The sequence below is a fragment of the Falsiroseomonas oryzae genome, assembly GCF_027856955.1.
Lineage (GTDB): Bacteria > Pseudomonadota > Alphaproteobacteria > Acetobacterales > Acetobacteraceae > Falsiroseomonas > Falsiroseomonas oryzae.
In genome coordinates this window covers 1-45869 of the sequence record NZ_JAPSMD010000010.1, presented here as the reverse complement: position 1 = coordinate 45869, position 45869 = coordinate 1, and the positions used below count along the sequence as shown (strand labels likewise).

General features: G+C 71.3%; 41 protein-coding genes. 13 read left to right on the top strand and 28 right to left on the bottom strand.

The annotated features are described in order from the left end of the window. Positions 1-1033 (bottom strand): MFS transporter (locus tag OZN99_RS02890; protein WP_270933662.1); only part of this gene is annotated, 1033 nt, incomplete at its 3' end. Then, the gene (locus OZN99_RS02885; protein ID WP_270933661.1) at positions 1030-1866 is read right to left on the bottom strand and encodes an IclR family transcriptional regulator; all 837 of its coding nucleotides are present in this window, start codon (positions 1864-1866) and stop codon (positions 1030-1032) included. The genes OZN99_RS02890 and OZN99_RS02885, both read right to left, overlap by 4 nt. 96 nt (positions 1867-1962) lie before the next feature. On the opposite strand from OZN99_RS02885, the gene OZN99_RS02880 reads away from it, so the two are divergent. The 4 genes from OZN99_RS02880 to OZN99_RS02865 are packed head-to-tail and all read left to right on the top strand — an operon-like array spanning position 1963 to position 6909. After that, positions 1963-3525, top strand: coding sequence for an acyl-CoA synthetase (locus tag OZN99_RS02880; RefSeq protein WP_270933660.1), 1563 nt, complete (start codon positions 1963-1965; stop codon positions 3523-3525). 20 nt (positions 3526-3545) lie between these two features. Continuing rightward, entirely contained in the window at positions 3546-4700 is a 1155-nt protein-coding gene (locus OZN99_RS02875) for an FAS1-like dehydratase domain-containing protein (RefSeq protein ID WP_270933659.1), read from the top strand. 33 nt (positions 4701-4733) lie between these two features. Continuing rightward, entirely contained in the window at positions 4734-5696 is a 963-nt protein-coding gene (locus tag OZN99_RS02870; RefSeq protein WP_270933658.1) for a Bug family tripartite tricarboxylate transporter substrate binding protein, read from the top strand. A gap of 4 nt (positions 5697-5700) precedes the next feature. Beyond that, positions 5701-6909, top strand: coding sequence for a CaiB/BaiF CoA transferase family protein (locus OZN99_RS02865; protein WP_270933657.1), 1209 nt, complete (start codon positions 5701-5703; stop codon positions 6907-6909). 14 nt (positions 6910-6923) lie between these two features. On the opposite strand, the gene OZN99_RS02860 is transcribed toward OZN99_RS02865, so the two are convergent. Together OZN99_RS02860 and OZN99_RS02855 are read right to left on the bottom strand one after the other, a co-directional pair. Continuing rightward, entirely contained in the window at positions 6924-7763 is an 840-nt protein-coding gene (locus tag OZN99_RS02860) for an HpcH/HpaI aldolase/citrate lyase family protein (protein ID WP_270933656.1), read from the bottom strand. Next, complete coding sequence (locus OZN99_RS02855; RefSeq protein WP_270933655.1) at positions 7763-9007, bottom strand: CaiB/BaiF CoA transferase family protein; 1245 nt, start codon at positions 9005-9007, stop codon at positions 7763-7765. Before OZN99_RS02855 ends, OZN99_RS02860 begins: the two co-directional genes overlap by 1 nt. 99 nt (positions 9008-9106) lie before the next feature. On the opposite strand from OZN99_RS02855, the gene OZN99_RS02850 reads away from it, so the two are divergent. After that, positions 9107-10033 carry an allantoinase PuuE gene (locus tag OZN99_RS02850; RefSeq protein ID WP_270933654.1) on the top strand — a complete coding sequence of 309 codons (927 nt, stop codon included), beginning with the start codon at positions 9107-9109 and terminating at the stop codon, positions 10031-10033. Between the two features lie 6 nt (positions 10034-10039). On the opposite strand, the gene OZN99_RS02845 is transcribed toward OZN99_RS02850, so the two are convergent. Beyond that, positions 10040-11011 (bottom strand): Bug family tripartite tricarboxylate transporter substrate binding protein, encoded by a 972-nt coding sequence (locus OZN99_RS02845; protein WP_270933653.1) that lies wholly within the window; start codon positions 11009-11011, stop codon positions 10040-10042. Positions 11012-11088: 77 nt separating this feature from the next. On the opposite strand from OZN99_RS02845, the gene OZN99_RS02840 reads away from it, so the two are divergent. Continuing rightward, entirely contained in the window at positions 11089-11796 is a 708-nt protein-coding gene (locus tag OZN99_RS02840) for a cysteine hydrolase family protein (protein ID WP_270933652.1), read from the top strand. A gap of 9 nt (positions 11797-11805) precedes the next feature. On the opposite strand, the gene OZN99_RS02835 is transcribed toward OZN99_RS02840, so the two are convergent. From OZN99_RS02835 to OZN99_RS02810, 6 genes are read right to left on the bottom strand one after another with little or no spacing between them, the layout of a single operon-like run. After that, entirely contained in the window at positions 11806-12804 is a 999-nt protein-coding gene (locus tag OZN99_RS02835) for a PdxA family dehydrogenase (RefSeq protein WP_270933651.1), read from the bottom strand. Beyond that, a complete protein-coding gene (locus OZN99_RS02830; RefSeq protein ID WP_270933650.1) occupies positions 12801-13127 on the bottom strand; it encodes a non-heme iron oxygenase ferredoxin subunit in 327 nt (108 codons plus the stop codon). Before OZN99_RS02830 ends, OZN99_RS02835 begins: the two co-directional genes overlap by 4 nt. Before the next feature lie 9 nt (positions 13128-13136). Next, positions 13137-14129 (bottom strand): Bug family tripartite tricarboxylate transporter substrate binding protein, encoded by a 993-nt coding sequence (locus tag OZN99_RS02825; RefSeq protein ID WP_270933649.1) that lies wholly within the window; start codon positions 14127-14129, stop codon positions 13137-13139. Between the two features lie 30 nt (positions 14130-14159). Further along, entirely contained in the window at positions 14160-15371 is a 1212-nt protein-coding gene (locus OZN99_RS02820) for an NAD(P)/FAD-dependent oxidoreductase (protein ID WP_270933648.1), read from the bottom strand. Further along, positions 15371-15871: a hypothetical protein gene (locus OZN99_RS02815; protein WP_270933647.1), complete on the bottom strand. Its 501-nt coding sequence runs from the start codon at positions 15869-15871 to the stop codon at positions 15371-15373. Before OZN99_RS02815 ends, OZN99_RS02820 begins: the two co-directional genes overlap by 1 nt. A gap of 5 nt (positions 15872-15876) precedes the next feature. Then, positions 15877-17163 (bottom strand): aromatic ring-hydroxylating dioxygenase subunit alpha, encoded by a 1287-nt coding sequence (locus OZN99_RS02810; protein WP_270933646.1) that lies wholly within the window; start codon positions 17161-17163, stop codon positions 15877-15879. 150 nt (positions 17164-17313) lie between these two features. Between OZN99_RS02810 and OZN99_RS02805 the strand changes: the two genes are divergently transcribed. Further along, positions 17314-18309: a Bug family tripartite tricarboxylate transporter substrate binding protein gene (locus tag OZN99_RS02805; protein ID WP_270933645.1), complete on the top strand. Its 996-nt coding sequence runs from the start codon at positions 17314-17316 to the stop codon at positions 18307-18309. 8 nt (positions 18310-18317) lie between these two features. On the opposite strand, the gene OZN99_RS02800 is transcribed toward OZN99_RS02805, so the two are convergent. Genes OZN99_RS02800 through OZN99_RS02785 form a run of 4 tightly spaced genes read right to left on the bottom strand, consistent with a single transcriptional unit; the run spans position 18318 to position 21245 of the window. After that, positions 18318-18731, bottom strand: a complete 414-nt coding sequence (locus OZN99_RS02800; RefSeq protein WP_270933644.1) for a Rieske (2Fe-2S) protein — start codon at positions 18729-18731, stop codon at positions 18318-18320. After that, complete coding sequence (locus tag OZN99_RS02795; protein WP_270933643.1) at positions 18728-19834, bottom strand: amidohydrolase family protein; 1107 nt, start codon at positions 19832-19834, stop codon at positions 18728-18730. Before OZN99_RS02795 ends, OZN99_RS02800 begins: the two co-directional genes overlap by 4 nt. Continuing rightward, entirely contained in the window at positions 19831-20916 is a 1086-nt protein-coding gene (locus OZN99_RS02790; protein ID WP_270933642.1) for an amidohydrolase family protein, read from the bottom strand. The genes OZN99_RS02795 and OZN99_RS02790 overlap by 4 nt, the downstream gene beginning before the upstream one ends. Beyond that, positions 20913-21245, bottom strand: a complete 333-nt coding sequence (locus OZN99_RS02785; RefSeq protein ID WP_270933641.1) for a hypothetical protein — start codon at positions 21243-21245, stop codon at positions 20913-20915. The genes OZN99_RS02790 and OZN99_RS02785 overlap by 4 nt, the downstream gene beginning before the upstream one ends. 369 nt (positions 21246-21614) lie before the next feature. Here OZN99_RS02785 and OZN99_RS02780 point away from each other — a divergent pair, with 369 nt between their 5' ends. Continuing rightward, entirely contained in the window at positions 21615-22793 is a 1179-nt protein-coding gene (locus OZN99_RS02780) for an NADH:flavin oxidoreductase/NADH oxidase (protein WP_270933640.1), read from the top strand. A gap of 6 nt (positions 22794-22799) precedes the next feature. Here the strand turns inward: OZN99_RS02780 and OZN99_RS02775 are convergent, their stop codons facing one another. From OZN99_RS02775 to OZN99_RS02750, 6 genes are read right to left on the bottom strand one after another with little or no spacing between them, the layout of a single operon-like run. Next, entirely contained in the window at positions 22800-23738 is a 939-nt protein-coding gene (locus tag OZN99_RS02775; RefSeq protein ID WP_270933639.1) for an ABC transporter ATP-binding protein, read from the bottom strand. Further along, positions 23735-24724 (bottom strand): ABC transporter ATP-binding protein, encoded by a 990-nt coding sequence (locus tag OZN99_RS02770; protein WP_270933638.1) that lies wholly within the window; start codon positions 24722-24724, stop codon positions 23735-23737. Before OZN99_RS02770 ends, OZN99_RS02775 begins: the two co-directional genes overlap by 4 nt. Next, positions 24721-25623 carry an ABC transporter permease gene (locus OZN99_RS02765; protein WP_270933637.1) on the bottom strand — a complete coding sequence of 301 codons (903 nt, stop codon included), beginning with the start codon at positions 25621-25623 and terminating at the stop codon, positions 24721-24723. The genes OZN99_RS02770 and OZN99_RS02765 overlap by 4 nt, the downstream gene beginning before the upstream one ends. Continuing rightward, positions 25620-26630 (bottom strand): ABC transporter permease, encoded by a 1011-nt coding sequence (locus OZN99_RS02760; protein ID WP_270933636.1) that lies wholly within the window; start codon positions 26628-26630, stop codon positions 25620-25622. Before OZN99_RS02760 ends, OZN99_RS02765 begins: the two co-directional genes overlap by 4 nt. A gap of 1 nt (position 26631) precedes the next feature. Then, on the bottom strand, positions 26632-28233 hold the full coding sequence (locus OZN99_RS02755; RefSeq protein WP_270933635.1) for an ABC transporter substrate-binding protein: 1602 nt from the start codon (positions 28231-28233) through the stop codon (positions 26632-26634). A gap of 22 nt (positions 28234-28255) precedes the next feature. Continuing rightward, a complete protein-coding gene (locus OZN99_RS02750) occupies positions 28256-32107 on the bottom strand; it encodes a hydantoinase B/oxoprolinase family protein (protein ID WP_270933634.1) in 3852 nt (1283 codons plus the stop codon). A 210-nt stretch (positions 32108-32317) separates the two neighbouring features. Between OZN99_RS02750 and OZN99_RS02745 the strand changes: the two genes are divergently transcribed. From OZN99_RS02745 to OZN99_RS02735, 3 genes are all read left to right on the top strand, one after another. After that, the gene (locus OZN99_RS02745; protein WP_270933633.1) at positions 32318-34066 is read left to right on the top strand and encodes a M28 family peptidase; all 1749 of its coding nucleotides are present in this window, start codon (positions 32318-32320) and stop codon (positions 34064-34066) included. Between the two features lie 22 nt (positions 34067-34088). Continuing rightward, the gene (locus OZN99_RS02740) at positions 34089-35513 is read left to right on the top strand and encodes a M20 family metallopeptidase (protein WP_270933632.1); all 1425 of its coding nucleotides are present in this window, start codon (positions 34089-34091) and stop codon (positions 35511-35513) included. A gap of 104 nt (positions 35514-35617) precedes the next feature. Beyond that, complete coding sequence (locus tag OZN99_RS02735; protein ID WP_270933631.1) at positions 35618-37129, top strand: DASS family sodium-coupled anion symporter; 1512 nt, start codon at positions 35618-35620, stop codon at positions 37127-37129. Between the two features lie 37 nt (positions 37130-37166). Here OZN99_RS02735 and OZN99_RS02730 read toward each other — a convergent pair whose 3' ends face one another. From OZN99_RS02730 to OZN99_RS02705, 6 genes are read right to left on the bottom strand one after another with little or no spacing between them, the layout of a single operon-like run. Further along, entirely contained in the window at positions 37167-38294 is a 1128-nt protein-coding gene (locus OZN99_RS02730; RefSeq protein WP_270933630.1) for a cobalamin-independent methionine synthase II family protein, read from the bottom strand. A gap of 11 nt (positions 38295-38305) precedes the next feature. After that, positions 38306-39313, bottom strand: a complete 1008-nt coding sequence (locus OZN99_RS02725; protein WP_270933629.1) for a cupin domain-containing protein — start codon at positions 39311-39313, stop codon at positions 38306-38308. Further along, on the bottom strand, positions 39310-40362 hold the full coding sequence (locus OZN99_RS02720; protein ID WP_270933663.1) for an ABC transporter ATP-binding protein: 1053 nt from the start codon (positions 40360-40362) through the stop codon (positions 39310-39312). Before OZN99_RS02720 ends, OZN99_RS02725 begins: the two co-directional genes overlap by 4 nt. A 16-nt stretch (positions 40363-40378) precedes the next feature. Then, positions 40379-41221, bottom strand: a complete 843-nt coding sequence (locus OZN99_RS02715; protein ID WP_270933628.1) for a carbohydrate ABC transporter permease — start codon at positions 41219-41221, stop codon at positions 40379-40381. Continuing rightward, complete coding sequence (locus OZN99_RS02710) at positions 41218-42099, bottom strand: carbohydrate ABC transporter permease (RefSeq protein WP_270933627.1); 882 nt, start codon at positions 42097-42099, stop codon at positions 41218-41220. Before OZN99_RS02710 ends, OZN99_RS02715 begins: the two co-directional genes overlap by 4 nt. A gap of 15 nt (positions 42100-42114) precedes the next feature. After that, a complete protein-coding gene (locus OZN99_RS02705) occupies positions 42115-43431 on the bottom strand; it encodes an ABC transporter substrate-binding protein (RefSeq protein ID WP_270933626.1) in 1317 nt (438 codons plus the stop codon). Between the two features lie 228 nt (positions 43432-43659). On the opposite strand from OZN99_RS02705, the gene OZN99_RS02700 reads away from it, so the two are divergent. After that, complete coding sequence (locus OZN99_RS02700; protein WP_270933625.1) at positions 43660-43866, top strand: dodecin family protein; 207 nt, start codon at positions 43660-43662, stop codon at positions 43864-43866. Positions 43867-43963: 97 nt separating this feature from the next. Here OZN99_RS02700 and OZN99_RS02695 read toward each other — a convergent pair whose 3' ends face one another. After that, positions 43964-45028, bottom strand: a complete 1065-nt coding sequence (locus OZN99_RS02695; RefSeq protein ID WP_270933624.1) for a LacI family DNA-binding transcriptional regulator — start codon at positions 45026-45028, stop codon at positions 43964-43966. A 197-nt stretch (positions 45029-45225) separates the two neighbouring features. Between OZN99_RS02695 and OZN99_RS02690 the strand changes: the two genes are divergently transcribed. Further along, positions 45226-45869 (top strand): amidohydrolase family protein (locus tag OZN99_RS02690; protein WP_270933623.1); only part of this gene is annotated, 644 nt, incomplete at its 3' end.

Sequence of the window (45869 nt, the reverse complement as noted above, 5' to 3'; positions counted from 1 at the left end):
CGCCCGTCGCGGCGCCCGCCGCGCCAGGCGGCGCCAGCCGCGCCACCTCCGCCATGGCGATGCCGGTCCAGCCCGCCGCGCAGGCGCCGAAGCCGCACAGCAGGCCCAGCACGGCGAAGGGTGGCCAGTGCAGGGCGAAGGGCGTGGCCAGGGCCGCTGCCGCGGTGCCGAGGCCGACAGCCATCAGCACCGGCAGGCCGGCATGCAGGCGGTCGGCGAGCATGGCCCACGCCAGGCGGGAGCCAGCGCTGCTCACCTGGATGGCGGCCGCCGCGGCGCCTGCCTCGACCGGCCCCCAGCCGAACTCGCCCACCAGCATCGTCACGGCAAAGGCGCTCAGCGAGAGCTGGGTGGCGGAGAACAGAGCGCCCATGGTGGCCAGCGCGAACAGGCCCCTGCCCGCGCGCAGCGCCTGCCAGGTGCCGAGCCGCGCAGATGGCCCGCGCCCGCTGCCGCGCTCGACGTCCCATGACCGCCGCAGCGGCGAGAGGATCGCCGCGGCCAGCAGCAGCGCGATGGCGACGCCGAGCGCCGCGCCCCGCCAGCCCGCCAGCATCGCCAGGGAAGGCAGCAGCAGCCCCGCCAGGGCGCCACCCAGCGGCACGCCCATCTGCTTCACCGAGAACACCAGGTTGCGCCGCGCCGGGGTGACCAGGCGCGTCAGCACCTGGGTCGCCGCAGGCGTGGTCAGGCCGTAGCCGATGCCGAGGAGCATGGACCCCGCGGCCACGCCGGAAAGGCCGCCCAGCGCGATCATGCCGGCGCCAACGCCGCCCAGCCCCAGCGCCAGCTGCGTGGCGCCAGCCGGCCCGAGCCGCGCGAGCAACGCCCCAGCGAAGAGCGAGGTCATGGCGGCCATGCCGTAGACGAGCGCAACCTGCATGCCGATCAGTCGCGGCGCGACGCCGAGGTCGGGCGCCGCGACCGGGGCCAGCACCGGCAGCACGTAGACCGCGAGTGTCGCCAGCGCCTGCGCGCCCGTCGTGGCGAGCAAGGCCGCGCCCAGGCCGTGCAGCCAGCCCGCGATGCTCATGTATCGGCAAGGCGGCGGGAGAGGACGGCCGCCTCCGCGCGCAGCTCCTCGCCCAGCGCGGCGACGCCGATGCGCCGAAGCTGCGCGCTGACGCCGACCATGACCAGCGCGTGCGACACCCGTCCGCGCGGCATCACCGGCGCGGCGACCACCGTCACACCCGCGATGTAGCGCCCCTCGTCCACCGCGTAGCCGGCCTGCGCGGTCGCCGCGATGTCGGCGCGCCATTGCGACAGGCTCGGCGGATCCTGCCAGCGCAGGCCGGCGAAGCGCCGCTCCAGCGCGGGCCAGGGATGCCCGCCGCAGGCAGCGATGCAGCGCCCCGTCGCGCTGATCAGGGCGGGGTAGCGGCTGCCGACGTCCACCTGCAGGCGCAGCGCCTGCCCCGGCCGCGAGATTGCGACCACGACGATGTGATCGAGGCTGGCGACCTCCACGCCGATCGCCGTCGCGCCGTGACGGTGGGCCAGCGCATCGAGCACGGGCTGAGCGAGATTGCTGAAGGCGTCGTGCCGCAGCATGCCGCGGGCGAGCGCCACGACACCGCTCGCCAGTCCGTAGCGCTTGGTCGCGGGATCGAAGGCGACGAGTTCCTCGGCGACCAGCGCGCGGAGGATGTGCAGGCAGGTGCTCGGCACGATACCGAGCGCACGTGCGATCGGCTGCACGCCAAGCGGCGCCTCACTGCGCGACAGCAGCCGCAGGATCGCGGCGGCGCGCGTGACGGCGGGTACCTGTCGGATGACGGCGGCCTGGCCTGCCGCCTCGCCGGCGTCCAGACCCGCGGCTGCGCCGGCCGCAAGCTGCGAAGGCGGTCGCTGGAGCGGACGCATGTTGTCCTAATACAATCAGTAATGCCATTTGACAACAGCCAGCGATCGCGCCTTTCCTTCCACCGCGCCCGGCGGGCGTAGGAGTGGAAACGCCGCATGCCCCTGCTGACCGACAGCACGGACTACGCCTTCGCGCAGGCGCATTTCGCACCCGAGCGGCTGTGGGATTTCTTCGAGGGTGACCGATCCTCGCTGAACATCGCGCATGAGTGCATCGACCGGCACGCGGGCGATCCGACGCGGCTCGCCGTGCGCGTGGCCCATGCCGACGGGCGCGACGAGGCCCTCGGCTTCCGCCAGATCGCCGACGGCTCGTCGCGTTTCGCCCACTGGCTCGCACAGCGTGGGATAGGGCCGGGCGAACGTGTCGCCGTGATGCTCGATCCATCGCTCGCGTTCTACGTCGCGATGTTCGGCGCGATGAAGCGCGGCGCCATCGCGGTGCCACTGTTCACCCTGTTCGGGCCGGACGGCGTGCGGCTGCGGGTGGCCGACTGCGCGCCGCGCGTGCTGATCACCACGGCCGGGAAGGCAGAGACCGCCGCCGGGATCCCGGGCGTCGAGGTGGTGGTCGCGGACGATGCGTGGCAGGCGGAACTCGCCGCCCTGCCCAACTCCTGGCAGGTCGCGACGCGCGCCGACGACATGGCGCTGTTCCAGTACACCTCCGGCACCACCCGTGAGTTGCCGGCGGCGGTGAAGCACACGCACCGCGCGGTGGTGGTGCTGATGCTGGCCGCGCTCTACGGAACCGGCATCCGGCCGGGCGACGAGTTCTTCTGCCCCTCCTCGCCTGCCTGGGGGCATGGACTTGCACATGGCACGCTGGCGCCGCTCGCGCTCGGCGTGACCACCGGCACCTATGCCGGCAGGTTCGACCCGGTGCGGCTGATGCAGGCGCTGCAGGACTACGGGATCACCAACCTCTCCGCCGCCGCCACGCACTACCGCATGATGCGGACCAGCGGCGCGGCGCACCAGTTCCGCTTCGCCATCCGCAAGCTGTCCTTCACCGGAGAGCCGATCGACGCAGAGACGCTGCGCTTCATCGACGCGACCTTCGGCGTGCCGGCCTGCAGCATGTACGGCACCACGGAAGTCGGCGTGGTGCTGGTGAACTACCCGGGCGCCACCGACTTCCGCGTCAAGCCCGGCTCGCTCGGCAAGCCGGTGCCCGGCCTGCGGGTGGAGGTGCAGCGCGCGGATGGCACGCCATGCCCGCCCGGGGAGATCGGCGAGATCAAGGTGCTCCGCCGCAGCGCCTGGGTGCCCACCAAGGACCTCGGGAAGGTGGACGAGGACGGCTACTTCCACCACGCCGGCCGCGCCGACGATGTGATCATCTCGGCCGGCTGGACGATGAGCGCCGTGGAGATCGAGGACGTCCTGCTCCAGCACCCCGACGTGCGGGAGGCCGCCGCGATCGGTGTGCCGGACGCGCTGCGCGGCCAGGTGGTGAAGGCCTTCATCGTCAGCCCCCGCGCCGGCGACGCGGCCTTCGCGCGCGAGCTGCAGGAATTCACGCGCGCACGGCTCAGCCAGCACGAGTATCCGCGCCACGTCGCCTTCGCCGCCGAGCTGCCGAAGACGCCGGCCGGCAAGATCAACCGGAGAGCCCTCCGGGACGCCGAGGCCGCACGGCCCCCGGCCAACGCCTGACACGCAAGAGGAATCCCGCCTTGTCCGCAGCCATCGACGAGCCGAAGACGCGCCACTTCCCGAAGATCACCGATGCCGCGCTGGACGAGCTGCGCGCGCGCATCGGCGTGCGCATCGAGAACACGCTGGAGCCCTGGTGCCACGAGGCGACCCGCGACAACATCCGCCATTACGCGCACGGCATCGGCGACGACAACCCGCTGTGGTGCGACCCCGCCTATGCGGAGAGGAGCGCGCTGGGCGGCATCGTCGCGCTGCCAAGCTTCCTCTTCGCCACCAGCCGGATCATCTCAGGCTATGTCGGCGGGATCCCCGGCGTGCACGCCATGTGGGCCGGGGCGGACTGGACCTGGCACCGCTGGGTCCGCCGCAACGAGACGATCACCACCGAGGCGTGGCTGAAGGACCTGGTGGAGCACAGGACCAGCTTCGCCGGCCGTTCCATCCAGCAGATCTACCACGTCCGCTTCTTCGGCGACGGCGGCGAGCTGGTGGCGGAGGCGGATAGCTGGTGCTTCCGCACCGACCGCGACGCGGCGCGCGAACAGGGCACGAAGTACCGCGAGCTGAAGGCCAAGCCGCCCCGGCGCTACACCGATGCGGAGCTCGACAGGATCTGGCAGCTCTATGCCGAGGAGCGGCCGCGCGGCGCCACGCCCCGCTACTTCGAGGACGTCCAGCTCGGCGAGGCGCTGCCCACCATGCCGAAGGGCCCGATGACCGTCACCGGCTTCATCGCCTATGCGCAGGGCTGGGGCGGGCTCTACATCCGTGCGAACCGGCTGGCCTGGAAGCAGGTGCAGGCGCATCCCGGCCTCGGCATCCGCAACCGGTTCAACATCCCGGACTGCCCGGAGCGCGTGCACTGGGAGCCGGAGATGGCGCTGATGGTCGGCGCCCCGGGCGCCTACGACTACGGGCCGGAACGCTGCTCCTGGCTGACGCACCACCTGACGGACTGGATGGGCGACACCGGCTTCCTGGTCCGCGCCACGAGCAAGCTGCGGCGGCACAACCCGGAAGGCGACCTGCTCTTCATCGACGGCAAGGTCACAGCCAAGCGCGTCGAGAACGGGCGCCACCTGGTCGATGTGCAGCAGGAGGCGCGCAACCAGGACGGCGAGCTCTCGGTGGTCGGCACGGGCACCATCGCGCTACCATCCCGCGCCGGCTGACCGGCAACGAGAACAATGGGGAGGACACGGTCCATGCATCGCAGGCATCTGCTCACCCTGCCGCTCCTGGGCGCGGCGGCGCTGGCGCGGCCGGCACTCGGGCAAACCTGGCCGGCACGCCCGGTGCGCATCGTCGTGCCCTATCCGGCAGGCCAGGGCACGGACATCTTCGGCCGGCGCTTCGCGGAGTTCTATCAGCGCCAGTTCAACCAGCCCTTCGTGGTGGAGAACCGCGCCGGCGCCGGCGGCAACATCGGCACGGCCCTCGTCGCGCGGGCGGAACCCGATGGCTACACGCTGCTCTGGGGCACCAATGCCACGCACGCCGCGAACGAGTTCATGTTCGCCTCGCTCGGCTTCGACCCCGTGCGCGACTTCGCGCCGATCGCCGGTATCCTCAGCCTTGGCATGGTGCTCTACACCGGCCAGGGCGCGGAGCCGCGGTCGCTGGCGGATTTCGTCGCGGCGGCCAAGGCGCGCCCCGGCCAGGCCACGGTCGGCGTACCGAGCACCACAGCGCGCGTCGCCGCCGAGATGCTGCGCCGCGCGGCGGGCATCGAGATCCAGCAGGTGCCCTACAACGGCAGCGGCCAGGCGCTGACCGGTGCGCTGCGCGGCGACGTGCTGGCGGTGGTGGACACCATCGCGGCCTCGCTCGGCCCCATCCGCGGCAACCAGGTCAGGCCGCTCGGCGTCTCGCTGGGCAAGCGGTCGGAGTCGGTCCCGCAGGTCGCGACCTTCCGCGAGCAGGGCGTGGACGTGGAGGTCACGGCTTGGAATGCCTTCTACGCGCCGCGCGGCACGCCGGCGGAGGTCGTGCGCGTGCTGAACGCCGCGTCCAACGCGGCGCTGGCCGATGCGGAACTGCGCGGATTCGTGGTGAATGGCGGGGCCGAGCCGCTGGGCGGCACGCCGGACGACCTGGCTGCGCTGATGCGCACCGATCGCGCGAAGTGGCAGCCGGTGATCGAGGGCCTCGGGCTGCGGGCGCAGTAGCGCCGTGACGGAGCAGGCGGCCTGGCCCGGCCCGCTGGCCGGGCTGCGCGTGCTGGACCTGACCCGCGTCCTCGCAGGCCCGCTCGCGACGCAGTTCCTGGGCGACCTCGGCGCCGAGATCCTGAAGGTGGAGCCGCCGGGGACGGGCGACGAGACGCGCAGCTTCGCGCCCTTCGTGGGCGGGGAGAGCCACTATTTCGTCGGCCTCAACCGCGGCAAGCAAAGCCTGGTGCTGGACCTGCGGCAGGAGGAAGGCGCCGCGCTGCTGCGGCGGCTCGCGGCACGCGCCGACGTGCTGGTGGAGAACTTCCGTCCCGGCGTGATGGAACGCCTCGGCCTCGGCGCGGCCGGCCTGATGGAAGCCAATCCGCGGCTGATCTACTGCGCGATCAGCGGCTTCGGCCAGACCGGCCCACTGCGCGACAAGCCGTCCTTCGACATCGTCACCCAGGCGCTGACCGGCGTGCTGAGCGTGAACGGCACGGAGGGCGCGCCGCCGGTGAAGCTCGGCCTGCCGGTCGGCGACATGTCCGGCGGCATCTTCGGGGCCATCGCGATCCTGGCGGCGCTGCACGAGCGCAACGCCACGGGACGGGGCCGGGTGATCGACATCAGCCTCTACGACGGCACCATGTCGATGCTCGGCTACCTGGCGCAGCTGGCGATGCTGAACGGTCGGGATCCGACGCCGATGGGTTCACGGCACCCGTCCGTCGTGCCCTATGATGGATTTCCCGCACGCGACGGCACGATCATCATTGCCTGCCTTGCCGACCGCTTCTGGCCGAAGCTCTGCGCCGCGCTCGGCTGTCCCGAGATGGGCGCCGATCCGCGCTACGCGACGATGGCGCTGCGTCGCGAACACCGTGCCGAGATCGAGCCGCGCATCGCCGCCATCACCGCGACGCGCAGCGTGGCCGAATGGGAGGAGCGACTTGCCGCGCACGACGTGCCGCACGCGCCGGTGCTGGGCGTGACCGGCGCCCTGAACCACCCGCACGCCGCCGCGCGCGGCATGGTGGAGGAGGTCGAGCATCCCACCGCCGGCCTGCTGCGCCTGCTCGGCCGCCCGATCAAGTTCCCCGGCGCGCAGCAGGCACCACTGCAGCCACCGCCGGTGCTCGGCCAGCATGGCGAAGTGGTGCTGCGCGACGAGCTCGGCCTGGATGAGGCGGAGCTCGCGGCGCTGCGGGCGAAGGGCGTGGTGGGCTGAGACCGCGCCGCGGCTCAAGCCCCGCCGGACTGGGCCAGGATGCGCCGAGCGCGGATCAGGATCGGCTCGTCCACCATGCGGCCATCCACGGTGAAGCTGCCGCGCCCTTCCCGCGCTGCCTCCGCCGCCGCCGCGAGCTGGCGGCGCGCCAGATCCACCTCCTCCGCGGTCGGCGAGAAGCCCTCGTTCAGGATCGGCACCAGCGCGGGGTGGATGCAGGTGGCGCCGAGGAAGCCAGAGCGCCGGGAGCGCGCGACCAGGGCGCGCACTTTCTCGGCGTCGCGGTAGTCGGCGACGGTCCCGAGCGTGCCGAAGGGCGCGACACCGGCCGCATAGGCCGCCAGCACCATCTGCCGCTTGGCCAGCACGATCAGCTCGTCGTCGGAGGCGGCGTTGCACTCGAGCGCCAGGTCCTCCGCCCCGATGAGCAGGCCCGCGACCAAGGGCGAGGCGCGTGCGATCTCCGACAGCTTCGGCACCGCGGCGGCAGTCTCCACCATCGGCACGATGCGCATGGGGCGCGGCGCCTCCGCCAGGATCTCGGCCGCGAGCGCGACGTGGTCCGGACCCATCGCCTTGGTCAGCAGGATGCCATCCGCGCCCGCGGCAACCGCCGCCTCGATATCGGGCACGGCAAGCCGCAGCGGGCGGTTGACGCGCACCAGCACAGCCGCGCCGCCGGAGCGTGCCATCGGCACGGCGTCGGCCAGCGCGGCGCGGGCCTCCGCCTTGCGGTCGTGCGGCACCGAATCCTCGACATCCAGCACCACGGCATCCGCGCCGGCCGTCGGCGCCTTCGCGACGAAGCGCGGCACGTTGGCCGGCACGTAGAGCATGGACCGCCAGACACGCATCACGCCGCGTCCCCACCCAGTATCACCCCGGCCTGCTGCAACCGCGCGAAGGTCTCCGCGCCGAGCAGCGGCCGCAGGATCTCGGCATTGTGCTCGCCCAGCCTCGGCGCCGGGTTGCGCAGGATGCCGGGCGTGGCGGAGAGACGCGGCACCTCGCCATGCATGGGCAGCACGCCGCCGGGCATCTCCGCGTCCGGCACCTCGATCAGCGCCTCCCGTCCGGCGACATAGGCGTCGCCGTCCAGGCCGCGCACATCCATGATCGGGCCGATGGTCACGCCGTCGCGGTCGAACTGCGCCAACGCCTCGTCCAGCGTCATGCGCGCGATCGCGTCGCGCACCACGCCATCGATCTCCTCGATGTGCTGCAGCCGGTCCGGGTTGGTGCGGAAGCGCGGATCCTCCGCCAGTTCGGGCCGGCCGATGCTGCGCATCAGCCGGACGAACACCGCCTGGGTGGAGGTGGACAGGCCCACCCAGCCGCCATCCTTCGTGCGATAGGCGTTGCGCGGCGCGGTGTTCGTGCTGCGGCTGCCGGTGCGCGGCTTGACCTGGCGCGTCAGGCGCCAGTTCGCCATCTGCGGCTCCAGCACGGCGAAGAGCGGCTCGAACAGCGAGAGGTCCACCACCTGCCCCTGCCCGGTTGTCTCCGCATGGCGCAGCGCGATCATCGCGGCGGAGGCGCCGTACAGGCCGGCATAGGCATCCGCCATGAACATCGGCGGCAGCACCGGCTCGCGGTCGGCGAAGCCGTTCAGCGCGGCGAAACCGGCATAGCCTTCCACCAGCGTGCCGAAGCCAGGCTTGTGGCTGAACGGCCCGGTCTGCCCCCAGCCGGAGACGCGCACAATGACGAGGCGCGGATTGGCCGCGAGCAGCGCATCCGGCGAAAGGCCCATCTCCTCGAGCACGCCGGGGCGGAAGCTTTCCACGAACAGCGCGGCGTCGGCCGCCAGCCGCCGCACCACCTCCACGCCCGCTGCGGCGCGCAGGTCGAGGCAGATGCTGCGCTTGTTGCGGCACCAGGTCTTCCAGCTGGTCTCGACGCCCTTCACCTTCCAGGCGCGCAGGCTGTCGCCGGCGGGAGGCTCCACCTTCACCACCTCCGCCCCGTGATCGGCGAGTACCTTGGTCAGCATGTTGCCGGCGACGAGGCGGGAGAGGTCCACCACCCGCAGCCCGTCCAGTGCGCCGCGCGCAGCGGGGTCGAAGTCGCGCCGCCGAAGACCCGCGCGGTCCGCCATGCCGTCCTGTCCTCCCGCGGCCGCGCCTTGCATGAAGGGCGGCCGGCGGGGAAAGCTATGGGCACCGCCCTAAGGGGTCAATCTGCGGAGGAGACGGCGATGGCGTGGGAGGTGCCGCGCGATTTCATCGGCTACGGGGCGAACCCGCCCGATCCGTGCTGGCCGGGCGGCGCGCATGTCGCCGTCAACTTCGTGCTCAACTACGAGGAAGGTTCCGAGCCCTCGGTGCAGGATGGCGAGGGGTTCAGCGAGACCAACCTGAGCGAGGCGCATGGCCGCAACCAGATCCCGCGCGGCCGCGACCTGGCGGCGGAGAGCCTGTTCGAGTTCGGCAGCCGCGTCGGCGCCTGGCGCGTGCTGCGCATCTTCGAGCAGCGCGGCCTGCCGATGACGATCTTCGCCTGCGCGCTGGCGCTGGAGCGCAACCCGGAGATGGCCGAGGCGGTCCGCGAATCCGGCCACGACGTCTGCTCGCATGGGTGGCGCTGGGTGAAGCATTTCGAACTGGACGAGGCGGAGGAGCGCGAGCATATCGCGCGCGCCGTGCAGTCCCTGAAGCGCACGCTCGGCCGCCGGCCGGATGGCTGGTACTGCCGCTACGGCCCGAGCGTGAACACGCGCCGCCTGGTCGTCGAGCATGGCGGCTTTCTCTACGACAGCGACTACTACGGCGACGAGTTGCCGTTCTGGACCACGGTGGAGGGCCAGCCGCACCTGGTGGTGCCCTACACGCAGACGGTGAACGACTCGAAATACTTCGCGGGCGTCGCCAACAGCGACCAGTGGTTCGCCTTCTGCCGCGACCATTTCGACCTGCTGTGGGAGGAAGGCGCCGCGGACCGGCCGACCATGATGTCGATCGGCCTGCATCCGCGCATCACCGGCCAGCCGGCGCGCGCATTGGGGCTGATCCGCCTGCTGGACCACATGCAGGCCAAGGGCAAGGTGTGGTTCGCGCGCCGCGCGGAGATCGCCCGGCACTGGATCGCGACCCACCCCTACCCCGGCAAGGGGCTGAACGAGTAGGCGAGCTCAGTCCGGCCGGATCTGCGCGTCGCGGATCACCTGCGTCCAGCGCGCGCGGTCGCGCTCGATCCGCGCGCCGAACTCGGCCGGCGTCATCGCCAGCGGATCGGCGCCCTGGCCGGAAAGCCGCGCGGCGAGCGCCGGGCGCTGGATCAGCTCGTTCACCACGGCGTTCACGCGCTCGACGATTGGCGCCGGCACGCCGGCCGGCGCGGCGATGCCGTACCAGCCCACCGCCTCGTAGCCGGGCACGCCGGATTCCGCGACCGTCGGCACCTCCGGCACCGCGGGATGACGCTGCGCCGTGGTGACGGCGACGGCGCGCACGCGGCCTTCGCGGATATGCGGCAGCGCCAGCGGCAGCGTGTCGCACAGGATCTGCACGCGGCCCGCGATGGTGTCCGTCATCGCCGGGCCGCCGCCGCGATAGGGCACGTGCTGGATGTCGAGATTCGCCATCTGCTTCAGCAGCTCCCCGAACAGGTGCTGCGCCGTGCCGTTGCCGCCGGAGGCATAGGAGAGCTGGCCCGGGCGCTGCCGCGCCAGCGCGATCAGCTCCGCCATGTTCTGCGCCGGCACGGCCGGGTTCACCACGAAGATCGAGGGCACGATCGCCACCATCGCCACCGGCGCCAGGTCGCGCGACGGGTCGATGTTCAGGCGGAACAGGCCGGGATTGATGGCGAACGGGCCTGTGGAGGCGAGGACGAAGGTGTAGCCGTCCGGCGTGCTGCGCGCCGCAGCCTCCGTCCCGACCGCGCCGCCGACGCCGGTGCGGTTCTCGACGAAGACGGTCTGCCGCAGCGCGGTGGTGAGTTCCTCCGCCATGATGCGGGCCGTGAGGTCGGCCGCACCGCCGGGCGGGAAGGGTGAGATCAGGCGGATCTGGCGGTTCGGCCAGTCGCCGGTGCCCTGCGCCAGGGCGGGCCGCGCCAGCACCAGGGCCGCCGCACCCAGCATGCCACGTCGCGTCGTCATCGCGTGCCTCCCGCCCTTGACGTCCGGGCCGCGAGGCTAGGCAATGCGAGGCCGCGGGGTCAACGAAAGGACAGGTCGTGACCGAACGTCCATGGGACGCCTTCCTCACCGAGGCCGATCACGCCGTGCTGGCGAAGGGGCGATTCGGACGTCGCATGGGATTCGGTCGGCGTCCGGCCGTGCTGGTGATCGACGCGCAGCGCTACATGGTCGGCGCCGAGGGCGAGGATGCCGCCTGGCCGTCATCCTGCGGCGCCATCGGGCGCGCGGCGCTGGCCGAGATCGTGCGCCTGACGCGCGCTGCACAGGCCGCTGCCGTGCCGTGCTTCTTCACGCGCTTCGAGCTGGATCCGGATGGACGCGACATCGGCATCTATGCCCGCAAGCGCGACCTCCTGCAGAGCCAGCATTGGTGCCTGACCGGCACCCCCGGCGCGGAACTCGCGCCGGAGCTTACGCCCCACGCGCGCGACATCGTCCTGGTCAAGAAGAAGCCCTCGGCGTTCCACGGCACGCCCCTGCTTGGCTATCTGCTGGACCGCGGCGTGGACACGGTGATCGTCACCGGCGGCGCCACCAGCAACTGCGTGCAGGCCACGGTGTTCGACGCCGCGTCCTACAACCTGCGCGCCATCGTGCCGCAGGAAGCGGTGTTCGACCGCATTCCGCTGAGCCACGCCGTCGCGCTGTTCGACATGGACCGCCAGTTCGCCGACGTGCTGCCCAGCACGGAGGTCCTGTCCTGGCTGGCGACGCTGCGCGACGGCGTGGCGCCGGGCGCGTAGCCACCAAGTCTAGCGCAGCAGTCCCGTCTCCGCCCCGCAGAGTCGCCGCGCCGCCTCGATCATCGCCGTCGGATCCGCCTTCCCCTGGCCGACGATGTCGTGGCCCGAACCGTGCGCGACCGAGGAGAACAGGATCGGGCTGCCGATGGAGAGGCCCGCCGTGCGATGCGCCGCCACCATCTTCGCGGCGATGTGTCCCTGGTCGTGCAGCATGACGACGAAGGCGTCGTAGCCCGCCTTGTGGAACATGGTGTCCGCGCCGAAGGGACCGTCCACCTGCACGCCCGCGGCCCGCGCATCGTCGATGGCGGGGGTCGTGACCGTGAGGTCCTCCTCGCCGAACAGCCCGCCCTCCCCCGCATGCGGGTTGAGGCCGCCGACGGCGATACGCGGATGCGCAATCCCCAGCCGGCGCAGCGCGACGTCGGTCGAGGTGATCGCGCGCGCGATGCGTTGGCGGGTCAGCAGCCGCAACGCCTGGGCGACGGAGACGTGCAGCGTGACATGCACGATGCGCGTCCTGTCGAAGCACAGCATCAGGAAGACGTCCTCGGGGGGCAGGCCGGTCTGCTGCGCGACGAAGCCGGGATAGCCGTCGAAGGCGATGCCCGCGGCAGCGATCGCGGTCTGGTTCATCGGCGCCGCGAGCACCGCATGCGCTTCCCCCGCCTGCGCCGCGCGGATGGCGGCGGCGCAGGCGGCCAGCGCGGCGCGACCATTCCCGGGGGTGACGCTGCCGGGCACGAGTTCGCCCGGCGCGAAGGCCGGAACCTCCAGCAGGTCCACGCAGCCAGGCACCGGCGCGGCGTCGCGTGGCGACATCACGGGGCGCAGCGCGACATCCGGCGCGAAACTGCCGGCCGCAAGTGCGACCGCCTGCCGATCGCCCACCAGCACGGGGCGGCAGAAGCGCCTCACCTCCTCCGACAGCGCGGTCTTCAGCGCGATCTCCGGCCCGATGCCGGCAGGATCGCCCAGCGCGATCGCCAGGGCGGGCAGGCCGGTCACGACGTCTTCCGGCCCGCGGCGGGATCGATGCAGACCTGTCCGTCCCGCACCGTCACGTCCCACACGGTCAGCGGCTCCGTGCAGGGGGGCGCTGTCGGCTGGCCGGTGCGGATGTCGAAGCGGCCCTGGTGGAAGTCGCACTCGATCTCGTCGCCCTCCACGAAGCCTTCGCCCAGATTTCCCGGCCCATGCGTGCAGAGGTTCTGCGTCACGAAGAACACGCCGCCCAGGTTGTAGACGGCGTAGTCGAAGCCCCCGGCCTCGATCCGGCGGGCTTCGCCTTCAGGCACGTGGTCGGTCGCGCAGAGCGCCAGCAGCGTCATGGATCGGTCCTATTCGGCGGAAAGTCCGGCGGCGCGCGCAACCGGCGCCCAGCGCGCGATCTCGCTCTCGACGAAGCGCGTGAAGGCCGGCGCGGAGTAGTCGCCGGACTCGAAGGAGTCGGCTGCCAGGCGCTCGCGCATGCGCGGGCCGGCCATGATGCGCACGACTTCCCGGTTCAGCGTGGTGACGATGGGCTCGGGCAGGCCGGCAGGGCCGGAGAGGCCGAACCAGGTGATGCCGACCAGGTCGGGGAACCCCTGCTCGGCGAAGGTCGGCACATCGGGCACCACCGCGGTGCGTCGCGGCGTGGTGACCGCCAGCGCCCGCAACTGGCCGGCGCGGATCCCGGCCAGCGACGATGCCAGCGTGATGGAGGCGGCAGGCAGGTTGCCGGCGATCAGGTCGGCGACGGCGCCGCCTGCACCGCGATACGGCACGTGTTCCAAGGGCAGGCCGCTGGCGCGTGCGAAGGCCACGCCGAACAGATGGCCATGCGTGCCGGCGCCGGGCGAGCCGTAGCTCATCGGTCGTCCCGCGCGGACCAGGGCGATGAACTCAGCGAGGTTGTGCACCGGCAGCTGAGCGCCCACGACCAGGATGGTGGGCGGCCCGCCGAGGAAGGCGACATGGGTGAAGTCGCGCAGCGGGTCGAAGCCTGCGTTCGGGTTGACCACCGGTGCGACCACATGGCTGGCGATGCCGGAGATGACGAAGGTGTAGCCGTCCGGCGCGGCGCGCGCGACCTGCTGGCTGCCCACCACGCCGCCGGCGCCGGCACGGTTCTCCACCACGAAGGACTGGCCGAGCGTGGTCGTCAGTTCCTGCGCCACCAGCCGGCCGAGCGTGTCCGCACTGCCGCCCGGCACGAAAGGTGCGATGACGCGTACCGTGCGGTTCGGCCAAGCGCCCGTCTGGGCAAGGGCTGGCCGCGCCAGCAGCGCGCCGCCACCCACCGCGAACAGGGCGCGCCGTGTCGGACGGTACGGTCTGCGCTGCGTCATGCCTGCGCCCTCCCTTCGTGCCACCCGCATCTAGCGCAGCAGCGCGCGCAGGTCTGCCCCGGCATCCGCAAGCCGGGCCGGATCGGGCCGGGCGCGGGCGGCGATCAGCCGGCGCGCCACCGCCATGGCGCGCGTATCGCCGAGCGTCGCGGCACCGACCACCGCGCCCTCCGCGTCCAGATGGAAGGCGACGGGCCTCGGGCCGTCCGCGTCGCGCAGCACCTCGTGCTGGCCGCGCCCTGGCAGGCCTTCCACCAGGAAGCGCTCGCCATGCTGGTCGGACCAGAAGCCAGGGACCTCGTCATAGGCGGCGGCCGTCGCGCCCAGCAGGGCCGCCGCGACCGCGCGCGGGTGCGAATCGGCGTGACGCCAGCTCTCCTGGCGGATGTCGGCGATGCCGAAGCGCGCCAGGGGATGCCGGGCAACCTCGCCCACCGCCAGCACGCTCGGGTCGGCCGTGCGGCCATGCCCATCGACCAGGATGCCATCCCGGGTGGGAAGCCCGGACGCGGCTGCGACCTCGTCATTCGCCACGGCGCCGATGCCGACCAGCACGAGATCCGCTTCCACCCGGGTGCCGTCCGACAGCGTCGCGACACGGCCCTCCACACGCGCCAGCCGCGCGCCGAGATGCACGGCGACGCCCCGCGCACGATGCATGGCCAGTAGCCGGTCGGCGAAGAAGGGTGAGGCGCAACGCGACATGAGGCGCGGCGCGGCCTCGACCACCACCGCGGATGCCCCGCGCGCGGTCGCGCTTGCCGCCACTTCGAGCCCGATCACGCCGCCGCCGAGCAGCAGAACGGTGCGACCGGGGCCGAGATGCCCGCGCAGGGCGCGCGCATCGGCAAGGCTCCGCAAGGCGAGCACCGGCACGGTGGTGCCCGGCAGTGCCAACTGCCGCGCCCGCGAACCGGTGGCGAGCACCAGCGTGTCGTAGCCCAGCGCGCCCCCGTCGCTCAGCACGACGCGCCGCGCCGCGCGGTCCAGCCCGGTGGCACGCAGCCCCGTCATGAGCTCGACGTCGAGCGAACGCCAATGCGGCTCTCCGCCTCCAAGACGGGCCGCGACCTCCGCCGAAGCGTCCGCCAGCACCTCCTTCGACAGGGGCGGGCGCTCATAGGGCGGCTCGGGCTCGTCCCCGACGAGCAGGATGCGCGCATCGCTGCCGCGCTGGCGCAGCGCCTCCGCCATGCGGCCGCCGGCCTGGCCTGCCCCGATGATCACCACGGTGCGGCGCATCAGGCGCGCAATGCCTCCAGCATCGCCGCCGCGTAGTCGGGATCCTGCGCGCGGACGAGCATGGCGACATGCGGCCGCAGCGCGGCAAGGCTCCGTGACAGGGCGGAAGCGCCTGGCTCGCTGGCGACCACCACGCCGATCACCGTGACGCGCCGCGCGGCCGCGGCTTCAGCAATCGCCGGCAGAGCCGCCCCCTCGGTGCCGGCGGGCCCGGTCAGCAGCACGACCAGGTCGGCGGCCTCCACCACCTCCACCAGACGCTGCGTGCAGCCCGCGAGATCGGCCAGGAAGCCTTCCAGACGGCTCGCTTGCGCAGGCGCGAAGTCGCGCGCATGCCAGAAGGCCGCGCCGCGCCACGCGCGTGCCGCGAGATCGGCGGCGGCGTCCGCACCCGGGCCATCGAGCGCCACCACCACCACGCTGCGCGGCACGGAGTTCGGCGCCTGGACGCGGAACCGCGCCTCGGCGGCCGTGCTGGCGCGCGCGCTCTCGGAGGGCATCGTGGTCAGACGGTGCTGTGGTGCAGGCCGGGACGGACGCTGAGATCCTCCTTCGCGGCCTCGCCGAAGGCCTGGTCTGGCGGCAGGATCACGGCGGCGGAGCGCACGCGCTGATGCGCGGGATCGCGGCCTGGCGGCAGCACCCCCTTCTCAGCCAGCACCTTCGCCGCGCGCATCAGCCGGTGGCGGGCCATGATGATGCCGTTGTCGGTGGAGACCAGGTTCTCCTTCCGGCGGTCCACGATGGGGCCCATGCTTTCCTGCAGGGAGGCATCCTGCATGGCGATGCCCGCAACGCCGGAATAGGTCTCGCCGCGCTTCTGTGCCGCGCGGTCGATCAGGTAGTCGTTGTCCTTGTTGGCCAGCGGCCGATAGGTGCCGGGCACGTAGCGCACATGGATGCCGTGGCCGTCCTTCATGGCCTGGCGCTCCTCGGCGGTCAGCGCGCGGACGGGGTGGTAGTCGAAGCTCCAGGCCCAGCAATTCTCGTCGTCGATGGGAATCCAGAAATGGCCGTGCACGGGGTGGTCGCCGCGCGGCGGCACCATGGTGAAGGACGGCATCACCCAGGGCGTGATGCGCCAGTAGTAGCGGCCCTCCTCCGCGTTGCGCCGGGCACCGATGAACAGGCCGCCCGGCGCCTCCACCACCTCGAAGACGGGCTTCGCATCCTTCAGGTTGTACTGGTTGCCCTTCGCGCCCCTGAACAGCGGGTCGGAGGACAGCGCCCCGCGGTGCAGCCAGGAGACGTGGGAACTGTCGATCCCGCCCTCCATCGCCTGCAGCCAGTTGCATTCCTGCAGGCGCTTGGAGGTGAAGGTCTGCTCCGGCGGAACAAGCGCGAATTCCCATTCCGGCTCGGGCGGCGTCGTCTCCTTCGGGCCCATGTAGGTCCAGAGGATGTCGCCACGCCGGATGAGCGGATAGGACGCCAGCCTGATCTTCCGGCAGAAGCCGTTCTCGTCCGGCTCGGACGGCACCTCGGTGCATTGGCCCGTCACATCGTATTTCCAGCCGTGATAGGGGCAGCGGATGCCGCCTTCCTCCACGCGGCCGAACCATAGCGAGACGCCGCGATGGGCGCAGAACTCGTCGATCAGCCCGAGCCGCCCGGCGCTGTCGCGCACTGCGAGCAGGCGTTCGCCGAGCAGCTTCACGCGGACCGGCGGGCAGTCGTCCTCCGGAAGTTCCTCGGCCAGCAGGGCGGGGATCCAGTAGCTGCGGAACAGCTGCCCCATCGGCGTGCCGGGGCCGGTCCGGGTCAGCAGCTCGTTCTGCTCCTGGCGCAGCATCTGTGGACGAACCTCCTCGGCGGCCGAACACGGCGCAAGACGTTGCGCGGAAGCTGCGGAGGGGGACTGGCGGTGTCAAGCGCCGGGCGGCAGGAAGCCTGTTGCGCGCCGCGGCGTCCTGCGGTTCCGTTGCGGCAGGAGGAAACCACCATGACCGACCAAGAGACCGGCAGCCGCGCCGGCATCGGCCGCCGCGCCGCGCTCGCCCTGCCCGGCCTATTGCTGGCGGGCGGCGCGTCGGCGCAGGCGAACTGGCCGGAAGGCCCCGTCCGCGTCATCTCCGCCGGCACGCCCGGGGGCTCCACCGACGTGATGGGCCGGCTGGTCGCCGACGCGCTGGCGGCCCGGCTCGGTCGCCCCTTCCCGGTGGAGGCGCGGCCGGGGGCGGAGGGCGTCATCGCCATCCAGGCCTTCGTGCAGGCGCCACCCGGCAGCGCGCTGTTCCTGACCCATGCGGGCGCGATCACGACGACGCCGCTGGTCATGCAGAACCTGACCTACGACACCTGGACGGACCTGGTGCCGATCGCGCCGATCGCCACGGACTTCCTGGCCTATGCAGTGAACAGCCGCTTCCCGGCCACCACCATGGCCGAACTGTTCGAGCGCGTGCGCGCCAATCCCGGTCGGCATACCTGGTGTTCCGCGCCGGGCGCGACCTATCTGCTGACCAACGCGGAACTGCGCCGCAGCGGGCTCGACATGAGCTTCGTCAACTACCGCACGACGACCGCAGCCACGACCGATACCGCGGAGGGCCGCGTGGACATGGCGGTGATGCCCCTAACCACCAACCTGCTGCCCTTCGTGCGGGAGGGGAAGCTGCGCGTGCTGGCGGTGACCAATGCCGTGCGCTCGCCCGCCGCGCCCGAAACGCCGACCGTGGCGCAGGCCGGCTTCCCCGGCCTGGAGGTGGAGGGATTCCCCGGCTTCTGCGGCTGGAAGGGCATGCCCGACGCGCTGCGCAGCCGGATCTCCGGGCTGATCCAGGAGATCATCCAGGAGCCGGCGATCCGGCAGCGCCTGGCCGATTTCGGCATGATCCCGCGCCCGTCCACGCCGGAACGCTTCGCGGCCGACCTGCGCAGCTTGCACGACCGGCTGGCCGAGATCGCTCGCACCTATGGGGCGCGCCCGCCGGCATAGGCACGCCGCTACATCTCGATGACGAGGTAGTCCTGCTCGACGGAGACCGGAAAGGTCTCCGCGACATAGGGGCCCTTGGCCAGGCGCTCGCCCGGTTCCACCGCCACGGCGAATTTCCGCACCCAGGTATTCGCCGGGTCGCAGTACGACTGGCCCGTGCGGATGTCGAACTCCCAGCCATGCCAGGGGCAGCGCAGCAGCTCGCCCTGGCGCGACATGCGGTAGGTGCCGGGCTCGTCGGATTCCACCAGGCTGACGACCTGCCCCTTGCAGAGCGGCGCGCCCTCATGCGGGCAGCGGTTGAACAGCGCGAAGAACTCGCCCTTCACGTTGAACACCGCGATCTCGCGCCCCTTCACGGTGACGAGCTTCGAGCTGCCGGGCGCAATCTCGTCCACCGTGGCGACGATGTGGCGGCTCATGGCAGGCGGTAGAGGGCGCGGGCGTTGCCACCGAAGATCGCGGCGCGCTGCGCCTCGGTCAGCTTCGTGCGGAAGGCATAGCGCGGATCGTCGAAATCCCAGTGCGGGTAGTCGGTGGAGAACATGATCCGCTCGTGCCCGATCCAGTCGATGATCTCGCCGAGATGCGCGGGATCGTCGGGCTCCTCGATCGGCTGGGTGGTGTAGTAGACGTGGTCGCGCACGTATTCGGATGGCGGCCGGGGCACCTGCGGAACCTCCGCGCGCATTAGTCGCCAGGCGCGGTCCATCCGCCAGCACAGCGCCGGCGACCAGGCGAAGCCGCCCTCGATCAGCACGATGCGCAGCTCCGGCAGGCGTTCGAACACGCCTTCGAAGACGAAGCTGGACACCACCGCCTGCATCCCCGGCATGTTGGAGTGGTGCTCTTGCAGGTAGTAGGTCGGCATGCCGGCGCCGGTGGTGGGGTGGCCGGGCACGCCGCCGACATGCAGGCCCACCGGGAAGCCGTGATGCACCGCGGCCTCGTAGATCGACCAGTAGCGGCGCCGTCCCGGCGGCTCCAGCGCGCGCGGCGGGAAGTTCACCTGCGCAAAGCCGCCGGTGCGGGCACAGCGCTCGATCTCCTTCACCGCGGCGGCCGGATCCTCCTGCGGGATCATGATGCCGCCATGCAGCCGCGGTTCCGGCTTCACCCAGCATTCGCGCTGCCAGTCATTCGCCGCGGCGCAGAGCGCGGCGGCGAAGTCCAGGTTGCGCTCGTCGCACCCGGTCGGGCGCAACAGCATCAGCAGGCCATGCGCGATGCCATGCGCGTCCAGGTGGTGGGAGCGCAGGAAGTCGAGGTCCGAGCCCGGCGGCCCGCCCCCCGGCGGCCAGGCATCCGCCCGCGAGACGGCCGGCTGGAAGCGCGGATGCTGCAGCGTGTAGGCCAGGCCCTGGTGGTTGTTCGGGCCGAACTGCTGCGCGTGCTCCACCCAGCGCCGTTCCATGAAGGGGAACAGCTCCGCCTCCGACTTCAGGTTCGGATGGATGTCGCAATCGACGAGAGAGAGCTTCGGCTTCGCGGCCACCGCGCTGCGCTCCAGCGTGTTCGTGCTCATCGCGCTGCCTCCGTGGCGCGAGCCGCGGGCAGCGACAGGCGCGGATAGGTCTCGGCGGGATTGTCCAGCAGCATCCGGCGCGCCAGCGCGTCCGGCACGCCGTCCGGGATCGGGTCGGGCCGGTCGTCGTGCCAGTGCGGCCAGTCCGAGGAGAACAGCAGCATGCGCTCGGCGCCGATGTGATCCAGGGTCCGCGCCAGCACCTGCGGGTCGTCCGGCGCATCCACCGGCTGCAGCGTGACACGAACGCGGTCGCGGATGATGTCGCCAGGCGGCTGCTTGACCCAGGGCACCTCCGCCCGCAGCCCACGCCAGATCTTGTTCATCCGCCAGATGAAGGTGGGCAGCCAGGTCAGCCCGCTCTCCAGCAGCACCACCTTCAGGGCGGCGAATTTCTGGAACGCGCCCTCCGCGATGAGGCTGGCCAGTTGCGCGTCGAAGGCCTGCGCCTGCAGCACGTGGTCCTCCACATGGAAGGATGGCCAACCCGTTGCCGAGGGCGCGTGGCGAAACAGGCTGCCGGCATGGATGGCCAGCGGCAGGCCGTGCCGCTCCGCCGCGGCCCAGACCGGCCAGTAGTGCCGCCGGCCGAGCGGCTGGTCCACCATGGCCAGCGCAAGCACCTGCACGAAGCGCTGGTCCGCGGCACGGCGCTCGATCTCCGCCACGGCGAGTTCCACGTTCTGCAGCGGCAGCAGGATGGAGCCGCGCAGCCGCGGCTCCCGGTCCAGCCATTCGGCGGCGACCCAGTCGTTCACCGCCCGGCACAGCGCGGCGGCCATGTCCTCGGTGTGCAGCGCGATCGCGCCGTGCAGCGCGTGGCAGATCGCGGTCCGGAGTTGCAGCGGGTCCAGCAGCCGGGCGCGCAGCGTGTCGAGTTCGCCGCCATTCCCCCGGCTGTCCGGCCGCGCCGCGATGGGCAGGCGGGGGCGAGCGCTCGCGAGCGTGAAATCGACGCGGTCCAGCCCGCGATTCACCATCTGCTCGCGCCAATAGGCATCGAGATGCGGCAGCAGGGCGCGCATGGAAGGCGGCGCGATGTGGACGTCGCAGTCGATGCCGCCCGCCAGCGGAAGTCTCATCCCGTGCCCTCCCCGCGCTGCGGCAATGCTAGCGCCGCCCTGCCCGAGCGGCCAGCCGAGCGGCGCGCGGCGTGCGGTGGCCTGTCGGGCTCCGGCTCGGGCCCGGCGGCGCGGGTGACCAGCAGCAGCACGGCGGCGCGCGTCGGCACGTCGAGCCGGCGATACTGGCGCAGCAGTGCCTCCTCGTCCGGCGCCGGCAGGCCCAATTCGCCCTGCGGATCCTGCAGCATGTCGGCAGGGATCAGGTCGCCGGGCTCGAGGCCGAGCAGGAACTCCTCCCCCACATCGAGCGCGACCGCCAGGCGGCGCAGGGCCGCGCCACGGGGCAAGGGGCCCTCGCCCCGAGCCAGCGCGGCGACGCTGCCCTGTGGCAGCCCGGCCAGCCGGTCGGCCTCTTCGGCGGATAGCCCCAGCCGTTCGAGGCGGCTATCGATGCGAGCAGCGATCTCAACGGTTGCGTGCAGCGTGGCGTCTCCGCGAAGCGGCGGGGCGTGGCCCCGGGTGCCCCGATCCTGCCCGATGCGCAGCCGGGCCGCATCTGGAACGCCGCCCTTGGCTGCGGGTTGGTGGCGCTGCACGGCCGGCGCGGCGGCGCAGGCCGTCGCCTGCGTCGGGCAGCGCGGCCTGACGGGCGGTTGCCGCGCGCGGCACGGACGGACTATGCCCTGCCGCGAAGGACCCGCCGCAGGAGTTCCCCCATGCCCGACGACCGCCCCGCCGCCGCAGCGCCGCTCAGCGAGGCGGGCAGCCTGCCGATGCTGTTCACCCCGCTGGCGATCCGCGGCGTGACGCTGAAGAACCGCATCGTCGTCTCGCCCATGTCGCAATACGCCGCCGTGAACGGCGAACCGACCGACTGGCACCTGGTGCATCTCGGCAAGTTCGCGATGGGCGGCGCGGCGGTGGTGTTCTGCGAGGAGACCTCGGTCTCCGAGACCTCGCGCAAGACCTATGACTGCCCGGGCATCTACACCGACGCGCAGGCGCGCGCCTGGCGGCGCGTGACCGACTTCATCCGCGGGCAGGGCGCCATCGCGGCGATGCAGCTGGGCCATGCCGGCCGCAAGGTCGCCACGCGCGCGCCCTGGGACGGCTTCGCGCCCCTTGGCGAAGCAGACGCCGCCGCCGGCCGGCCGCCCTGGGCCGGCATCGCGCCCAGCCCGATCCCCTTCAAGGAGGGGGCGATGATGCCGAAGGAAATGGATGCGGCGGACATCCGCCGCGTGGTGGCCCTGCATGTCGAGGCGGCAAAGCGCTCGCTGGACGCCGGCTTCGGTATCCTCGAGATCCACGGCGCCCATGGCTACATCATCCAGCAGTTCCTCTCCCCCATCACCAACAGGCGGGCGGATGGGTACGGCGGCGACATCCAGGGCCGCATGCGCTTCGGGCTGGAACTGGTGGAGGCGGTGCGGGCCGCCTGGCCGGCGGAGTTGCCGCTGTTCTTCCGCGCGTCCTGCGTGGATGGAGCGCAGGGCGGCTGGTCGCTGGACGACACCATCGTCCTGGCGCGCGAGCTGAAGGCGCGTGGGGTGGACATGCTGGACTGCTCTTCCGGCGGGATCGAGGGGCCGCTGACGCTGCACCTCGTTCCCCGCGTCCCCGGATACCACGTACCCTTTGCTGAGCGGATCAAGCACGAGGCCGGGATCCAGACCATGGCCGTCGGCCTCATCACCGAAGCGGAGCAGGCGGAGGACTATCTGCGCGAGGGGCGCTGCGACCTGGTGGCCCTGGCGCGGGAGCTGATGTGGAACCCGAACTGGCCGGTTCATGCCGCCGCCGCACTCGGCCTGGACAAGCCGCACGAGCTGCTCCCGCGGAGCTACGCCTGGTGGCTTCAACGGCGCGAGGACGTCCGCAAGATCAGCGGGTAGCGGCGCCTATGCGGCCCAGCAGGCGACGCGATGCGCGTTGCCCTCCAGCGCCGGGTCATCGCGCGTGCAGCGCTCCATGCGCAGCGGACAGCGCGGCGCGAAGCGGCAGCCCGGCGGGATCTCCGCGGCGTTCGGCACGTCGCCGGCCAGCGGCGCGTCCGGCAGCGCACCGGGCCGCGGCGGCAGGACGGAGGCGACGAGCGCCCGGGTGTAGGGGTGGCGCGGCGCGGCGAAGACCTGCTCGGCCGGCCCCTCCTCGACGATGCGGCCGAGATACATGACGGCGACGCGGTCGCAGACCTGCCGCACGACGGCGAGGTTGTGGCTGATGAAAAGATAGGTCAGGCCGAAGCGCGTGCGGAGGTCCTGGAGGAAGTCCAGGATCTGCGCCTGCACCGAGACGTCGAGCGCGCTGGTCGGCTCGTCCAGCACCACCAGCTTGGGTTCAAGCGCCAGCGCACGCGCGATGCAGACGCGCTGCTTCTGCCCGCCGGACAGCTCGTGCGGATAGCGCCAGAGGAAGGTCTCCGGCAGGCCGACCTGCTGCAGCAGCCTTGCGACACGGCCCTGCAGTTCGGTTCCGCTCGCGATGCGCTGCACCACCAGCGGCTCCGCGACCGAGGCGAAGACGGTGCGGCGCGGGTTCAGCGCCGCATGCGGGTTCTGGAAGATGATCTGCGCGTCGCGGCGGAACGGCCGCAGCGCGGCGTCAGACAGCGTCGCAATGTTGGTGCCGGCGAAGCGGATGACGCCGGATGTCGGCTCGATCAGGCGCAGCAGCAGCCGCGCGACCGTGGACTTGCCGCATCCGGACTCGCCGACGAGGCCGAGCGATTCGCCCGGCGTCAGCGCGAGGTCGATGCCATCCACCGCGCGCACGGCGCGCCCGCCCTTCAGCGGATAGGTCTTGGCGAGGCCGGTCACCTCCAGCAGCGGCGCGGTCACGCCGCCTCCTCCGCGCGGTGGCAGGCGACCCTGCGGCCATCCACGTCGCGCAGTCCCGGCTTCTCGGCGGCGCAGCGCGGGATCGCTAAGGGGCAGCGTGGGTGGAAGCGACAGCCGCCGGGTGGGGCGAGCAGGTTCGGTATGTGGCCCGGGATGCCCGCCACACGGTGGTCCGGCCGCGCAAGGTCGGGCACCGCCGCCAGCAGGCCGCGCGTATAGGGATGCCGAGGACGGTCGAACAGCAGCCCCGCGTCCGCATCCTCCACCACCGTGCCGGCGTACATCACCACGACGCGGCGGCACAGGGCGCCGATCACGCCGAGGTCGTGGCTGATCAACAGCAGGGTCAGGCCGCGCGTCGCGACAAGTTCCGCAATCAGGCGCAGTACCTGGGCCTGGATGGTGACGTCGAGGGCGGTGGTCGGCTCGTCCGCCACCAGCATCCGCGGCTCGCCGGACAGCGCCATGGCGATCAGCACGCGCTGGCGCATGCCGCCCGACAGCTCATGCGGGTAGCGGTCGAGCAGGCGGTCCGGCTCCGGCAGCCGGACAGCCGCGAGTAGCTCGGCGGCGCGGGTGCGGGCAGCCGGCCGCGCGCGCATCGACCGGCCCTCCGCGCGGTCATGCGCGCGGATCACGTCCACCATCTGCGACCCGATCGAGAAGACCGGGTTCAGGTAGGTCATCGGATCCTGGAAGATCATCGCGACGCCGTGTCCGCGCAGCCGTGCGAGCGCGCGGCCATCCATGGCGAAGACATCCTGCCCTTCGAAGGCGATGGACCCGCCGAGGACGCGGCCGGGCGGCATCTCCACCAGGCGGGCAATCGAGCGCGCCAGCACCGACTTGCCGCAGCCCGTCTCGCCGACGATGCCGACCGTCTCGCCGGGCTGCACGGCCAGGTCGATGCCGTCCAGCACCTCGGCCCGCCCCTCGAAGCCGTCGAAGGCCAGGCGGTAGCCGCGGATGTCCAGCAGCGGGGTCACCCGCGGCTGCTCTTGGGGTCCAGGATGTCGCGCAGCCCGTCGCCGAACAGATTGAAACCCAGGACGGTCAGGTAGATGGCGAAGCCGGGGAACACGGCATACCACCACCAGTTCGGCATGTAGGTGCGCGCCACCGAGATCATCGCGCCCCATTCCGGCGCCGGCGGCTTGGCGCCGAGGCCGATGAAGCCGAGCGAGGCCGCGGCCAGGATCGCAAGCCCCATGTCCATCGACGCCTTGACGATGATCGGCGAGGTGCAGTTGGGCAGGATGTGCAGCGCCAGGATGCGTGCATGGCCCGCGCCGACGGAGCGCGCGGCTTCCACGAAGGGCTCGTTGCGCAGCGCCAGCGCCTTCGCCTCGACCAGGCGCACATAGCCGGGCCACCAGACGATGGACAGCGCGACGATGCCGTTCAGGATGCCGGGGCCGAGCGCCGCGACGATCGCCAGTGCCAGCACGATGCCCGGGACGGAGAGGAAGACATCCGTCACCCGCATGATCACGGTGCGGACCACGCCGCCGAAATAGCCCGCCGCGATGCCCAGCGGCACGCCCACCAGCGTCGCGACGCCGACGATGGTCAGTCCGACCCAGAGCGAGGTACGGGTCGCCAGCACGACGCGGGAGAACAGGTCGTTGCCCATCTCGTCCGTGCCGAACCAATGCGCGGCGGACGGCGGCTTCAGGCGGTTGCCCAGGTTCATCGCGCCGGCCCCGTCCAGCGGATAGGGCACGATCCAGGGCCCGAAGGCCGCGAGCAGCAGGAAGACGGAGACGATGGCGAGCCCGAGCATGGAGGACGGGCTGCGCCCGAAGCTCCAGACGTAGAAGCGCAGCTGGCGCAACGTCGCCGCGTGGCGTTCCGAGAAGGACGGGCGGGCGAGAGCGACGCTCACTGCGCCGTCCTCAGGCGCGGGTCCAGCACGCCGTACAGCAGGTCCACGACCAGGTTGGCGATCATGAAGTTGAGGCCGATCAGCAGCGTCACACCCATCACCGGCTTGAAGTCACCCGCGATGGCGGAGGAGACGGCGTAGAGCCCGATGCCCGGCCAGTCGAACACCGTCTCCACCAGGACCGTGGAGCCGAGCATCCAGCCCCAGCGCAGCCCGATGATCGCCAGCGTCGGCAGCATGGCGTTGCGCAATGCATGCACGCAGATGATTCGCAGGCGGGAGACGCCGTGCGCGCGCGCGGCGACGATGTAGTCGGAGGACAGCACCTCGATCATCTCGGCGCGGTTCACCCGCAGGATGGAAGCGAGGCAGGGAAAGGACAGCACCAGGGCCGGCAGCACCGCATGGGAGAGAGCACCGCCCAGCGTCCCCCACTGGCCGGCGAGCGCGCTGTCCAGCAGCAGCATGCCGGTGACGGGCGGCGGCGGAGGCGTCGCCACGTCCAGCCGACCGGAGGTCGGAAGCCATTCGAGATGGACGGAGAAAAGCAGTTGCAGCAGGATGCCGAACCAGAAGGCCGGCAGCGCGACCAGCGAGACGGCGATGAAGCGCGTCGCATGGTCCGGCGCGCGGTTCTTCAGCACTGCGGAGAGCATGCCCGCTGGCACGCCGATCAGCACGCCGAAGGTCATGGACAGCAGCACGAGTTCCAGCGTGGCCGGGAAGTAGCGCGCCAGGTCCTGCACGACGGGCCGCGTGGTCACGATGGACCGCCCGAGGTCGCCCTGCAGCAGGCCGGTGACGTAGCGGACGAATTGCTCCGGCAGCGGCCGGTCGAGGCCGTACTCCCGCCGGATCGTCTCCACCATGTCCCGCGTCGCGTCCGGCCCCGCGGCGAGCGCCGCGGGATCGGACGGTGCGACGTTGGAGACGGCGAAGGTGATGCAGACGAGGCCGAAGAGCATCAGCCCCGTCAGCGCCACCCGCTGCAGTACGAAGCGCAGCACGTCAGGCCGCGTCGATCCACAGCGGATGCAGGTCCACCTCGCCGGTCAGGCGCAGCGGGCAGTATTGGAAGCCGCGGACATAGTCCCGCATCAGCCAGCGCCGGTTGGCCAGCATGCCGAAGATCTCCGGCTGCAGTTCCACCACGCGGCGCTGGATGTCGGCGTAGAGCGCGTTGCGCTTCGCCTCGTCCGTCTCCACGCGCGCCGCGTCCACCCACTGGCTGATCTGCTGATCCGTCAGGTGGTGCATTCCCCAGAAGTTCCCGTGGGCACGGGTGTGATACTTGCCGGCGATCACGTCGGGGTCGGTGGAGACCGGCGTGACGTACACGCTGACCATGTCCGGCGCCGTCTCCGCCCGGCTGCCGCGCGCGACCATCGTCGGCCAGGGCTGCGCCACGATGTTCACGCGGATGTTGAGCGGCTGCAGCGCATTCAGCAGCGCCAGGCCGATGCGGCGCGGATCCTCGAGCCCCTGCACATGCACGTATTCCAGTTCGAACCCGCCGTTCGGGAAGCGGCTCTGCGCCAGGAACTGCCGCGCGCGGTCGAGGTTGCGGCGCGGGATGCCGGGCACCTGGACGTGGCCAGGGATGGCCTCCGGGAAGGGGCTTGTCATCAAGCTTGCGGCGCCGTTGTGGATCTGGATCAGCGCGTCGTAGTCGAAGGCGTGCGCAATGGCCTTGCGCACGTTGATGTCCGCCGTCGGCCCCTTCGTCGTGTTCATGGTGATGGCGAAGGTGGTCAGGCCGCGATGGTCCTCCGGCCGGATGCCGCGTGCGGACTTCAGCTGTTCGAAGTCGTCGGCCGGGATCTCGGTGATGATGTCGGCCTCGCCGCGCTGCAGCAGGGCGCGGCGCGCTGCCGGCTCGCGCACGATGCGGAAGATGACGCCGGACAGGCGCCGCTGCTCGCCCTGCGGCCAGCCCTTCCAGTAGTCCGCCACGGCATCCATGTGGATGACCGACTGCGGTTCGAAACGGCGCATGCGGAAGGGACCGGAGCCGGCCGTGTTGGCGGTCAGCCAGGCCTCGCCGAAGTCGTTACCGGCGACGTTCGCCTGCACCTGCCTCGGGTTCACGATGAACCAGAGCGGGATGAAGGTGAGGAAGCTCGGCATCGGGCGCGTCAGGGTGAAGCGCACGGTGCGCGCATCCACCGCCGCGATGTTCTCCGGCGGCAGCACGTCCTTCAGCATCCAGGCGACGCCCTTGTTCATGCGCAGCCCGCGCTCGAAGGAATAGCGTACCGCCTCGGCATCCACAGGATCGCCGTTGTGGAACTTCGCGTTGCCGACCAGGTGGAAGGTCCAGACCGTCTGGTCGGCGTTGGCCTCCCAGCGCTCGGCCAGCCAGGGGACGATCTGCGGCGGGTCGTCCACGTATTTCGCCAGCGCGTCGTACACCGACTGCTGGATCATCCGCGTGGACCAGTCGTAGCGCGAATGCGGGTCGAGCACGGGAACCGGCTGCCCGCCGGCGAAGACCAGGATCTTGCGGCTGCCGTCACGTTCGAAGCCCCGCGCCGGGCCAGCGCCGGCCAACGCGGCCGCGCCGAACCCTGCCGCGATCGCGCCACGGCGGCCTATGGTGAAGCCCGTCATCGTCATCTCCCCTCCGTCCCTCTCAGGCCGCCGAGCGTTGCCGGCGGCTCGCCTCCTCGTCGAGCGTGCCATCCGACCGCAGCACCACGCCATAGTCGCGCACCGCGCCGTCGGGTGTGACGTAGCCATCCGCCAGGTCCGCCGCGATGGCAGCCAAGCTGCGTTCGCGCGGATCGCCATAGCCGGCGCCGCCGCAGAGCTGGACCTCCGCGATCTCCTCGGTACGCGTGAGCGTGACGAGATCGCCGGTACCGGTGTCCTTCACGATGGCGCCATCGGGCTGGCGCACGCCGCCCCAGGCGACGCCGCCGGGCTGGCCGCCGAACAGGCCCGGCGTACGGACGCGCACTCCCTCCGGGTAGAGCGAGGTCAGCGTCGGCAGCCCGTCCTCAGCGAGCTTGCGGACGCGCACCACCTGACCGAGGCCGCCGCGATGCCGTCCGGGACCGCCGCTGTCCGGCACGTAGCCCTTCTCCACCACCAGCACGGGCACACGCTGCTCCAGCAGCTCGATCGAGGTGTTCGCGGCGGAGGTGGGCCAGAGCAGCGCGGACTTCCCGTCGCCCTGCGCTGAGGCGCCCTGCCCGCCCCCCATGAAGAGGTGGTCGGAGTAGAGACGCTTCTCCGCATCATGGCCGTACATCGAGATGGAGACCGGCAGTCCCGTCATCGACTGGACGAGCTGCGGCGCCGCCTGGGACAGGGCGCGGAAGATGTTGGGCGCGATGTACCAGCCCGTTCGCGTACGCAGATACACCGACGCCGGCTTGGTGCAGTTCAGCATGGACCCTTCCGGCGCCTTCACCTTGAAGGGCCGGTAGCAGCCCGCATTGCCGCGCACGTTGGGCGACAGCATGCATTTCAGCGGATAGGTCGCATGCGCCTCGGTGTAGTTCAGCGTGCAGTTCAACCCGCCGCGCGGCAGCTGTGCGGGCGTTCCCTCGAAGTCCAGCTCGATCGAGTCGCCGTCCACCGTGACCTTCAGGGGATAGGTCAGCACCTCGCCCAGCGGGTTGTTGCTGATGGTGGAGGTGTAGACGCCATCCGGGATGGCGCGAATCGCGTCGCGCATCGCCGCCTCTGCGCGGTTCTGCACGACGGCGGCAAGCGCCTTCAGGTCGTGCATGCCGTACTCGTCCATGAAGGCCAGCAGCCTCTCCGCCCCCAGCGCGTTGGCGGCGACCATGGAGTGGATGTCGCCCAGCACTTGCCAGGGGTTGCGGACGTTCTCCTCGATCAGCGTGAACAGGTCCTCGTTCGGCACCCCGGCGCGCACCAGCTTCATCGGCGGGATCTGCAATCCCTCCTCGTACACCTCGCGTGCGCGGAGGTGGTCCTTGGTGCCGCCAATGTCGGAGACATGCCCGACGCAGGTCATCAGCGCGACCATGCGCCCGTCCTTGAAGACCGGCGTCGCGATGGCGAGGTCGTGCAGGTGCCCGGCGCAAAGCCAAGGGTCGTTGGTCATCAGCACGTCGCCGGGCTTCAGCGTCTCCGGCGGGAAGCGCTTCAGCAGGGCGCGGGCGGCGCGCTGCACGGTCAGGTTGAACACCGGCATCGCGCGCGGGCTGTGGGCCAGCGTCTCGCCTTCCGGGTCCAGCAATTCGCAGGCGAAGTCCTGCGCCTCGCTGATGATCAGGCTGAAGGCGGTGCGGCAGACCGTGAGCCACATCTCCTCCACCACCGTCACCAGGCGCGACCACATGATCTCCAGCGCGATCGGGTCGGCCTCGATCCGTGCCATCGCCTCGTCCAGCGGCATGTCGCGAGTGACGACGGCATCGGGGATCGGCGCGGACGCGACGGCGATGCGCAGGTTGCCGCCGGCATCCACCTGCAGCACGTCGCCCGGCGGCACGATGGTGGTGGCCTCGCGTTCCTCGACGATGGCAGGGCCCTTGATGCGGTCGCCTTCCTGCAGGGCGTAACGGTCCCAGACGGAAGCCTCGTGCCAGGCGCCGTCGAACCAGGCGCGGCGGCTGCCCTTCCGCTTCGGGCGCCCCTCTGCGTCCGCGCCCGCCTGCTGCAAGGCCAGCGTCGGCTCCCGGCCGACGACGCGCACGCGGAAGGAGATGGCCTCGAGCCGCGCGCCCTGGAACACCGCCGTGTAGCGCGCGGTATAGGAACGGGCGAAGGCGTCGGCGATCTCAGGGAGGCGTGCCTCGTCCAGCGGGCCTGCGGGCAGCGGCACGGCGATCTCGTGCACCTGGCCGACCAACCGCATGTCGGCGGCGCGTTCCACGCGTATCTCGGCCTCCGGCACGCCGGCCTCCGCCAGCAGCCGGCGCCCCTCGGCCTCGAGGTCCGCCAGCACGCGGTTGACCGCCGCCGCATCGAAGCCCGGAGCGAAGACGACGGGCATGGAGCGCACCTGCTCGAAGGACAGCGGCGCGACCAGGAAGCCGAGCGCCGAGGCTGCGCCGGATGCGGGCGGCACGATCACCTCCCGCACGCCGAGCGCCCGGGCGACCATCGCGGCATAGGCCGGGCCGGCGCCGCCGAAGCCCACCATGGCATAGCGCCGCGGGTCCTTGCCCTTCTCCACCAGGTGCACGCGCGCGGCGGCGGCCATGCTCTCGGTGACGACCTTCGCGATGCCCCAGGCGGTCTCCACCTGCGACAATCCCAGCCGGGCGCCGAGGGTCCCCAGCGCGCGCTCCGCCGCCGCGACGTCCAGCGCCATGCGGCCGCCGAGGAAGAAGCCCGGGTCGTACCAGCCGAGCGCCAGGTTGGCGTCCGTGACGGTTGGTTCCGTCCCGCCGCGCCCATAGCAGGCCGGCCCCGGGTCGGCGCCGGCGGAGTGTGGGCCGACGCGCAGCAGGCCGACCTCGTCGATGCGCGCGATGGACCCGCCGCCCGCGCCGATCTCGATCATGTCGATGACCGGCGCCTTGATGGGCAGGCCGGAGCCCTTCTTGAAGCGGTGCACCCGCGCCGCCTCCATCATCGCGGCGATGTCGGTGCGCCCGTCCTCGATCAGGCAGGCCTTGGCGGTTGTGCCGCCCATGTCGAAGGAGATGACGTCCCGGTGCCCCGCCCGCGTGCCGAACAGCGCGGTCGCGAGGCCGCCGCCGGCCGGCCCGGATTCCAGCAGCCGGATCGGGAAGGCCCGCGCCGCCGCGGGGGAGACGAGGCCGCCAGCGGAATGCATCAGCCGCAACGCGCCACGGAAGCCACGCGCCCACAATTCGCGTTCGAGCCGCGTCACGTAGCGGTCCATCAACGGCTGCACATAGGCGTTGGCGCAGGTCGTGACAGTGCGCTGGTACTCCCAAAGCTCCGCCACCACGTCGGAGGAGATCGAAACGGCGAGGCCCGGTGCCTCGCGCTGCACGATCTCGGCGGCACGGCGCTCATGCGCCGGGTTGGCGTAGCTGTGCAGGAAGCAGACGGCGACGGCCTGCACGCCCTCCGCCGCCAGGCGGCGCGCTGCCGCCGCTACTGCGGCCTCGTCCAGCGGCGTCACCACGCGCCCGTCGCGATCCATCCGCTCCGGCACGCCGAGGCGATGGCGCCGCGGCACGAGCGGCTCGGGATACTGCAGGAACAGGTCGTAGATGTCGTAGCGCTGCTCGGTGCCCATCTCCAGCAGGTCGCGGAAGCCCTCGGTCGCCAGCAGGCCGAGCCGCGCGCCCTTGCGCTCGATGATCGCGTTGGTCACCAGCGTGGTGCCGTGGATGATCTCGCCGACATCGGACAGGGCGATGCCCGCTGCGGCGGTCACCGCGGCCAGCCCCTCCAGAGCGCCGATGGAAGGATCGGCCGGCGTCGTCAGGCACTTGTGCAGCCGGATGGAGCCGGCCTCGGCATCGGCCAGGATGAAGTCGGTAAAGGTGCCGCCGATGTCGAAGCCGATCCGCCAGCGTGCGCTCATCTCGTCCAGGCTCCTCGACGCCATGCATCCGGGCCCGCAGCCCGATGGGGCGGCACCTCGCGCCGCGCCGTGCCGTCGCAGCATGCGCCAGCCGGGATGGCACTGACCAGAGGTGCCGCCCACGAAAACGCCCGCGCGCCGGCTTCCCTGCCGTGCGCGCCGGTGCCAGCCTGAGCTGCCGGAAGCGATGCGCAGGGCAGGAACAGGGCGATGACGGCGTTCGAGGATCGGCTGCTGAACCAGGTCTCGCTGGATGCGCCCTGGGAGCTCGTGGAAGCCTTCTCCCGCACCCCGCGCTGGATGCCGGAGGACGTGAACCGTGCCGGCGGCATGATCGCCGACCGGCTGCGCGCGCTGGGCGTGCCGGTCACGCTCCACGAGCCGGAGATCTACCTCGCCGTGCCGCTCTCGGCCTCGGTGGAGGCGGGCGGCGTCACGCACCGCGCCAAGCCTCCGACTTCCTCGCTGCCAGTCCCGGAAGGCCGCACGGCGCCACTGGTCCATCTGCCGGCCAATCCGAAGGCGCTGCGCTCCTACTCGCGCGACATCGCGGAGCTGTTCGGCGGCGCCGTGCGGGACGAGGCGGATGCGCGGGCGAAGGTGGCGGGCCGCATCCTGCTGACGGAGGGGTTCGGCAACCCGGCGATCGCTTCCCTGGTAGAGGAGTGGGGCGGGCTCGGCGTGATCGCGGCCAATCCCGGCGTGGACGTCCACTGGGGCACCTGCACGACCATCTGGGGCACGCCCGACCTCGACGACCTGCCGCGCAAGCCGAAGATCCCCATGGCGACTGTGAACAAGGCCTCGGGCGAGGCGCTGCGCGCCGTGGCCGCGGCGGGCGGCACCGCAACGATCCGGAGCGAGCTGCTGGAGGGCCTGTTCCCGCAAATCGTACCCGTCGTGGACATCCCCGGCACGGACGGCACCGGCGATTTCGTGCTGCTGCACGGCCACTACGATTCCTGGGATGTCGGCGTGGGCGACAATGCCACCGGCAACGCGACCCTGCTGGAGATCGCGCGGATCCTGTGGGCCGAGCGGGCGGGGCTGCGGCGCGGCGTGCGGATCTGCTGGTGGCCAGGCCATTCCACCGGGCGCTACGCCGGCAGCACCTGGTATGCCGATGCGTTCGCGATCGAACTGGACGAGCACTGCGTGGCGCAGGTGAACTGCGACAGCCCGGGCTGCCGCTGGGCCAGCAGCTTCCACGACACGACGACAATGTCGGAAACGCGCGCGCTGGTCGAACGCGTGATCAAGGATGTCGTGCCGGATGCGCCGTTCGGCACGAAGCGGCCGAAGCAGGCCGGCGACTACAGCTTCTCGAACATCGGCATCACCAGCTTCTACATGCTGAGCTCCACCATGCCGGCGGCGCTGCTGGCGGAGAAGGGCTACTACGAGGTCTCGGGCTGCGGCGGGAACATCGCCTGGCATACCGAGAACGACACGATCGAGATTGCCGACCGCGACAATCTGCTGCGCGACATCCGCATCTACCTGTTGTCGGTGCTGCGCGTGACACAGCCGGAGGTCCTGCCCTTCGACTTCACGGCCACCGCCGAGGAGTTCGCGGCCACGGTCGCACGCTATGCGCAGGCGGCCGGCGACCATGCGGACCTGACGCCGGCGGTCGAGGCGACCGAGGCATTCCGCGTCGCGGTGCAACGACTGCAGGCGGACGCTTCCTCGGGGAAGGTGCCCGCGGCGCGCGCGAATGCCGTGCTGAAGCGCCTGGCGCGCATCCTGGTGCCCGTGAATTTCACCACCGGGCCGCGCTTCACGCATGATCCCGCCTACACGGCACCGCCCCTGCCCTGCCTGGCGGTGGCGACGGAGCTTGCGCGGCATCACGGGCAGATGCTGGGCTTCGCCAGGACCCAGATGCTGCGCGGCCGGAACCGCTACGTCGCGGCGCTGCGCGAGGCATCGCGGTTGGTCGAATCGGCACTGGACTGAACAGGCACGCGGGAGCATCTCGATGCGCAACGACGAGCAAATCTGGCGGCTGGTGGATGACCGGCGCGAGGCCTATGCGGGGCTCAGCGACCGCGTCTGGGGCATGCCGGAGCTCTGCTACAACGAGCACCGCTCGGTCGCGGAGCACACTGCCATGCTGGAGGCCGAGGGCTTCCGGATCACGCGCGAGGTGGCCGGGATTCCGACGGCGGTGATGGGCGAGGCCGGCGAGGGCGGGCCGGTCATCGCCATTCTCGGCGAGTACGATGCGCTGCCCGGCCTGAGCCAGGAAGCCGGCATCGCCGAGCCGAAGCCGGTGCCGGGCGAGACCGCGGGGCATGGCTGCGGCCACAACGTACTGGGCGCGGCGAGCCTCCTTGCAGCGGCAGCCGTGAAGGACTGGCTCAAGGCGAACAACCTGCCGGGGCGCGTGCGCTACTACGGCTGCCCGGCGGAGGAAGGGGGCGCTGCCAAGGGCTTCATGGTGCGCGACGGCGCCTTCGACGACGTGGACATCGCCATTTCCTGGCACCCGGCCTGCTTCTCCGGCGTCAACGAGCCGTCGAGCCTGGCGAACACGCGCATCGACTTCAGCTTCACCGGCCGCGCAGCGCATGCGGCGTCCGGCCCGCATCTCGGCCGCTCCGCACTGGACGCGATCGAGCTGATGAATGTCGGTGTGAACTACATGCGGGAGCACATGCCATCCGACGCCCGCATCCACTACGCCTACCTGGACGCCGGCGGCATCGCGCCGAACGTGGTGCAGTCCCGCACCAAGGTCCGCTACCTCATCCGCGCGCGGAACCTGGAGGAGCTCACAGGCCTCGTCGCACGCGTGCGCAAGATCGCCGACGGCGCCGCGCTGATGACGGAGACGACGGTGGAGACGCAGGTCATCTCCGCCGTCTCCAACCTGCTGGGCAACACGCCGCTGGAGCAGGCGATGCACGGCAACTTCGAGCGCCTGGGGCCGCCGCAGTTCACCGAGGAGGACCGCGCCTACGCCGCGGCGATCCAGAAGACCCTTCGCGAGGAGGACATTCTCTCGGCCTATCGTCGCCAGGGCGTCACACCGGAGCAGGGCAAGTCGCTCTGCGACCTGATCGTACCGCTGGGCGCAAAGGGCGCTGGCATGGTCGGCTCCACCGATGTCGGCGACGTCTCCTGGAAGGTGCCGACGGTGCAGGCCCGGGGCGCGACCTATGCCATCGGCACGCCCGGCCATTCCTGGCAGGTCGTGGCGCAGGGCAAGGCCCCGGCGGCCCATACCGGCATGGTGCATGTGGCGAAGGTGATGGCGGGCACGGCGGTGGACGCGATCCGCAACCCCCAGCTGATCGCCGCCGCCAAGGCCGATCATGCCGCCCGCACGGGCGGCAGGCCCTATCAGAGCCCGCTTCCGCCCGACGCGAAGCCGGCGCTGGGCATGTCGCTCGCCGAATAGGTCCCGGGCCCGCCGGCGCTGCCGCCGGCGGGACTTGATGCGGCGCAAGGTGCGCGGCATCGCGTCCACCTAGTCTGCCCGCCTGCGCTCAGGGGGAGCATGCGATGGCGACCACCACGGCCAGCCGGGAAGCCAAGCCGTCTGGGGCATGGAGCGGCAAGCTGCTCGGCCTGGTCCTGGCCGTCGCAGCAATGCTGGCCTTCTCGGCCCTTCCGCCCTTCGAGGGCCTCCCCGTCGCCGGGCAGCGGGCGATCGGGATCCTGATCTTCGCGGTGATCCTGTGGGTCAGCGAAGCGGTGGACAGCACCGTGAGCGCGGTGCTGATCGCCGCGGCGATCATCCTTCTGCTCGGCACCGCGCCCGACCTGCAGAACGCGGCGCAGCGGGTCGGCTTCGCGCGGGCGCGCGACTGGGCCATCGCGGGGTTCGCGAACAACGCCGTCGTCCTGGTGGGCGCGGCGCTGGTCTTCGCCGCGGCGGTCACCGCCACGGGGCTGGACCGACGCATCGCGCTGGCCACGCTCTCGCGCGTCGGCTCGGGCACGCGCGCCGTCTTCGCGGGCACCATCGTGGTCGGCATCCTGCTGGCCTTCCTCGTGCCCTCCGCCACCGCGCGCGTGTCCGCCGTGGTCCCGATCGTTCTCGGCATCATCGCCGCCTTCGGCATCCCGCGCGAGTCACGGCTGGCAGCGCTGCTGATGATCGGCTCGGCGCAGGTCTGCTCCGTCATGAACGTCGGTGTGCTGACCGCGGCCGCCCAGAACGCCACCATGCTCGGCTTCACGCAGCGGCTTCTCGGCGCCTCGGTCACCTGGTTCGACTGGCTGGTCGCCGCCCTGCCCTTCTGGCTGATCATGGCACCGGCCGTCGGCTTCATCCTGTGGCGCTTCCACAAGCCGGAAGTGGACAGCATCGAGGGCGGCACCGCAGCGATCCGCGCCGACCTGGGCCGCCTCGGCCCGATGACCGGGCCCGAATGGCGGACGCTGATCGTGGGGGCGGGGCTGCTGCTGACCTGGGCCACGGAAGGCCGGCTGCACGGCCTCGACACGGCCAGCAGCACGATCATCGCGATCGCCCTGCTCCTGCTGCCGGGCCTCGGCGTGATGAGCTGGAAGCAGGCGCAGGCCTCGGTGCCCTGGGGCACGCTGCTGCTGTTCGGCGTCGGCGTCGCGCTCGGCACGGCGCTGGTGACGACGCGCGGCGCGCCATGGCTGGCCAACCTGATCGTGGACTGGTTCGCGCTGAAGTCGGCCACACCCTTCGTCATCGTGGCAGTGATGTCGGCCTTCCTGATCCTCGTCCATCTCGGCTTCGCTTCCGCCACGGCGCTGGCGGCGGCGTTCATCCCGATCGTCATCTCCGTGCTGCAGGAGGTCTCGAAGGCCGGCGTCGCGGTGAACGTGCTCGGCGTGACCATGATCCTGCAGTTCGCCGTCTCCTTCGGCTTCATGCTGGTGGTGAACGCGCCGCAGAACCTGGTGGCCTACGGCACCGGCACCTTCGCCGGCCGCGACTTCACCCGGTCCGGCGTGGTGATCACGCTGGTCGGCTACGGCGTGATCCTGCTGCTCGCCGCCACCTGGTGGGACTGGCTCGGCTGGATGCGCGGCTGAGCCGCGTCCCGACTCGGCTTCCGCAGCGGCTGGCCCCTCAGAGCCGCGCGGAGGCGATCGCCGCGCCGGCAACGAGGGATTCCAGCTTCGCCCAGGCGATGTCGCCATGCACGGCGCCGTAGCCGGCGAAGGTGCCGAAGCCGCAATCCGTGCCGGCGATCACGCGCTCCGGCCCGACCATGCGGGCGAAGGTCGCGATGCGCTGCGCCACCAGTTCCGGGTGCTCCACGAAGTTCGTCGTGCTGTCCAGGCATCCCGGGATCAGCACCCAGCCGGGCGGCAGCTTCGTGTCCTGCCAGACCGTCCACTCATGCGCATGGCGGGGATTGGACGCCTCGAACAGCAGGCCGCCGATCCGCAGGCGCAGCAGTTCCGGCAGCACGCGCGCCAGCGCGATGTCGCGGGTGTGCGGCCCCTCGTAGTTGCCCCAGCAGATGTGGAGCCGGACGCAGGCGGGATCTATGTTGCGCAGCGCGTGGTTGAGCACGTCGACATGGCGTCCGGCACGCCTGACGAAGTCGTCCTCCGGGAGATCCGGGTAGAGCATGTGCCGGCCGAGCCCGAGATCGGGCGCGTCGATCTGGAGCGTCAGCCCGGCGGCGACGATCGCCTCGTATTCGTGGCGCATCCCCTCCGCGAGGTCGGCCATGTAGCTGTCGAGATCGGGATGGATGTCGGAGGGCTGGAACAGCGCGATCACGCCGGGCGAGGCGCTGTTCATGAAGCCCTGTGCGTAGCCCGCCGCCTCCATGGCGTCGCGCATCACGGCGATGTCGCGGGCCAGCGGCTCCATGCTCTTCACCGCAATCGGCCCGGTACATCGCGGACGCCGGTAGGTCGGCGTGCCGCCGGAGCGGCCGATCTTCTCGGCATAGGCCGGATAGTCCATCAGGTCGGCGGGCACGCGGCGCGGGCTGTCGCCCGAGAAACCGGTCAGGCGGTCCTTGATGTAGGTCGCGTAGGAGATCTTGGAGGTCTCGCCATCCGACGGGATGTCGATGCCGATCGCCTTCTGCCGGCGAAGCACCTCCGCCGTCGCCTGCTCCATGGCAGCCTCGTAGGCAGCGGGGGCGATCGGCTCCTCCCGCTCTCGCGCGAATAGCAGGTCGGCGACAATCTGGCTGCGCGGCAGAGAGCCGACGTGGGTGGTGAGGATGCGGGCCATGGCGCGCGACCTCAGACGAAGCGCGGCGCGGCCGGCGCATCGCCACCGCGCACGACATAGGCTGCGACGTCGTTCGAGGAGCTCGCACGGAAGCCACGGGGCATGCCCTTCGGCGTCGTGAAGGTGTCTCCGGGCCCCATGACCACCTCGCCATCGGGTGTCGTCACCTGGAGCACGCCGCGATGGACGAAGATCACCTCCGGCTCGTCGCGCACATGCGCGGGCACGGCGGCACCGGATTCCAGCCGCAGGCAGCGCAGATTGAAGCCGTGCGGCCACCAGCCGCTGATCGGCCCGGGCGCGAAGAAGTCGCCGGTCGCGGTCGGCGTGATGATCGCCGCTTCCTCCACGCCCGGCCGCGCCAGCGGTGACGCGGGATTCGAGGCGAACTGCCCCGGCTTCAGCACGCACCCCGCCAGCTTCTCGGCCGGCGGCGTCGCCAGCTGCGCCATCTCCGCGGCGTCGGGCGGCTGCTGCAGCCGCGCGCCAACGGGGACCGACTCGCCCTGGGTCGTGTCGATGAGCCGCCCGCCCTCGAGCAGCACGAGACCATAGTGCCGCGCCAGTTCGAAGACGCGCGGCGACCAGGTCACCTTGCCGGGATCGTCGCCGCCGAGAACGGCGAAGAGAAAGCCGGTCTCGTCGCCGATGTTCTCGAAGCCCCGGAACATGTGGATGGGGATGGAGATCACGTCCCCCTCCTCCATCACCGCCTCCCCTTCGTCGGCATTGACGCCGAAGATCATGCGCCAGCGTCCCTTGTGCACGACGAAGACCTCAGCGGTCTCGTGGCTGTGCTGGCTGTTCAGGCAGCGCGGCGGCTGGCGCGCGCCGCCGATGTTGAAGCCGTGCGGCTCCGCGATATGGACGTGCTGGTTGGGGTTCTCCGACACGCCCGGCCCGATCAGGGTGAAGTTCTCCTTCGCGTCGGAGCCAGGCGACCGGCTGTCGACGAAGGCGTTGCGGCACGGGATCAGGTCCGCATAGCGGATCAGGCGCTGGCTGAGCATGGCGTTCATTCCGGGTTGAGCCGCTTCGTGGTCTCGGCGTCGAAGAGGTGCAAGCGGCGGGAATCGAGCTTCACGCCGATGGTCGCCCCCATCTCGGCGCGCCAGGCACGGTCCGCCTTGGCGATCAGGCGCGATCCGCCGGCGATCACCGTGACCAGCACCGCCTCTCCCGTGAGTTCCACGGCGTAGACCTGCGCGACCAGGTCGGCGGCATCGGGCGGCGCGACCGTGACGTCCTCCGGGCGGATGCCCAGCACAGCGCTGCCGGCGTGCCGGGCGACACCGGTCTCCGCGCGGAGTCCGCCGGCCGCGATGAAGACGCCGTTGGAATGCTGCCCGGTGACCAGGTTCATCGGCGGCGAGCCGATGAAGCCGGCCACGAAGAGGTCCGCCGGTCGGTCGTAGATCGCCTCCGGCGTGTCGAGCTGGCGGATCTCGCCCTGGCTCATCACCGCGACGCGGTGCGCCAGCGTCATGGCCTCGATCTGATCATGCGTGACGTAGATGGTGGTGACGCCTAGCTCGAACTGCAGGTGCTTGATCTCGGCGCGGGTGGAGACACGCAGCTTGGCGTCAAGGTTCGAGAGCGGCTCGTCCATCAGGAACACCGTCGGGCGCCGCACGATGGCGCGGGCCAGCGCCACGCGCTGCCGCTGGCCGCCCGAAAGCTCCCGCGGCTTGCGGTGCAGCAGCTCGCCCAGCTCGACCTTGTCGGCGGCCGCGCGCACCTGCCGCTCCCGCTCCGCACCACGGATGCCGCGGAGCTTCAGCGGATAGCCGATGTTCTCCGCCACTGTCATGTGCGGATAGAGGCCATAGGACTGGAACACCATCGCCACGTCGCGCTCGCGCGGCGGCAAGTCGTTCACGCGGTTGCCGCCGATCAGGATGTCGCCCGCCGTCGGCTCCTCCAGCCCCGCGACCATGCGCATCGTCGTGGTCTTGCCGCAGCCGGACGGGCCGAGCAGGACCATGAACTCGCCGTCACGGATAGACAGGGACTGGTCGCGCACGGCGACGAAGCCGCCCCATCGCTTGGTGACGTTCCGCAGGATCACCTCGGCCAAGATCGCCTCACTTCACCGCGCCGCCCGTCATGCCGCGCACGAAGTGGCGCTGGATGACAGAGGCGAGCAGGAACATCGGGATGGAGATCAGGATGCCGGCCGCCGCGATCAGCTCCCACAGGTCGCCACGCTCCGTGCGGAACCGCGTGATGCCGACCGGGAGCGTCACAGCGTCGTCGCGCGTCAGGATCAGCGCAAAGAGGAACTCGTTCCAGGTCAGGATGAAGCAGAACACGGCCGTCACCACCACGCCCGGCCAGATCATCGGCACGACGACGTCGAGGATCACGCGCAGCCGCGTGGCACCGTCCACCAGGGCTGCCTCTTCGCTCTCGGTGGGCACGGCGTCGAGGAAGCCCTTCAGCATCCAGGTGGCGAACGGCGTCACGATCGCCAGGTTCACCACCACCAGCGCCAGATGTGTGTCCAGCAGCCCCAGGTCGCGGAACAGCAGGTAGAAGGGCAGCACGACGACCACGGCCGGGATGAACTGCGTGGCGAGGATGGTGAAGAACAGCGCGCCCTTGAATGGCATCTCGAACCGGCTGAAGGCATAGGCGGCGAGGGTGGAGGCCGGGACGGAGATGAGCACCGTCAGCCCCGCCACAATGGTGCTGTTCAGCAGCGTGCGGCCGATGTTCCATGGAGCACCGAAGATGGTGCGGAAGTTGTCGAGCGTCGGCGTGAACAGGATGGTCAGGTCGAACAGGTCCACCGGCCGCTTGAAGGCGGTCAGCGCCATCCAGAGGATCGGGAACAGGATGAGGAACAGCATCCCCAGCAGGATGGCGGCCTCCAACCCCTTCCATACCAGCCTGCGCCGGCGTGCCGCGGCCGCGCGGTCGCTCATGTCTGGCCCGGCTTGCGCAGGATGAGCTTCATGTACCAGACGGCCAGGAACACCAGCAGCGCCGTCAGGATCCACGCGACGGCCGAGGCGTAGCCCATGTCGTACCAGCGGAAGGCGATGGAATAGACCAGGTAGGCGAGCGTCACCGTGGAGGTGCCCGGCCCGCCGCCGGTCAGCGTCACGACCTGGTCGAACATCTTCAGCGCGAAGACGGTCTTGAGGATGGCGACCACCGCCAGCACCGGCAGCAGCGCGGGAATGGTGACGTCGCGCAGCACCTGCCATTCGGTGGCACCGTCGATGCGGGCTGCCTCCTCGGGTTCCTTCGGTAGCGCCGCCAGGCCGCCCAGCACCACCAGCGTCATGTAGGGCACCCAGCGCCAGGCGTCAGAGAACACGAGTACCAGCAGCGCCGCCCAGGGATCGGCCAGCCAAACGAAGCCCTTCAGCGGCGGCAGCAGCACCCCCGCCAGCCAGGTGAAGACGCCCGTCTCCGCGTTGAACATGAAGCGGAACGAGATGCCGACCAGCGCCGGCGAGACCGCGAAGGGCAGGATCAGCACCGCGCGAGTCACGCTCTGCAGAACGCCGGCCCGGCGCAGCAGCAGCGCGAGGCCGAGCGCCGAGACGACGGTCAGCGTCACGTCGAACAGCACGAAGAGCCCGGTGACCATCGCAGCATTGGCGAAGTCGGGATCGTCGGTCAGCGCGATCACATAGTGCTCGGGCCCGATGAACGGCCCGGGCGTCAGCGAGCGCGTCAGCCGCCAGTCCCGGAAGCTGGTCGTCAGCGAGACGGCCAGCGGCCAGATCGTCGTGCCCAGCACGATGAGCGCCGCCGGCAGGATCAGCATGTATTTCAGCCAGCGGTCGCGCATCGCAAAAAGGTCGGATCAGCCGCGCCGCGTGATCCGGCGCACGCTGGACGCGGCGTTGTTGAAGGCGTCGGCGACGCTGCGGCTGCCGGTCGCCGCCTCGTTCATGGCGGTCTCCAGCGCCTCGCTGATCTGCGGCCATTCCGGCCCGAAGGTGATGGACTGCGTGTCGCGCAGCCCTTCCGCCGCGAAGCGGTGCATGCCGCCGAAGCGGGCGTTCACCGCATCGTCCAGCAGGTTCGGCGTCATCACGGAGACCACGTCGTTCTCCCGCGGATCGAGCAAGACCTCGCGTTCCAGCGCGGGGTTGGCGATCCAGGTCAGCAACTCCATGGCCGCGTCCTTGCGGCGGGAGCGGCGCGGGATGCCCCAGACCCAGGTGTTGGTGAAGGTGGTGCGCGGCCGACCGGCATAGCTCGGCATGGGCGCGAACCCGATCTGCTGCTCGGTCAGGCGGCTCGACTGCGGGTTCACCAGGGTGGAGCGCACCCACCACCATACCGGCAGCATGGCCGCGTTGCCCTGGCCCATGCTGTTCACCGCATCCTGCTCGACGAAGGAGACGGCGCCAGCCGGCGTGATGCGGTGGCGCCGCAGCAGGTCCACGTAGTCCTGCACGGATTGCAGCCCGGCCTGGCTGTTGAAGGCCGGCTGGCCCCGCTCGTCGAACAGCGTGCCGCCGCGGCCCCAGAGGAAGTTGTACCAGACCATCAGGTTCTGGCCGTTGCCGCGGCCATAGGGCACCGACACGCCGGAGATCCCGGGCTCCCTCTCCTGGATGGTGCGGCCCGTCTCCACCAGCGCCTCCCAGGTCGCGGGCGGCGTCAGGTTGTGCTTCTCGAACAGGTCGCGCCGGTAGAACAGCAGTTGCACATGGCCGCGGCTCGGCAGGCCGAGCAGGTTGTCGCCGACCCGGCCCTGCCGCAGATGCGCCGCCGGCCAGCGGTCCAGCGGGATACCCTTCTCGCGGACCCTGGCGTCGATCGGATCGAACAGGTTGTTGAGCGAGGCAACCCACTGGTCCATCGCGATCGCCAGGTCGTAGTCGCCGCCGCCGCCGACCATCTCCGCCGTCAGCGCCTCGCGCATGCTGGCGAAGGGGATGAAGGTGTAGCGGGCGGTGATGCCGGTCTGCTCGGTGAAGGCGGCGAGCCGCGCCTCATGCGCACGGAACTGGCTGGCGACGACGCAGAGCACCTTGAGCTCGGTGCCGGCGAAGGGCTTGCCGGGCCGCAGCCCGGGCGTGGCGGTGACCGAGGCGCGCGCCGGACCCGCGGCGGCGAAGGCGGCGCCGCCCGCGGCGGCGGCCAGGATGTCTCGTCGGCGCATGGCCATGGCGCGTCTCCCTCCCAGCGGGCGGTCGGTCGCGCCCGTCTTGCATGCGCATTCAAGCTATCGGCAGCAAGGCCGCGCTGGCAAGGGTGCATTGCACGGCGGGTGCAGGCCCGTTCGGCCATCGCGGCGAGACCGTGCCGGGAACGCCGTGTCCGCCGCAACCATATGGCGCGGCCTCTCGTTGGCCGAACGCCGGGACCCACCCCACCTGCCCAGGAGGGCACCGCCGTGGCTGTCGTAAAGGTCATCGAGCTACTCGCCGAGAGCGAGCAGAGCTGGGAGGACGCTGCGCGGAGAGCGGTCGAGGAGGCCACCAGGACCCTGCGCGGCGTCAGCTCCATCTACATCAAGGAATTCCAGGCGACGGTCGAGAACGACCGGATCAAGGCGTTTCGCGTGAACGCGAAGATCTCGTTCCTGCTCGACAACAGCTAGCGTAGGTCGGCTGCGTGCGTGGAGGGCGGCGGAGCCTCACGTGCCCCGCCGCCCCTGACGACGAGGCCGGGCGGCGTTGTCCCGCCAGGTGTGCGCGTCATGCCTCATCCCGTGGCGGGCGCCACACCAGGCGGTCGCCGAGGCTGACGCAGCCTTCCGGCGGGATGCGCGCGGAGCCACGCACCACCAATTCCCCATGCACCACCTCGTGCCGGGTGGGGGCGGCGGGGTTCTCGATCATCTCGCAGATCAGCGCGACGGCGGCATCCACCATCGGCTGGAGGGGCTGGGCGAAGGAGGTCAGGGAGAAGCTCGGCCAGCGCGCCGGCGCCGTGTCGTCGAAGCCGACCAGCGACAGGTCGCGCGGAATGCGCAGGCCGAACTCGTGCCGCGCCACCTCCGCGACCGCGATCGCCATGTGGTCGTTGCCGCAGAAGATGGCGTCGGGCCGGTCCGGCCGCGCCAGCAGGCGGCGTGCGGCGGCGCAGGCCGCGTCGAAATCGTAGAGCCCGACCTCGCGCAGCGGGGGCGGAAGGTCGTGCTCGACGAGCCAGCCGGCAAAGCCCCGCTCCCTGTCGCGGCTGGTGGACGACGCCTCGATGCCCGCCAGGAAGGCCAGGCGGCGATGCCCGCCCGCAACCAGGAACTCCGCGATCAGCCGCCCGCCCCGCAGGTTCTCGCCCGTCACGGAGGAGACATCGGTGCCAAGGCTGGTGCGGTTGAACAGCAGCACCGGGATCCCGGCCGCGCGGCACTCGCTGGCCAATGCGGAGGAGACGGTGGTGGAGGCCAGGATCAGCCCGTCCACGCGCCAGGACAGGACCTCCTGCAGTTGCGGGTCGGCGTCGCGGCCGGCATCCGGCGTGAAGAGCAGCAGGTGGTAGCCGCGCGCGTGCAATCCGCGCGACAGCGCCTCCATCACCTCGGGGTAGAAGTGGTTCTGCAGATAGGCGGCGGCGACGCCGATGATGCGGCTGCGCCGCGTGGTCAGCGAGCGGGCGATGGCGTTGGGTCGGTAGCCGAGCTCGCGCGCCGCATCCTCCACCCGCGCGCGGGTCTCGCGCGCGATGGACGCGCCGGGCGTGAAGGCACGGCTGACGGCGGATTGCGACACGCCGGCCAGGCGCGCGACGTCGCTGGCGGTGGCGTGCCGATGCGGCACGCGCGGTCGGGGCTCCGCGCCTGCGGCCGCGCGACTCATGGTGCGGCCGCGCGGCCGTCACGGCGCATAGCATCCCTGATGGAAGGGCATCCCATGGGTGAATCTTGCATGCGCATTCAAGCCAGGACAAGTCTTGGCGGCCCCTTCGCCCCGATCGGCCAGGAAGGCATGCTGCCGGTGCGGAGGGTCGAGACGCGATGACGGATGTGCTGCTGATCGAGGGCGCGCTGGTGCTCGACCTCGAGGCCGATCCCGACCGGCCGACCAGGGCCGACATCCTCGTCGCGGGGGGCCGCATCGCCGCGGTCGCGGACGGCCTGGCCGATCCCGCGCATCCCGCCCGCGCCGGGCTGCCGCCGCCCGCCCGCGTGCTCGACGGTCGCAGGCGCCTGGCCATCCCGGGCCTGGTCAACGCGCACTACCACTCCCACGACGTGCTGCTGAAGGGCATGTTCGAGCCGCTGCCGCTGGAGCATTGGGCGCTGCTGGCGCTGCCACCCTCCTATCCCCGCCGTCTGCGGGACGAGCTGCGGCTTCGGACGCTGCTCGGCGCCGCGGAATGCCTGCGGGCCGGGATCACCACCGTCGCCGACATGAACCGCCTGCAGCCCTTCGACGAGGACGACCTCGACCTTGTCCTGGAGTGCTACGAACAGGTCGGCATCCGCGTGGTCTATGCGCCGCATTTCAGCGAGGTGCCGCCCCTCGTCACCACGCCGTTCCTGGCCGATTGCGTGCCGGAGGCGGAGCGCTGGCGGCTCGGCGGCGGCCCGCCCCTCGTCCCGCGCGGCGAGGACGCGCTGGACCGCGTGGCGGCGGCCATCGCGGCGCGGCAGGGCCG

Excerpts from the sequence above, each read along its gene's own strand:
- OZN99_RS02800 (WP_270933644.1), bottom strand. The coding sequence starts at position 18,731 with ATGAGCCGCCACATCGTCGCCACGGTGGACGAGATTGCGCCCGGCAGC.
- OZN99_RS02705 (WP_270933626.1), bottom strand. The coding sequence starts at position 43,431 with ATGGCCATGCGCCGACGAGACATCCTGGCCGCCGCCGCGGGCGGCGCC.
- OZN99_RS02745 (WP_270933633.1), top strand. The coding sequence starts at position 32,318 with ATGACGGCGTTCGAGGATCGGCTGCTGAACCAGGTCTCGCTGGATGCG.
- OZN99_RS02805 (WP_270933645.1), top strand. The coding sequence starts at position 17,314 with ATGACCGACCAAGAGACCGGCAGCCGCGCCGGCATCGGCCGCCGCGCC.
- OZN99_RS02815 (WP_270933647.1), bottom strand. The coding sequence starts at position 15,871 with ATGCCCTCCGAGAGCGCGCGCGCCAGCACGGCCGCCGAGGCGCGGTTC.
- OZN99_RS02780 (WP_270933640.1), top strand. The coding sequence starts at position 21,615 with ATGCCCGACGACCGCCCCGCCGCCGCAGCGCCGCTCAGCGAGGCGGGC.
- OZN99_RS02855 (WP_270933655.1), bottom strand. The coding sequence starts at position 9,007 with ATGGCGGACCGCGCGGGTCTTCGGCGGCGCGACTTCGACCCCGCTGCG.
- OZN99_RS02790 (WP_270933642.1), bottom strand. The coding sequence starts at position 20,916 with ATGAGACTTCCGCTGGCGGGCGGCATCGACTGCGACGTCCACATCGCG.
- OZN99_RS02735 (WP_270933631.1), top strand. The coding sequence starts at position 35,618 with ATGGCGACCACCACGGCCAGCCGGGAAGCCAAGCCGTCTGGGGCATGG.
- OZN99_RS02825 (WP_270933649.1), bottom strand. The coding sequence starts at position 14,129 with ATGACGCAGCGCAGACCGTACCGTCCGACACGGCGCGCCCTGTTCGCG.
- OZN99_RS02820 (WP_270933648.1), bottom strand. The coding sequence starts at position 15,371 with ATGCGCCGCACCGTGGTGATCATCGGGGCAGGCCAGGCCGGCGGCCGC.
- OZN99_RS02795 (WP_270933643.1), bottom strand. The coding sequence starts at position 19,834 with ATGAGCACGAACACGCTGGAGCGCAGCGCGGTGGCCGCGAAGCCGAAG.
- OZN99_RS02750 (WP_270933634.1), bottom strand. The coding sequence starts at position 32,107 with ATGAGCGCACGCTGGCGGATCGGCTTCGACATCGGCGGCACCTTTACC.
- OZN99_RS02755 (WP_270933635.1), bottom strand. The coding sequence starts at position 28,233 with ATGACGGGCTTCACCATAGGCCGCCGTGGCGCGATCGCGGCAGGGTTC.
- OZN99_RS02710 (WP_270933627.1), bottom strand. The coding sequence starts at position 42,099 with ATGCGCGACCGCTGGCTGAAATACATGCTGATCCTGCCGGCGGCGCTC.
- OZN99_RS02810 (WP_270933646.1), bottom strand. The coding sequence starts at position 17,163 with ATGCTGCGCCAGGAGCAGAACGAGCTGCTGACCCGGACCGGCCCCGGC.
- OZN99_RS02830 (WP_270933650.1), bottom strand. The coding sequence starts at position 13,127 with ATGACGCTGCTGGCGCTCTGCGCGACCGACCACGTGCCTGAAGGCGAA.
- OZN99_RS02860 (WP_270933656.1), bottom strand. The coding sequence starts at position 7,763 with ATGCGTGTCTGGCGGTCCATGCTCTACGTGCCGGCCAACGTGCCGCGC.
- OZN99_RS02880 (WP_270933660.1), top strand. The coding sequence starts at position 1,963 with ATGCCCCTGCTGACCGACAGCACGGACTACGCCTTCGCGCAGGCGCAT.
- OZN99_RS02885 (WP_270933661.1), bottom strand. The coding sequence starts at position 1,866 with ATGCGTCCGCTCCAGCGACCGCCTTCGCAGCTTGCGGCCGGCGCAGCC.
- OZN99_RS02715 (WP_270933628.1), bottom strand. The coding sequence starts at position 41,221 with ATGAGCGACCGCGCGGCCGCGGCACGCCGGCGCAGGCTGGTATGGAAG.
- OZN99_RS02870 (WP_270933658.1), top strand. The coding sequence starts at position 4,734 with ATGCATCGCAGGCATCTGCTCACCCTGCCGCTCCTGGGCGCGGCGGCG.
- OZN99_RS02740 (WP_270933632.1), top strand. The coding sequence starts at position 34,089 with ATGCGCAACGACGAGCAAATCTGGCGGCTGGTGGATGACCGGCGCGAG.
- OZN99_RS02730 (WP_270933630.1), bottom strand. The coding sequence starts at position 38,294 with ATGGCCCGCATCCTCACCACCCACGTCGGCTCTCTGCCGCGCAGCCAG.
- OZN99_RS02725 (WP_270933629.1), bottom strand. The coding sequence starts at position 39,313 with ATGAACGCCATGCTCAGCCAGCGCCTGATCCGCTATGCGGACCTGATC.
- OZN99_RS02845 (WP_270933653.1), bottom strand. The coding sequence starts at position 11,011 with ATGACGACGCGACGTGGCATGCTGGGTGCGGCGGCCCTGGTGCTGGCG.
- OZN99_RS02850 (WP_270933654.1), top strand. The coding sequence starts at position 9,107 with ATGGCGTGGGAGGTGCCGCGCGATTTCATCGGCTACGGGGCGAACCCG.